Annotated in this window: 57 protein-coding genes (2 of these 57 running past the window's edge); 49 read left to right on the top strand and 8 right to left on the bottom strand. The window is 34.1% G+C overall.

Annotation, left to right across the window (positions count from 1 at the left end):
• The 11 genes from cobK to F7O84_RS05755 all read left to right on the top strand — a co-directional run.
• Positions 1-1063: the 3' portion of a precorrin-6A reductase gene (gene cobK / locus F7O84_RS05805; RefSeq protein ID WP_151142905.1), read on the top strand. The gene continues 902 nt to the left of window position 1, outside the view; the window shows 1063 of its 1965 coding nt (coding positions 903-1965); the start codon falls outside the window, past its left edge; its stop codon occupies positions 1061-1063.
• 18 nt (positions 1064-1081) lie between these two features.
• On the top strand, positions 1082-2446 hold the full coding sequence (locus F7O84_RS05800) for a cobyrinic acid a,c-diamide synthase CobB (RefSeq protein ID WP_151142903.1): 1365 nt from the start codon (positions 1082-1084) through the stop codon (positions 2444-2446).
• Positions 2447-2496: 50 nt separating this feature from the next.
• Positions 2497-3549 (top strand): nicotinate-nucleotide--dimethylbenzimidazole phosphoribosyltransferase, encoded by a 1053-nt coding sequence (gene cobT, locus F7O84_RS05795; protein WP_151142901.1) that lies wholly within the window; start codon positions 2497-2499, stop codon positions 3547-3549.
• Between the two features lie 91 nt (positions 3550-3640).
• The gene (locus F7O84_RS05790; protein ID WP_151142899.1) at positions 3641-4186 is read left to right on the top strand and encodes a bifunctional adenosylcobinamide kinase/adenosylcobinamide-phosphate guanylyltransferase; all 546 of its coding nucleotides are present in this window, start codon (positions 3641-3643) and stop codon (positions 4184-4186) included.
• On the top strand, positions 4167-4937 hold the full coding sequence (locus F7O84_RS05785) for an adenosylcobinamide-GDP ribazoletransferase (protein WP_320411217.1): 771 nt from the start codon (positions 4167-4169) through the stop codon (positions 4935-4937). Before F7O84_RS05790 ends, F7O84_RS05785 begins: the two co-directional genes overlap by 20 nt.
• Positions 4938-4953: 16 nt before the next feature.
• The gene (locus F7O84_RS05780) at positions 4954-5931 is read left to right on the top strand and encodes a bifunctional adenosylcobinamide kinase/adenosylcobinamide-phosphate guanylyltransferase (protein ID WP_151142897.1); all 978 of its coding nucleotides are present in this window, start codon (positions 4954-4956) and stop codon (positions 5929-5931) included.
• Positions 5919-6872, top strand: a complete 954-nt coding sequence (gene cbiB / locus F7O84_RS05775; protein ID WP_151142895.1) for an adenosylcobinamide-phosphate synthase CbiB — start codon at positions 5919-5921, stop codon at positions 6870-6872. Before F7O84_RS05780 ends, cbiB begins: the two co-directional genes overlap by 13 nt.
• Before the next feature lie 13 nt (positions 6873-6885).
• A complete protein-coding gene (cobD, locus tag F7O84_RS05770) occupies positions 6886-7938 on the top strand; it encodes a threonine-phosphate decarboxylase CobD (RefSeq protein ID WP_243140819.1) in 1053 nt (350 codons plus the stop codon).
• A gap of 36 nt (positions 7939-7974) precedes the next feature.
• Complete coding sequence (locus F7O84_RS05765) at positions 7975-9510, top strand: cobyric acid synthase (protein WP_151142891.1); 1536 nt, start codon at positions 7975-7977, stop codon at positions 9508-9510.
• Positions 9511-9527: 17 nt separating this feature from the next.
• The gene (locus tag F7O84_RS05760) at positions 9528-10166 is read left to right on the top strand and encodes a precorrin-8X methylmutase (protein ID WP_151142889.1); all 639 of its coding nucleotides are present in this window, start codon (positions 9528-9530) and stop codon (positions 10164-10166) included.
• A 1-nt stretch (position 10167) separates the two neighbouring features.
• Complete coding sequence (locus tag F7O84_RS05755) at positions 10168-11283, top strand: N-acetylmuramoyl-L-alanine amidase family protein (RefSeq protein ID WP_243140818.1); 1116 nt, start codon at positions 10168-10170, stop codon at positions 11281-11283.
• A gap of 58 nt (positions 11284-11341) precedes the next feature.
• On the opposite strand, the gene F7O84_RS05750 is transcribed toward F7O84_RS05755, so the two are convergent.
• From F7O84_RS05750 to F7O84_RS05735, 4 genes are all read right to left on the bottom strand, one after another.
• The gene (locus tag F7O84_RS05750) at positions 11342-12160 is read right to left on the bottom strand and encodes a sirohydrochlorin cobaltochelatase (protein WP_151142887.1); all 819 of its coding nucleotides are present in this window, start codon (positions 12158-12160) and stop codon (positions 11342-11344) included.
• A 96-nt stretch (positions 12161-12256) separates the two neighbouring features.
• The gene (locus F7O84_RS05745; protein ID WP_151142885.1) at positions 12257-13549 is read right to left on the bottom strand and encodes a LysM peptidoglycan-binding domain-containing protein; all 1293 of its coding nucleotides are present in this window, start codon (positions 13547-13549) and stop codon (positions 12257-12259) included.
• A gap of 60 nt (positions 13550-13609) precedes the next feature.
• Complete coding sequence (locus tag F7O84_RS05740; protein ID WP_151142883.1) at positions 13610-14905, bottom strand: LysM peptidoglycan-binding domain-containing protein; 1296 nt, start codon at positions 14903-14905, stop codon at positions 13610-13612.
• Positions 14906-15015: 110 nt separating this feature from the next.
• The gene (locus F7O84_RS05735) at positions 15016-15312 is read right to left on the bottom strand and encodes a PI-PLC domain-containing protein (RefSeq protein ID WP_151142881.1); all 297 of its coding nucleotides are present in this window, start codon (positions 15310-15312) and stop codon (positions 15016-15018) included.
• 280 nt (positions 15313-15592) lie between these two features.
• Here F7O84_RS05735 and F7O84_RS05730 point away from each other — a divergent pair, with 280 nt between their 5' ends.
• The 17 genes from F7O84_RS05730 to F7O84_RS05650 all read left to right on the top strand — a co-directional run bounded on the left by F7O84_RS05730 (position 15593) and on the right by F7O84_RS05650 (position 35261).
• Complete coding sequence (locus tag F7O84_RS05730) at positions 15593-16627, top strand: DUF4275 family protein (protein WP_192451669.1); 1035 nt, start codon at positions 15593-15595, stop codon at positions 16625-16627.
• 333 nt (positions 16628-16960) lie between these two features.
• The gene (locus tag F7O84_RS05725) at positions 16961-17434 is read left to right on the top strand and encodes a hypothetical protein (protein WP_151142877.1); all 474 of its coding nucleotides are present in this window, start codon (positions 16961-16963) and stop codon (positions 17432-17434) included.
• Positions 17435-17551: 117 nt separating this feature from the next.
• Positions 17552-18787 carry a glutamyl-tRNA reductase gene (hemA, locus tag F7O84_RS05720; RefSeq protein ID WP_151142875.1) on the top strand — a complete coding sequence of 412 codons (1236 nt, stop codon included), beginning with the start codon at positions 17552-17554 and terminating at the stop codon, positions 18785-18787.
• Between the two features lie 24 nt (positions 18788-18811).
• Positions 18812-19276 (top strand): precorrin-2 dehydrogenase/sirohydrochlorin ferrochelatase family protein, encoded by a 465-nt coding sequence (locus F7O84_RS05715; protein WP_151142873.1) that lies wholly within the window; start codon positions 18812-18814, stop codon positions 19274-19276.
• Positions 19276-21642 (top strand): uroporphyrinogen-III C-methyltransferase, encoded by a 2367-nt coding sequence (gene cobA, locus F7O84_RS05710; protein WP_151142871.1) that lies wholly within the window; start codon positions 19276-19278, stop codon positions 21640-21642. The genes F7O84_RS05715 and cobA overlap by 1 nt, the downstream gene beginning before the upstream one ends.
• A gap of 35 nt (positions 21643-21677) precedes the next feature.
• Positions 21678-22655 carry a porphobilinogen synthase gene (gene hemB / locus F7O84_RS05705; protein ID WP_151142869.1) on the top strand — a complete coding sequence of 326 codons (978 nt, stop codon included), beginning with the start codon at positions 21678-21680 and terminating at the stop codon, positions 22653-22655.
• Positions 22655-23932: a glutamate-1-semialdehyde 2,1-aminomutase gene (gene hemL / locus F7O84_RS05700; RefSeq protein WP_151142867.1), complete on the top strand. Its 1278-nt coding sequence runs from the start codon at positions 22655-22657 to the stop codon at positions 23930-23932. The genes hemB and hemL overlap by 1 nt, the downstream gene beginning before the upstream one ends.
• A 74-nt stretch (positions 23933-24006) precedes the next feature.
• Positions 24007-26055, top strand: a complete 2049-nt coding sequence (locus F7O84_RS05695) for a methyl-accepting chemotaxis protein (RefSeq protein WP_151142864.1) — start codon at positions 24007-24009, stop codon at positions 26053-26055.
• Positions 26056-26146: 91 nt separating this feature from the next.
• Positions 26147-26743, top strand: coding sequence for a superoxide dismutase (locus F7O84_RS05690; protein ID WP_151142861.1), 597 nt, complete (start codon positions 26147-26149; stop codon positions 26741-26743).
• A gap of 174 nt (positions 26744-26917) precedes the next feature.
• Positions 26918-27223: a hypothetical protein gene (locus F7O84_RS05685; RefSeq protein WP_151142858.1), complete on the top strand. Its 306-nt coding sequence runs from the start codon at positions 26918-26920 to the stop codon at positions 27221-27223.
• Between the two features lie 82 nt (positions 27224-27305).
• Complete coding sequence (locus tag F7O84_RS05680; protein WP_151142855.1) at positions 27306-28274, top strand: metal ABC transporter substrate-binding protein; 969 nt, start codon at positions 27306-27308, stop codon at positions 28272-28274.
• Positions 28271-28960, top strand: a complete 690-nt coding sequence (locus F7O84_RS05675; RefSeq protein ID WP_151142852.1) for a metal ABC transporter ATP-binding protein — start codon at positions 28271-28273, stop codon at positions 28958-28960. Before F7O84_RS05680 ends, F7O84_RS05675 begins: the two co-directional genes overlap by 4 nt.
• On the top strand, positions 28944-29759 hold the full coding sequence (locus F7O84_RS05670) for a metal ABC transporter permease (protein ID WP_151142850.1): 816 nt from the start codon (positions 28944-28946) through the stop codon (positions 29757-29759). The genes F7O84_RS05675 and F7O84_RS05670 overlap by 17 nt, the downstream gene beginning before the upstream one ends.
• Positions 29760-29889: 130 nt before the next feature.
• Entirely contained in the window at positions 29890-31167 is a 1278-nt protein-coding gene (locus F7O84_RS05665; protein WP_151142848.1) for an IS110 family RNA-guided transposase, read from the top strand.
• A gap of 421 nt (positions 31168-31588) precedes the next feature.
• Positions 31589-32257, top strand: a complete 669-nt coding sequence (locus F7O84_RS05660) for a TIGR03943 family putative permease subunit (RefSeq protein WP_151142845.1) — start codon at positions 31589-31591, stop codon at positions 32255-32257.
• A 121-nt stretch (positions 32258-32378) separates the two neighbouring features.
• Positions 32379-33392 carry an ArsR/SmtB family transcription factor gene (locus F7O84_RS05655; protein WP_151142843.1) on the top strand — a complete coding sequence of 338 codons (1014 nt, stop codon included), beginning with the start codon at positions 32379-32381 and terminating at the stop codon, positions 33390-33392.
• Positions 33393-33575: 183 nt separating this feature from the next.
• Positions 33576-35261, top strand: a complete 1686-nt coding sequence (locus F7O84_RS05650; protein WP_207708039.1) for an ABC transporter ATP-binding protein — start codon at positions 33576-33578, stop codon at positions 35259-35261.
• Between the two features lie 128 nt (positions 35262-35389).
• Here the strand turns inward: F7O84_RS05650 and F7O84_RS05645 are convergent, their stop codons facing one another.
• The 3 genes from F7O84_RS05645 to F7O84_RS05635 all read right to left on the bottom strand — a co-directional run bounded on the left by F7O84_RS05645 (position 35390) and on the right by F7O84_RS05635 (position 37271).
• Positions 35390-35980, bottom strand: coding sequence for an ATP-dependent Clp protease proteolytic subunit (locus F7O84_RS05645; RefSeq protein ID WP_151142840.1), 591 nt, complete (start codon positions 35978-35980; stop codon positions 35390-35392).
• Positions 35977-36390, bottom strand: a complete 414-nt coding sequence (locus F7O84_RS05640; RefSeq protein WP_243140817.1) for a helix-turn-helix domain-containing protein — start codon at positions 36388-36390, stop codon at positions 35977-35979. Before F7O84_RS05640 ends, F7O84_RS05645 begins: the two co-directional genes overlap by 4 nt.
• Positions 36391-36455: 65 nt before the next feature.
• Positions 36456-37271, bottom strand: coding sequence for a Cof-type HAD-IIB family hydrolase (locus tag F7O84_RS05635; protein ID WP_151142837.1), 816 nt, complete (start codon positions 37269-37271; stop codon positions 36456-36458).
• A 259-nt stretch (positions 37272-37530) separates the two neighbouring features.
• Between F7O84_RS05635 and F7O84_RS05630 the strand changes: the two genes are divergently transcribed.
• From F7O84_RS05630 to F7O84_RS05610, 5 genes are read left to right on the top strand one after another with little or no spacing between them, the layout of a single operon-like run.
• Entirely contained in the window at positions 37531-38232 is a 702-nt protein-coding gene (locus F7O84_RS05630; protein WP_151142834.1) for a response regulator transcription factor, read from the top strand.
• Entirely contained in the window at positions 38222-39382 is a 1161-nt protein-coding gene (locus tag F7O84_RS05625) for a sensor histidine kinase (RefSeq protein ID WP_243140816.1), read from the top strand. The genes F7O84_RS05630 and F7O84_RS05625 overlap by 11 nt, the downstream gene beginning before the upstream one ends.
• Entirely contained in the window at positions 39379-41562 is a 2184-nt protein-coding gene (locus F7O84_RS05620; RefSeq protein ID WP_151142832.1) for a hypothetical protein, read from the top strand. Before F7O84_RS05625 ends, F7O84_RS05620 begins: the two co-directional genes overlap by 4 nt.
• Entirely contained in the window at positions 41549-42478 is a 930-nt protein-coding gene (locus F7O84_RS05615; protein ID WP_151142829.1) for an ABC transporter ATP-binding protein, read from the top strand. The genes F7O84_RS05620 and F7O84_RS05615 overlap by 14 nt, the downstream gene beginning before the upstream one ends.
• Positions 42478-43383 carry an ABC transporter permease gene (locus tag F7O84_RS05610; protein WP_192451668.1) on the top strand — a complete coding sequence of 302 codons (906 nt, stop codon included), beginning with the start codon at positions 42478-42480 and terminating at the stop codon, positions 43381-43383. Before F7O84_RS05615 ends, F7O84_RS05610 begins: the two co-directional genes overlap by 1 nt.
• Here the strand turns inward: F7O84_RS05610 and F7O84_RS05605 are convergent.
• A complete protein-coding gene (locus F7O84_RS05605) occupies positions 43339-44175 on the bottom strand; it encodes a PHP domain-containing protein (RefSeq protein ID WP_151142823.1) in 837 nt (278 codons plus the stop codon). The two genes, F7O84_RS05610 and F7O84_RS05605, sit on opposite strands and share 45 nt — an antisense overlap.
• A gap of 204 nt (positions 44176-44379) precedes the next feature.
• Here F7O84_RS05605 and F7O84_RS05600 point away from each other — a divergent pair, with 204 nt between their 5' ends.
• The 16 genes from F7O84_RS05600 to F7O84_RS05530 all read left to right on the top strand — a co-directional run.
• Positions 44380-45036, top strand: coding sequence for a redox-sensing transcriptional repressor Rex (locus tag F7O84_RS05600; protein WP_151142820.1), 657 nt, complete (start codon positions 44380-44382; stop codon positions 45034-45036).
• Between the two features lie 46 nt (positions 45037-45082).
• On the top strand, positions 45083-45706 hold the full coding sequence (locus F7O84_RS05595) for a hypothetical protein (RefSeq protein WP_151142817.1): 624 nt from the start codon (positions 45083-45085) through the stop codon (positions 45704-45706).
• Positions 45703-46062 carry a holo-ACP synthase gene (gene acpS, locus F7O84_RS05590; RefSeq protein WP_151142814.1) on the top strand — a complete coding sequence of 120 codons (360 nt, stop codon included), beginning with the start codon at positions 45703-45705 and terminating at the stop codon, positions 46060-46062. The genes F7O84_RS05595 and acpS overlap by 4 nt, the downstream gene beginning before the upstream one ends.
• Before the next feature lie 14 nt (positions 46063-46076).
• Positions 46077-47546 carry an NAD(P)H-hydrate dehydratase gene (locus tag F7O84_RS05585; RefSeq protein WP_151142811.1) on the top strand — a complete coding sequence of 490 codons (1470 nt, stop codon included), beginning with the start codon at positions 46077-46079 and terminating at the stop codon, positions 47544-47546.
• Between the two features lie 83 nt (positions 47547-47629).
• Entirely contained in the window at positions 47630-48802 is a 1173-nt protein-coding gene (alr, locus tag F7O84_RS05580; protein ID WP_151142808.1) for an alanine racemase, read from the top strand.
• Positions 48803-48915: 113 nt separating this feature from the next.
• Complete coding sequence (locus F7O84_RS05575; RefSeq protein WP_151143721.1) at positions 48916-49263, top strand: type II toxin-antitoxin system PemK/MazF family toxin; 348 nt, start codon at positions 48916-48918, stop codon at positions 49261-49263.
• 412 nt (positions 49264-49675) lie between these two features.
• Positions 49676-50404 (top strand): YebC/PmpR family DNA-binding transcriptional regulator, encoded by a 729-nt coding sequence (locus F7O84_RS05570; RefSeq protein ID WP_151142805.1) that lies wholly within the window; start codon positions 49676-49678, stop codon positions 50402-50404.
• A 32-nt stretch (positions 50405-50436) separates the two neighbouring features.
• Positions 50437-51378, top strand: coding sequence for a CFI-box-CTERM domain-containing protein (locus F7O84_RS05565; protein ID WP_151142802.1), 942 nt, complete (start codon positions 50437-50439; stop codon positions 51376-51378).
• Between the two features lie 53 nt (positions 51379-51431).
• A complete protein-coding gene (locus F7O84_RS05560) occupies positions 51432-52655 on the top strand; it encodes a M16 family metallopeptidase (protein WP_151142799.1) in 1224 nt (407 codons plus the stop codon).
• 56 nt (positions 52656-52711) lie between these two features.
• Positions 52712-54061, top strand: coding sequence for an MATE family efflux transporter (locus F7O84_RS05555; RefSeq protein WP_151142798.1), 1350 nt, complete (start codon positions 52712-52714; stop codon positions 54059-54061).
• Positions 54062-54156: 95 nt separating this feature from the next.
• On the top strand, positions 54157-54969 hold the full coding sequence (locus F7O84_RS05550) for a ClpP family protease (protein ID WP_151142795.1): 813 nt from the start codon (positions 54157-54159) through the stop codon (positions 54967-54969).
• A gap of 264 nt (positions 54970-55233) precedes the next feature.
• Positions 55234-55695: an alpha/beta fold hydrolase gene (locus F7O84_RS19165; protein WP_243140815.1), complete on the top strand. Its 462-nt coding sequence runs from the start codon at positions 55234-55236 to the stop codon at positions 55693-55695.
• 6 nt (positions 55696-55701) lie between these two features.
• Positions 55702-56004: a hypothetical protein gene (locus F7O84_RS19160; RefSeq protein WP_243140814.1), complete on the top strand. Its 303-nt coding sequence runs from the start codon at positions 55702-55704 to the stop codon at positions 56002-56004.
• A 91-nt stretch (positions 56005-56095) separates the two neighbouring features.
• On the top strand, positions 56096-56803 hold the full coding sequence (locus F7O84_RS05540) for a lantibiotic protection ABC transporter ATP-binding protein (RefSeq protein ID WP_151142791.1): 708 nt from the start codon (positions 56096-56098) through the stop codon (positions 56801-56803).
• A gap of 2 nt (positions 56804-56805) precedes the next feature.
• Positions 56806-57543 (top strand): lantibiotic immunity ABC transporter MutE/EpiE family permease subunit, encoded by a 738-nt coding sequence (locus tag F7O84_RS05535; protein WP_151142788.1) that lies wholly within the window; start codon positions 56806-56808, stop codon positions 57541-57543.
• Positions 57540-57671 carry the 5' portion of a lantibiotic immunity ABC transporter MutG family permease subunit gene (locus tag F7O84_RS05530; RefSeq protein ID WP_151142785.1) on the top strand. The gene runs 621 nt beyond the window's last position, so the window shows 132 of its 753 coding nt (coding positions 1-132); the start codon lies at positions 57540-57542; its stop codon lies off the right edge, out of view. Before F7O84_RS05535 ends, F7O84_RS05530 begins: the two co-directional genes overlap by 4 nt.

The following is a 57671-nucleotide window of genomic DNA, read 5'->3' as shown; positions in this document are numbered from 1 at the left end:
ATATCACAAACCAATGATGCAGCTTTATAAAAAGAGAGATATCCATCAATTTTTAAAAGAGCATGACAAGTACCAAAATATTACTGTATTGGTTTCAGGAGATGTTGGGTTCTACAGTACAGCAAAAGAGTTTCAAGAATACTTTAAAGAAGATCAAGTTACCTATGTTGCAGGGCTATCCTCCTTGGCGTATTTTTGCGCGCGAATCGGAAAGTCATGGGAGGATGTATCTACCATTAGTAATCACGGACAAAAGGTGAATACGGTTGAGTATGTTCGTAGAAATTCAAAAGTATTTTCTTTATTAGGTGGTAAGAACAATGCTTCAACCATTTTGCATGAATTGTTGGAATGTGGGTTTCATGAACTTTCCATATGGATTGGAGAAAACTTAGGTTATGAGACAGAAAAAATTACATTTGGAAGCCCAGAACAATTATTGACAAAAGATTATGTATCCCTTTGCGTCATGTATATTGAGAATATAAACGCAAAGGAAGATAGAGATCGAATTAAGGATGAGACATTTATTCGTGGGAATGTGCCAATGACAAAAGAAGAAATTCGAACCGTATCCATTGCTAAGCTAGAATTACAAACCGATTCTATTCTTTATGATATTGGTGCAGGAACGGGTTCAGTCTCGATTCAGGCTGCAAAGAGAGCTTATAAAGGATATGTTTACGCAATTGAGAAGAACCCAGAAGGCATTTTATTGATGAAGGAGAATAAAAGAAAATTTCAAGTTTCCAATATGGAAATAGTAGAGGGAACAGCTCCTGACATACTTAATGAGTTACCAAGACCAACACATGCTTTTATCGGTGGGAGTAGTGGGGCATTAAAAGAAATTATTCAAATATTGTTAAAGAAGAATGATACAATAAAAATTGTAATCAATGCAATTACGATTGAAACCATTGCAGAAGCGATTTCTGTAATTAAGGATGTTGGAATCACAAATTATGAGATGATACAGCTACAAAGTGCGAGAGCAAAAACAGCAGGAAATTATCATATGATGTTAGGTCAAAACCCAGTAACCATTATAGTAATCGGTTAAAATAGATAGGTGAAGTGCATGAAGATAGAAAATAAATTAAACATTCCAAGAATTATGATAGCAGCAGTGTCAAGTGGCAGCGGTAAAACGTTGCTTACTTGCGGCTTACTTCGTGCATTAAAAGTAAGGGAGAAAAAGGTAACTGCCTTCAAATGCGGACCTGACTACATTGACCCAATGTTTCATAAGAAAATATTACAGATTCCTTCACGCAATCTGGATACATTTTTTACAGATCCATTGACGACCAAGTATCTATTCACCAATGCGGCTAAAGGCAGTGACATTGCTCTAATAGAAGGGGTTATGGGGTATTATGATGGAGTAGGTGGAATATCTGAGCAAGGAAGTTCTTATGAGTTAGCTAAGACATTAGATGTGCCAGTTATTCTTGTCGTAAATGCAAAGGGAATGAGCCTTTCGGTTGTTCCAGTTATCAAAGGCTTTATTGAATTTAGAAGTGGCTCAAATATCAAAGGAGTTATATTAAATCAGGTATCGGAGATGTTTTATCCAGAACTAAAAAAAGTGATTGAAAAGGAGCTTTCCATTGAGGTATTAGGATATGTGCCAAAAGTAGAAGAACTTAAACTAGAAAGCAGGCATCTTGGACTTGTTATGCCAGAGGAAGTACAAAAAATAGAAGAAAAAATGGATGCTTTAGCTAAGTTGTTTGAAAAAACGCTCGACATAGATAAAATTATAAAAATTGCACAATCAGCTAAAGATATTGACGAGACGATATATGAATACCAAACGCTTTCTTCTTCACCCTTGATTGCAGTGGCAAGAGACGAAGCTTTTTGTTTTTATTATGAAGATAATTTGGAGCTAATGGAAAAAATGGGAGCAAAACTTACGTTTTTTTCACCTCTTTATGATAAAAAGCTACCAGATAACATACAAGGATTGATTCTTTTAGGTGGTTATCCAGAGCTTTATGCAAAGAAGTTAAGTGAAAATACCTCAATGCTTAGTGAGATAAGAGATTATATAAAAGCAAACCGACCTGTATTAGCTGAGTGTGGTGGTTTTATGTATTTGCATGATACGATGGAGGATAATGCAAATGTGACCTATAATATGGTAGGAGCAATCAAAGGAAATGTTTACAAAACGAAGCGTCTTGGACGGTTTGGATATATTGAGTTAAAAACGAGTAAGCTTGATACGTTACTAGATAAGGAGGAAATAATAAAGGGACATGAGTTTCACTATTTTGACAGTGACAACTGTGGGAGTGACTTTATAGCAAAGAAGCCGTTAAGAAATACTTCATGGAGCTGCATTCACGCTACAGCAAATCAAAATATAGGCTTTCCCCACCTTTATTATTATTCCAATCAAGAATTTATCTATCGCTTTTTAAGCAGGTGCAAATAGATAAGAGAATAAATAAAGATACATGTTTACAATAGAAAGCAGAGGATACCATGACCATAGAGCAAGTAATAAATGAGATAAAACCCGCGAATCAAAAGGCAATGCAAATGTGTGAGAATCGCTTTGACAGCATTGCAAAGCCTTTAAAAAGCTTAGGCAAACTGGAATATGCGATTATTAAAATCGCAGGTATGATAGAAAAGCATGAGGTGGAGATTGATAAAAAAGCCCTTGTGATTATGTGTGCGGATAATGGGGTGGTGGAAGAAAAAATTACGCAAACAGGGCAAGAAGTGACTGCAATTGTTGCAGAAAATTTTCTTAAGAATAAAACTTCTGTTAGCATTATGGCAGGTTATACTAACACAAAGTTATTTCCGATTGATATTGGTATTGCAAAAGATACAAATTTAACGAATAAAAAAATTGCTTATGGTACCAAAAACTTTGCCAAAGAACCAGCAATGACAAAAGAAGAAGCTGCTCAGGCAATATTAACTGGCATATCAACTGTTTTTGAACTAAAGAAAAAGGGTTACCAAATCATTGCTACAGGTGAAATGGGAATTGGTAATACGACAACCAGTAGTGCCATTGCCTCTGTGTTATTAGAGAAAAGTGTTGATGAGGTGACAGGAAGAGGGGCTGGGTTATCAAACGAAGGTCTTATAAGGAAGATAAAAGTAATCAATGATGCAATCCTATTACACCAACCAAACAAAGAAGATATGATTGATATCCTTAGTAAAATTGGTGGTTTTGATATCGGAGGACTTATTGGAGTATTTCTTGGCGGAGCTAGATATCGAATACCAGTAGTGATTGATGGATTTATATCAGCCGTGGCAGCTTTGATGGCGGTAAAGATGAATCCATTGGTAAAGGATTATTTATTACCATCTCATGTTTCAAAGGAACCAGCAGCACAAATGATTCTTGATGAAATCGGCCTTAGCCCGTTTATAACTTGCGATATGTGCTTGGGTGAAGGAACAGGTGCAGTAGCACTTTTTCCTATTCTTGACATGGCGGTACGTGTGTATCAGGAAATGAGTACTTTTGAACAGATAAAAGTCGACGCATACCAGCCACTTGATGCGTGATTCCTTACTTAATAATAATGTATCATCCAAATAATCATGAAGTTACTAGAACCTCCTTAAGGGAAAAAAGAATAGTCGGATGGGAGAATCTATGATAGTATTAATAACAGGTGCAAGCGGAAGTGGAAAATCAGCATATGGAGAAGAACTTTGTCTGCGTTTATCAGGTGATGAGAAAAAGACATATCTTGCTACTATGTACCCTTATGGGGAGGAAACACTAGATAAAATAAACAGACATAAGCAAATGAGAGCTGGAAAAGGCTTTGAGACAATCGAGTGCTATTGCAATTTAAAAGAAGTTGTATCCAATGTGGGACACACCGTTTTATTGGAGTGTATGTCAAATCTTTTGGCAAACGAGTTATATATGGAGTATGGAGCCAAGGAAAAAGCATTTGAAGAAATTATGCAAGGGATTCTTCTTTTGTCTAAAGCTTGTAAAAACTTGATTATTATCTCAAATGAGGTATTTAACGATTCAATGCCTGCCGATATAGAAATGAAACAATATATACAATTACTTGGAAGATTAAACCAAGAGATTGCAAACCAAGCCGATGTGGTATGTGAAGTTGTCTATTCCATACCAGTTTTTTGGAAAGGAAGGATAGATTGTGATTTGGAATGGATGTAAGATAGCTTTTTCAATGTATTCAAAGATACCAATGCCAAAGACGCAGTGGAATGAGAAAAATATGCGCTATTCCATGTGTTTTTTTCCTGTAATTGGGCTGGTAATTGGTCTGGTTCTTTATGGGTTTTGCTATTTATCTAGCTTGTTGGAGTTAGGCGTTCTTTTTCGAATTTCTGGTATTCTTGTCATTCCAATTATAATAACAGGTGGAATCCATCTGGATGGTTTTATCGACACACAGGATGCAATTAATTCCTATCAGTCCAAAGAACGCAAATTAGAAATCTTAAAGGATTCTCACATTGGTGCATTTGCTCTTATTAGTTGTTTGGTCTATTTTATCCTTTTAATTGGAGTATGGAGCGAGTTAAACATACAAAGTGTTCTTACCTTATGTTTTGGATACATATTATCAAGGGCATTGAGCGGGTTTTCGGTTGTTTCCTTTGATTTAGCCAAGGATAGCGGCTTGGTACATGCTTTTTCTGATGCAGCACAAAAGCGTGTGGTGCGTTATTGTATGTTGTTTTTCGCTGTTATTTCAAGTGCCTTTATGATTTTTGTTGGTGGGTTTATAGGAATTAGCGTTGTATTAGGAGCAATGGTAGCACTTCATTGTTACCGTAGCACATCTTATAAGCAGTTTGGAGGAATTACTGGAGACTTGGCAGGGTGGTTTTTGCAAATTTGCGAACTTTTTATGGCAATTGGAGCACTCGTTGGACAGCTTGTTTTAACCATTCAGTACTAATTTTACGGAGGCAGATATGATATTTGTAATCGGTGGCGCATATCAGGGAAAAAAAGAATTTGTAAAAAAAGAATTTCATATAAACGAACAGGAAATCTTAGACGGCGAATACTGTAATTATGAAGAATTGCTCCAGGCAAAAGCAATTTGTGGACTCGAACGTTTGATTTATCGTAGAATGAAAGAAGAAATCGATGTTTATACTTTTATTGATACATGGCTAAAGGAAAATAAAGACCTTATTATCATCTGCAATGAGATTGGAAGTGGCCTAGTACCAGTAGATGCATTTGAACGAAAATATAGAGAGATGGTCGGTAGAATAGGCTGTCTTGTTGCAGGTTACGCAAAAGAGGTATATCGAGTACAATATGGGATTGCAACTAAGATAAAAGAAAATAAGAAAAACGATCAGGAAATAAAAGAATCTGCAATCATAAAAGTGTATTTAATAAGACATTCTATCACAAAGGGCAATCTAGAAAAACGCTTTATTGGTAGTACAGATGAGTCTTTATGTGAAGAAGGTATAGCACTGGCAAAAGAAAAGAAACTTCCTTTCGTCTGTAAAGTGTATGTAAGCCCACTAAAACGATGTCAAGAAACTGCAAATATTCTATACCCTAACCACGAAACGGCAGTGATTTCAGGATTAAGGGAGACTGATTTTGGTGATTTTGAATATAAAAATTATGAAGAATTGAAAGGAAACAAAGATTATCAAAAATGGATTGACAGTAATGCCATGAGTGGTTTTCCAAACGGTGAATCGATGGAGGATACGAATAGAAGGGTAGAGGATACTTTTTTGCATATTATAAAAGACGCAGTGAAGCATCAATATGATAGCATTGCAATTGTAACACATGGCGGAACGATTATGTCTATCATGACGTTATTTGCTAAGGAAAAAAGATCATATCATGACTGGCTTGCCAAAAACTGTGAAGGATTTTTATTAGAGATTGATGGAGGCAGTGCATGTTACCAGTAGTATTAGGGTTTATTCTTGATTTGATCATTGGAGATCCCTTTGGTTCTTTTCATCCCATATGTGCGATAGGAAATACAATTTCGTTTTTTAAGAAAAAGATTCGAGCGTTTTTTCCTTCTAATAGGGTTGGAGAGCTAATTGGTGGAATTATTTTATGTTTTATTGTAGTGTTTCTTTCTACGATTGTACCATTTCTACTTTTGTTTGTAGGTTATCGGATTCACTTTAATTTGGGGTTTGTAATTGAGACGATTTTTTGCTATCAGATTCTTGCAACGAAATCTCTTCGTACGGAAAGCATGAAGGTTTATGATGCGTTATCTGACCCTGATTTAGAAAAAGCAAGACATGCGGTATCCATGATTGTTGGAAGAGATACATCGGCTCTTAGTAAAGAAGGAATCATAAAAGCTAGCGTTGAAACAGTAGCGGAAAATACAACAGATGGAGTCATTGCACCACTTTTTTTTATGATGATTGGAGGACCTGTATTTGGTTTCTTTTATAAAGCGGTAAACACATTGGATTCCATGGTAGGTTATAAAAATGAAGAGAATTTGTATTTTGGAAGAATGAGTGCAAAGCTTGATGATGTGCTAAACTTTATACCTGCAAGAATAAGTGCTCTCCTTATGATAGCAGCCTCCTTTCTGTGTGGTTATGATGCAAAGAATGCTTGGTATATCTTTAAACGCGATCGCTTGAAGCATGCAAGTCCAAATTCTGCACAAACAGAGTCCGTTTGTGCAGGGGCATTAAACATTCAGCTAGCGGGAAACGCATATTATTTTGGTAAATTATATGAGAAAAAGACAATTGGAGATGCCAAGAAAGATTTAGAGCCTTTGGATATTAAGAGAGTAAATCGACTTATGTATGTAACGGCTTATTTAGGAGTGCTTGTGTTTTGCGTTATGATTCTTATTTTGTATATACAATAGTAAAGGAGTTATCATGATAAATGTACATGGCGGAGATATTTATAAACACAAAGATGTGATAGATTTTTCAGCTAATATAAATCCTCTTGGATTACCAAGAGGTGTAAAAATAGCTCTCATGGATAGTATTGATTTGGCGGTTCATTATCCTGATGTTCGATGTGAAGAACTTTGCAAAAGTCTTGCCAAGTATTATGGAATAAAAAAGAATTATATTCTGTGTTCGAATGGAGCAGCAGACATTATTTTTGCTATAACAGCTGCACTAAAGCCGAAAAAGGCATTGATTCTTGCACCTGGATTCGCAGAATATGAGCAAGCACTTCACGCAATTGATGCTAAGATATTTTGCTATCGATTAAAAGAAGAGCAAGGATTCATACTAAAAGAAGATTTTCTAAATGCAGTTACGAAAGAGATTGACATGGTTTTTTTATGTAATCCGAATAATCCTACTGGAGAAGTGATACCAAAAGAGTTAATGATGCGTATCATTGAAACATGTAAGAAAAATAAAACAATATTAGTGATTGATGAATGTTTTATAAGCTTTTTGGAGAATGGGGCAGAAGTTAGCGTTATAAAAGAAGTAGAACGATACGATAATCTAATTGTAATCAACGCTTTTACAAAACTGTATGCGATGCCTGGAATCCGTCTTGGATTTGCAGCAATAGGAAACATTAAAATGATTGAGTTGATAAATAAAGTAAGACAACCATGGAGTGTTTCCGTATTAGCTCAAAAGGCAGGAGTCGCAGCATTAGAGCAAAAGGAGTACGTAGCAAAAACAAAGGAACTGATAAGGGATGAGAGAAGCTATTTGATGCACGAATTATTAGAGTGTGGTTTTCAAATCTATGGTTCAAAGGCGAATTATATATTTTTTAAAGGGCAAAAGGGATTGTTTGATCTATGTATAAAGGAAGGCATTTTAATTCGAGATTGTAGTAATTATCGTGGATTAGAAGAAGGCTTTTACCGAGTTGCTATAAAAGGGCACGAAGAAAATAAAAAGTTAATTGAGGTATTAAAGCGTTGCCAGAATGGCAGAAACAAAGAGTGATAGGATAAATGAATGAGTTAATATGAGGAGATTATAATGGCAAAATCAATCATGATTCAAGGAACCATGTCAAATGCAGGAAAGAGTCTTATTGTAGCTGGGTTATGCAGAATCTTTAAACAAGATGGCTATAAAGTTGCCCCCTTTAAGTCGCAGAATATGGCATTGAACTCTTTTATCACAAAAGACGGTCTTGAGATGGGAAGAGCACAAGTAATGCAAGCACAAGCAGCTAAGATAGAGCCTAATGTATTAATGAATCCAATTCTATTAAAACCTACAAATGATCTTGGATCTCAAGTCATTGTAAATGGGGAAGTAATTGGTAATATGAAAGCGGTTGATTACTTCAAATATAAAAAGAATTTAGTTCCTGATATCATGAAGGCTTATCATACACTTTCGAAGGAATATGATATTATTGTAATTGAAGGTGCAGGAAGTCCAGCTGAAATTAATCTAAAAAGTGAAGATATTGTGAATATGGGAATGGCAAAAATGGCAAAAGCTCCTGTATTACTGGTTGGAGATATTGACAGAGGTGGCGTTTTTGCGCAACTAATTGGTACTATGGTTTTGTTAGAGGAAGAAGAACAAAGAATGGTAAAAGGAAGCATTATTAATAAGTTTCGTGGTGATAAAGAAATTCTAAAACCAGGACTTGTCATGCTAGAGGAAAAGTCAAGGATTCCTGTAGTTGGAGTGGTTCCATACATGCATGTAGATATTGAGGATGAGGACAGTCTAACGGATCGTTTTACCAAGACTAAAAAAGCATCAAGTATTGACATCGCAGTGATTAAGTTACCAAGGATTTCGAATTTTACAGACTTTAATGCACTGGAGCGAATCGAAGGAGTATCGCTTCGTTTTATAGATAAAGTACAGGATTTAAAAAGCCCTGACATGATTATTATTCCTGGAACAAAAAATACAATGGGTGATTTGTTGTGGATGCGTCAAAATGGTTTAGAAGCTGCTATATTAAAGGAAGCTGCAAAAGACACTATTATATTTGGTATTTGCGGCGGATATCAAATGCTTGGTGAAACCTTACACGATCCTTATGCAGTCGAAGCGGGCGGAGAAATGAAGGGAATGGGTTTACTTCCAATTAAGACAGTTTTTGAAGAACAGAAAACAAGAAGGCAAGTTACAGGAAGATTCGAACTGTTACAGGGAGGGCTTAATGCGTTATCTTCCGTAGCGTTAAAAGGCTATGAGCTTCATATGGGACAAAGCACTCTGTTAAGTGATGTTATAAAGCCTCTTACTAGAATAAAAGAGATAAATACTGATAAAAATGAACATTTTATAAAGGAAAAATGGGATGGTGCATATTTAGATAATGTATATGGCTCTTACATCCATGGTATCTTTGATGAAGAAGAAGTAACTAGAAAATTAATTCTATCGCTTGGCGTTAAGCTTGGATTAAAGGAAGAAGATATTAAGTCGATAGATTTTGATGAATATAAAGAAAAACAATATGATAGTTTGGCTAATTATTTAAGAGAAAGCTTGGATATGAAACAGATCTATCAGATACTAGAGGAAGGTCTTACCACTTGATAAGTAATGGAGGTAATATGAAGATTGATTTAGAAAATGTACTCCCAAGAGACATTGAAAAGAGAAGCTTTGAAATCATAACACAAGAAATGAATCCCCCGATTCCAGAGGATGATAAGGCACCGATTATAAAAAGGGTTATACATACTTCAGCAGATTTTGAGTATGCCAATACGCTGTGTTTTTCAAAAGATGTAGTAAAGAAAACGCTGGAACAGCTCAAAAATGGTGCATGTATTGTAACAGATACGCAGATGGGTAAAGCTGGAATTAATAAAAAATCGTTGGCTAAATTTGGAGGAGAAGTATACTGTTTTATGTCAGATGACGATGTTGCTCAAATAGCGAAGGAAAATGGTACGACCAGAGCAACTGCGAGCATGGATAAAGCAGCTTTACTTCAAAAGCCAATTATTTTTGCAATTGGTAATGCTCCAACAGCACTGGTTCGACTATATGAATTAATTCAAGAAGGAAAGATAAATCCAGCACTTATTATTGGTGTACCAGTTGGATTTGTTAATGTAATACAATCAAAAGAACTAATTATGAGCCTTGACATACCTTATATTGTTGCAAGAGGACGAAAAGGGGGCAGTAACGTAGCAGCGGCTATTTGCAATGCGTTATTATACATGTTGGATGAGGAGCGATAAAATGAAGAGGATAATTACAATTTTGTTCGTGTGTTGTTTGGCTATGTCCTTGATTAGTTGTACAAATAGGAAAGTAGACCTTGAGAAAGAAAATAATACAAATAACTCTACTCAAGTAGAAGAAAAAGAAGAGGTTACAAAAGATTCTTCGCTACAAGAGAATCAAGAAAAACCAAAACAGCAAGAAGAAAAGACAGAGCAAATGATTACACAAGATTTAGAAGTTGAGAATGAAGCAACTGTGCAGGATATAAATAATCAGGACTTAAATTTTACTTCGGTTGAAGAAACGGTTTATGCAGTAACAAACGTTAATGTTAGAAGCTTGCCAAGTATAGAAAGTGAAAGTCTAGGTATCTTAAGAAAAAATGCTAACCTCCAAAGAATTGGAATCGCAACGAAGTGGAGTAAAGTCATATATCAAGATGTCGAAGGATATATAGCGACCGAATATCTGACAACCGAGGAACCAAGTAGCAGTGGCGCAGGACATATCGTAGCAATTGATGCAGGACATCAGGCAAAGGGGAATAGTGAGCAAGAGCCAATAGGGCCTGGAGCTACCCAAACAAAGGCGAAAGTTGCATCTGGAACGAGTGGGGTGGTAAGCGGGTTAGCAGAATATCAGTTAACGCTGTCAGTTGCAATGAAAGTAAAGCAAGAACTCTTAGATCGTGGCTATCAAGTCGTAATGATACGAGAAACGAATGATGTAAATCTAAGTAATGCAAAGAGAGCACAAATTGCAAACGAATCTGGGGCAGAAGCATTTGTTAGGATACATGCGAATGGTTCCGAGGATAGTAATGTTCATGGACTTCTTACCATGTGTCAAACCTCAGCGAATCCTTATGTAGGCTCTTATTATGAACAAAGTAAGCGATTGTCAAAGATGGTATTAACAGAATGTATTGCAACAACGAATGCAGCTGATAAAGGAATCATAGAAACAGACAACATGAGCGGTATTAATTGGTGTAACCTTCCTGTTACTATTATCGAGATGGGATTTATGACAAATAAAGAAGAGGATGCTTTGATGGCGACAGATGAATACCAGAATAAAATATCAATTGGAATAGCCAATGGATTAGACCGATTTTTTGAAAATGAATAAGCTTATCAAAAGAGGAGGAAAGTTACGCCATACTTTCCTCCTCTTTTGATATCTAAAATTAGATAGTATCAAGTTTAAAGTCTAAAATCGTAGATTCGCCATGTATCGCTTTATTAAGATGTTCTAGATAAAGTTCTCTGATTTCTTTTATCTCACCAAGTCCTTTTACAATTGATTCTACTTCATAACCTTCTTGTAGAAATTTGGATTTCCAAGAATCTTCGTCATTACTATCCATGTCATTTAGCGCATGATCTCCAGCTACTAGCATAAAAGGTAAAAGTTTAATATGTTGTATGGATTGTTTATTTATCATATCGAAAAGGTGTTCTAACTCTGGATATCCTTCCACCGTACCAACGAATACATTGTTATACCCTTGCTGTGTAAATGTATAAGAAAGAGCTGGGTAAGAGGAATTTGCGTAATGCGAGGTTCCGTGCCCCATTAATACAAGCGCTTCTTCTTTTTTAACTGGATAATTCTTCATAAGAATATTTACTACTTTGAGATAATCCTCAGAAGTAGAAAGTAGGGGAGTGGATATTTTGATAGATGTAAAAGCATCCTTTGCTTGGTACGCATCTTTTATCATGTTATCATTTTCAATTCCATGAATGATATGAGTGGGTTGAATCATTACTTCAGTAATGCCATCAGCCTGCATTTTTTTCATTGCGCTAGAAACGGTATGGATGGAAATGTTATGAACTGATTTAAGCTTCTTTATAATCATTTGACTTGTAAAAGCTCGATATATCTTATAATCAGGATATGAGTTTTGGATATCCTGCTCAATTGCTTTAATATTTTTATCTAAGGTATCTAGATGGCTAGTACCAAAGCTTACAACTAGAATTGCTTTTTTTGTAAACATTTTTATCTCCTTGTATGAAAGTTGTTAAAAAGCCATAATTTCACATATGAGTCTAACATTGCTTTATAAGATTGTCAATGCTAGACCAGCTTGTAATCAGGAATCAAATATGTTTGGAATAAATTTATTGACATCAAACTGTGAATTAATGACTAACCATAATTGGGCAGCATAAATCATAAGATTCCAAAATCCAGCTCCTTCTAACTTATATTCTCGAATTACATCAACCAAAGCTTGAATACTTCTTGCATCTACTGTCCATACAATATGTTCTGTTGAATTATTGGTATAGTTAAAATAAGGAGATTGGGATATCTCATCAAATTGAATCGTACTTCCTTCTTCCATTGCCAATCGCAAAGAAGAATTAATACTCAATGAATTGGCATATGTCACACCTGGTACATATGGAAGAGGCCAGTCATAGCTAATAAGAGTATTTCCAACTATGATTTTATCAGCACTCATAATACTTGTGACATATTCAACAAATGTTGATAAGCACTTGAATGAATTAATTGGCAAAGGAGGACCATAGTTGGTACCCCAAATTAATGGAAGAAAGGTTATATTCGTTATTTTATCTTCAAAAACGCTGTAATCGATTCTTTCAAAGACTACCTGATCATCTACATACCTAGTATCTGGATTGATTGTCAAAAACAATAAGAAATTATTCTGTGCAAGTTTTTCATTTAATTTTACTACGACATCTAAGTACAGTTGTAAACTGCCTTGATTCATATAATTAAAGACAATATTTAAACCTAAATATCCTTTTTGCTTCATAAGTTCGATTGAATTATTAACAAAATTGTTAAAATAGGTTTCATTTAATAGAAGACTGTAGACTGCTTCTGTGTCTGGCTCTCCTTGGGCGGATAATGTAGTTGCCATGAAGAGAGGAATCGTTCCATACTCCCTTGCCAATTGCACAACCTCTGTATCATCATAATAGGATATAATACCACCTTCGCCAGTTGTTCTATAATTATAAATGGTGATGTAAGTTAGACTAGGAAGTGTTTTTTTATAAATATTTCGATCAACATAAGGATAAATATAACCATTGGTATCCATTGTTCCTGATGTATTATAGCTTATCGTTAACACATCTCCTGGCTTAATTGTGGTATTAGATAGAAAGGGATTATTTCTTAATAGCTGCATAAAAGATACGTTATTTTCTCTTGCAATACTTTCTAAAGAATCTCCTGGTTTAACAATATAAGTCTGTTTGGGATATACAATTACAATGGTTTGGCCCGTAACGAGTCTGTTTGGGTAATCAAGTTGATTATCTTGAATTAGTTTTTTGGGAGATACATTATATTTTGCTGCAATCGAATATATTGTATCATTTGGTTGTACCACATAAATTTCCATATTAGTAATACCTTTGTTTTATTTCTATATATATGAATAAATACATGAGTTTACCATTCTTTATCCGTCAAATTTATTTGGAATAAGCTTTATGATTTCAAATTGAGAATTAATGACTAACCATAGTTGGGCTGTATATACCATAAGATTCCAAAAACTTGCCCCGCAAAGATCATCACTAGTAATTAACTGCATAAGAGCTTCAATGCTTCTAGCATCCACTGCCCATACGATATGCTCTGATTTATCACCTTGAATATAATTAAAAAAAGGAGATTGGGACACTAAATCAAACTCGATGGTTGCGCCTACGTCTTGGGCCAGTCTTAAGGAGGAGTTTATACTAAGGGCATTAGCATAGGAAGTACCAGGAACATATGGTAATTGCCAATCATAACTAATTAAGGAATATCCAACAAGTAATTGCTTCGATTGAAGTGTAGTTAATGCACTTTCAACGACTGCTCTTAATTTGTAAATAGAATTAACGGGTAAGGGAGGACCATAATTGGTTCCCCAAATAAATTGAAGAAAGGTGATGCGATCCACGGATTCAGCTATATTACTATAATTGATTTCGTCAAAGACTAACTCATTGTTTATATATTTTATGATTGGATTGATAGTAATAAAGAGTAGGAACCCTTCATCAGCCAATTTTGCTCTAAATTTTAAAATCATTCTCTCGTATAAATAAAGACTATTTAAATTAATATAGTTAAAGACTATATTAATCCCCATGTAACCCTTATCTTTCATGATACGTAACGTGTTATTTACTAACGTATCTTGATATGTTTCGTTTAATAACAATCCATATGCGGTCTCGCTATCAGGATTGCCTTGTGGCGACATTGTGGTAGTCATCATGAGTGGAATGGTACCATATTCTTTTGCAATTTTAATTACCTCTGTATCATCAATATAAGTAATTATATTTCCTTCATTAACGGCTCTATAGTTATAAATCGAAACATAAGTTAAGCTTGGAAGAGTTTTTCTAAGAATTTCATTATCAATATAAGGAAAAATATAGCCTTGGGTTGTAATAGTATTTGTTGTATTATAACGTATGGTTAATGATTCACCAGGATAAAGGGGTGAATCTGCTAAGAAGGGGTTGTTTCGAAGCAATTGCATTTGAGAGATACCATGTTCTTTTGCAATACTTTCAATGGTATCCCCCTCTTTTACCAGATAGAATTCCTTCGGATAAACAATTACGATGGTCTGTCCGGGAACTAATTCATTTGGAAATTCTAATTCGTTATCTCGTATCAGTTGTGTTGCAGAAACATCAAATTTATTAGCGATTGAATAAATTGTATCATTTGGTTTTACTACATAAATTTCCATCTTATCAGTAACCTTGGTTTTATTATAGTATATGCAGATATAGAAAAATTTTATTATAAATATTTGAATGATTAGACATTTGAACTATAATTTAAAGTACCATATTTTTTCTATTGGGAGGCTGTTCGATCAATTCTGTTCGTCCAAACATATCCCTCATATTTATTGGGAATTGAAGTTAGGCTTTCTTTCGTATCAAACCCCTCTGACAATTTTGCGTTCCCCTCTACAATTACGACACGAGTATTTACTGATTCCATACGTTTTACAAATTTATACGGCCAACCCCAAAGATATTTGGCATATTTAAGTGGAATATGTAGCTCCATATTATGCATGGATTTTGGGACATATCCTGTAAAGCCAATTAGTTCATATTGTAATAGAGCCTTTTTCAACATGTCCATTGATAACAAACGCAAAGAGGAGCTTTGACTTCTTAAATAAGCAATTTCCTCGTTATCGCCATAAACAGTTAGCTCTTTTAGACGTTCTTTGGCTAGCTGAAAAGCTCAAAATAAGAAGAAATAATAATAACCCTACAAATTAAGTATAAAATATGTTACGATGTGTTTAGTATAGTAAAAAAAATTACTAAAAAATCATTTATTTTTGATTGTATCTGTGTGTTATATTCTATATAAAATATTGTATGATATGATAAATTACAGAAAATGGAGGTCTTATATGATCAAAGAATTTGGGAAAATAAAAATTGATGTTGATGTAGAAGCAACAAAGAAATATTATAGTACACTTCAAGTTTTACCAAGAGATATTGAAGCGTGGAACAATTACTGCTTATATCTGGAAAAGATGAAGCCAGAAGAAAAAAGTTTTTTTGAGGAGCTTGGCATATTACCACACAAATGTGACATTGAATCATTGGGGTATAACGCAAATAGATATTATCCAATCGTTGGAATGTATCTGATAAAAGGTAGTATGATTCAATCTGACAAAGAGGATGTTGTCAATGATAGTGATAAGAGTGCAGAAGATGCAATTACTTATTTTAATATGATTGAAGTGGGACGCTTTTCTTTTAGACCAATTCTAAAAAATGTAAGATGGAATGGAGATGTTGTTAATATAGAAGAAGGATTTGTTTGCATTGAAGTTTTTTCAGAAAGATTTCCTTGGGTACTGCCTGAAAAGCCAAATCACACAATTCCTGAGCCAGCAAATTGGTGGCATCCTGTCAAAAAGGTGAAAGAAGTGCTTCATGATAGAAAAATGAACGAAAAATGGAAGCAAGAAACATTGCAATCTGTTATTTGGGATTTAAAAGAGCAAAACATTCCTTTTCATGTTATGAAAAAAAGTCAAGTAAATGCCTTTAAAAATGCATGGATTTACACTTTTGCTCCAGAAGAAAATATAAAAAAAGCAAAAAAAGTATGTTATCCAGAAGGTTTTTATCTATGGCATATGTTTAGCTATGAGTATGCAAAATGTAAAACCCATGAAAATGCGTTAAAGGCATTTGACAAAACAACAAAAGAGGATTGCTACTTGTATTTAAGTTATTTTAATGTCGGGATTAAAATAAGAAATGCAGATCGTTTTGAATGGAAAAACAAAGATTTATATGAAGACTTTGTAATGACAGATAAAGATTTTTGTTGGACGTTTGCAAAGACACATGAAGAGGAGTGTGGTCCTTATTTCTTGAAGCTATATTCAAAGGAAGAGGATTGTAATGTTATAAAGTTTACTTAAGTGATAAATGAAACAAAGACAATCCCCATTGTAAAAAGATTGTCTTTGCTTCAAATTATTATTTAATTTATGGACTTTATTATTATTTACCACAGTATTTAGAAAGCAAGCTTAATAAGTCACTTAAGTTACATGAGCTAAAGTTGAAACACATATGCATATCCTCCTTTAATTATTTGTTTCTTAAGAACAAGTTAATTGTAACACTTTTGTAACAACTATGTAATATTTAAAGAATGGAAAAGGTTGAAATATATGGTAAATAAAAAAGTTGTTAAAAATATATAGTAAAAAATATATAAAAAAATAAAAACAAAAAAGGAGAGTATAATTATGAGCTTTAAGATTATTTCATTACCATCGTTTCAAGCAGCATCTTCAGGAGTTGATACAAATTTTGATTTTTCTTCAAATGGAATACTAGGAAAATTTGATTCTTATTTTTCTAGTATTGAACCATCAGACAGAGACAACTTTATGCCTAGGGATTTTCTTTTTTATGATAAGAGAGAAAATGGTATGGTATGGTGGTTTGCTTTAGCAGAAGGTATGGAAGATGGTGGAAATCAGGTGGTTGATTTTGAAGGGGGATTATATCTTACTTATGTCTATCAAGATGGAGATGAAGAAGAAAATAATAGATTGCATACAAAAGCGTTAGATTATATTGAACAATCTACTATCATTGAATTAGACGAAAGACACAATCATTATACAATGGGGCATATTATTACACCAAAAGAAGTAATAAAAAGACAAGGTTTTGCTCAAATGGAAACCTTTATACCGATCAAATTGATGGAATAAGTGTCGTATTAATGTCGATATATCTCTATTTATGGCATGGACAGATAGATATGAAAAGAGTATAATCTAGAAAGAATAACACATGAACCGTGGACTAAATAAAGAGGAGCAATATCAGTGAACATAAGAATGGTAGGAATTGACCATGACAAAGCGTCAGTTGAATATAGAGAACAATTTGCATTAACAAAAAGTAGCAGTGTACAAGCGATGGAAAAAATAAAAGAAATAGAAGGAATAGAAGGATGTGTTATTGTTTCCACCTGTAATCGTACAGAAATATGGGTAAGTTATCACGACAAATTATCGGTTGATTTAAAGAAATATTTCTGCGAGTTAAGAAAACTTAATTATTCGGATTATGAATCGTTTCTAACGGAAAGAGAAAGTTTAGTGGCTGTAAAGCATCTATTCAATCTTTCATGCGGAGTTAAATCAAAGGTATTTGGAGAAGATCAAATAATTACGCAGGTCAAAGATGCCTTGGCACTTGCTAGAGATAACTACTGTACGGATCATGTTCTTGAGGTTTTGTTTCGAATGGCAATTACGGCAGCAAAAAAAGTTAAAACTAACGTAAGGCTATCAAATGCAAATCATTCCGTTGTTGAAGAGGCAATTTCATATTTGCAAAGGGAAGGAATTGAATTAAAGAATAAAGTTTGTATGGTCATAGGCAATGGTGAAATGGGAAAGCTTTCTGCAACCACCTTGAAAAATAAAAATGCAGATGTAACAGTTACGGTAAGGCAGTACAAAAGTGGTGTTGTTGAAATACCAAAAGGATGTAAACGTATCAACTATGGTGAGAGAATGGATTACATAAATAACTGTGATATCGTTATCAGTGCTACAGTTAGTCCCAATTGTACTGTAAAATATGAAGAATTAAAACAAATCAAACTGGAAAAACCTTTACTTCTTTTGGATTTGGCCGTTCCAAGAGATATAGATCCTAAAGTAAAAGGCCTTCCATTTGTTACATTATACGATATCGATGATTTTAAAGTTGATATTTCGGATGAAAATATAAATGAAGATTTAAAGCGTGTAGGAGAAATCTTACATGCTCAAATTGAAGAGTTCGTAGAATGGTATGAGTGCAAGGATGTCATTCCATTGGTAAAGCAGATTGCAGACTTGGCAGCAAAAGATATTGGTAATCGAGTTTGGGGTGTCTCTAGAAAGTTAGAGATGGAAGAGGAATGTAGAGAAAGTCTGGAAAAAAATATCGCGGAGGCATCGAAAAAGGTAGTAGATAAATTAATATTTGGGTTAAGAGATAATATTAACATTGATACCTGGAGAGAATGCATTGAGGGAATGAATAAAATTTATACAAATAATGATTAAAATGTTGTTTTTGGAGTCAAATGAATGAGTGAATTGAGATTTCCTATGTTTATACCTTTGGAACATAAAAAAATAATGGTATTTGGTGCGGGCAAGGTCGCTTATCGAAGAATAAACACCTTGCTTTTATTTCATGCCAACATTACAGTCGTTTCTCCTGCTGTATGTAAAGAACTGGAGAATTTAATTAATCAGAAAAAAATATACTGGATAAAGGGCAGCTATCCTGACTGTTTAATCGAAACAGATGCCTTTTTTATTTTAGCTGCAACAAATGATGAAAAAATCAATGAAAGCATCTATAAAGAATGTAAAAAAAATAATTTACTAGTCAATAATGCAGGAAATCAGTCCCAGTGTGATTTCTTTTTTCCTGCAATTGTAGAGACAAACGATTTGATCGTTGGCATAGCAGGAAATGGTTCAAATCATAAAAAAGTAAGTGAGACAGCCACAAAAATCAGAAAAGAGTTAAGAGGTGGAGAGTAGTGCGAAAAATTAGAGTTGGAAGTCGGGAAAGTAAATTAGCAATCGTACAGACGAAGCTTATAATTGATTGTATAAAAAGACATCATCCCGAACTGGAAATTGAATTAATTACAATGAAAACAACAGGTGATAGGATACTTGATAAAACATTAGATAAAATTGGAGGCAAAGGCTTATTTGTCAAAGAATTAGACAAGGCATTGCTAAACCATGAAATAGACATTGCAGTTCATTCCTTAAAGGATATGCCAATGGAAGTAAATGAAGATCTTCCCATTCTTGCTTATTCAAAACGAGAAGATCCAAAGGATGTCTTACTATTACCAAAGGATGTAACTGTGTTAAGGAAGGAGCTTCCAATTGGTTGTTCAAGCCTTAGAAGAACTTTGCAAATGAAGGCGTTATATCCCAAAATGCAAGTTAAGCCGATACGAGGAAATGTGATTACAAGGCTAGCAAAATTGGACTCAGGTGAATTTTCTGCACTCATTTTGGCGGCTGCTGGAATAAAAAGATTAGGATTGCAAGATAGAATATCAAAAGAGTTTACCATAGAAGAAATGTTACCTGCGGCTGGTCAGGGAATCCTTGCAGTTCAAGGAAGAAAAGGAGAAGATTACTCCTTTCTTACTTGTGTAAATGACACAGAAAGTGAAGTGGCTTCTCTATGTGAACGTGCATTTATTAAGGAATTAAATGGAGGCTGTACCTCACCAGTGGCAGCTTATGCAAGGATACAAGACGAGGTAATTACGTTAGAATGCATGTATGAAGATGGAGAAAAAGCAACCTTTCAAGATAGCATTCATCATGCAAAAGAACTTGGAATATACGCTGCAAGGCAAAAAAAACATGTGAAAGGTAAGGTGTGGTTAGTTGGCGCTGGTCCAGGTGATGCACAGTTGCTTACTTTAAAGGCGAAAGAATTATTGGAGCAAGCAGATACCGTTGTATATGATCGATTAGTTGGCGATGGAGTTCTTACAATGATTCCAGCTACTTCAAAGAAGATTTATGTTGGAAAACAGGCAGGCGATCACATTGTTTCACAAAGTGAAATCAATCAAATTTTACTTAATGAAGCGATGGAAGGCAAAAAAGTAGTGCGTTTAAAGGGTGGCGATCCATTTGTATTTGGAAGAGGTGGAGAAGAACTAGAGCTTTTAGTGCAAAATAAAATCGCATTTGAAATTGTTCCAGGAATTACAAGTGCCGTTTCAGTTCCAGCATATCAGGGAATTCCAGTTACTTATCGTGATTATTGTTCTTCCCTACATATTATAACAGGACACAAGAAGAGGAACGAGGCATTGGATATTGACTTTGAGGCGTTAGTAAGAACAAAGGGTACACTTGTTTTTCTAATGAGTGTTTCTTCTTTAAAGGAGATTTGTGATGGACTTATAGCAGGTGGAATGAGTAAAGATATGCCAGCAGCCGTACTTGAAAATGGTACCAAAGCACATCAGCGTAAGGTTGTTTCAACCATAGAGAATCTATATGAAGCAGCAAAAAAAGATAAGATAATATCGCCATCTATTATTGTAGTTGGAAAGGTATGTGAGCTGTCAGATAAATTTTCCTGGTATGATAAAAACAGCTTATCTGGTTGTAAAGTGGTAGTAACAAGGCCAAAAGCATTATCTTCAAAGCTTTCGATTATGCTTAAAAACAAAGGTGCACAAGTATTAGAGCTTCCTAGTATCGTTGCCAGTAAAATAGAAAACAATGAAAGACTCTATGATTGTCTTAAACAGCTAAAACAATTTCAGTGGGTTGTATTGACAAGTCCAACAGGTGCAAAAATATTCTTTGAAGAGCTGCAAACCTTAAAAGTAGATATTCGAAAGCTAAATCATATTAAGTTTGCAGTTGTTGGAAAAGCAACCAGCCAGGTATTAGAAGAAAAAGGAATTTTTCCAGACTTAATGCCTACGCTATATTATGGAGAAGAGCTTGGTAAAGAATTAAGTAAAGTTCTTCAAAAAGAAGAGAAAGTTCTAATTGCGAGAGCGAAAGAAGGCGCAGATGAAATTCTTAGTGAACTTACAAAGTCACAAGCTGATATCTATGATGTAGCAACGTATGAGATTAATTATGAAGAGCCAATTTTTGATATCTCAAAAGAACTTGAAAAGGGAGAAATCGATTATGCAGTATTTACCAGTGCATCAACGGTAGAAGGATTTGTTAAGGCCAATCAAAACGTTGATTACACGAATTTAAGAGCCATTTGTATTGGAAATAAAACGAAAGAAGCTGCGAATCGTTATAAGATGCAAACCTATGTTTCAAAAGAAGCAACGATGGAGAGTTTAGTGGAATGTCTGGAAAAACTACATCAGAGTAGAAGAATAAATAAATAATAGAATAATGGCAATGGTTAGTTGGAGGTAGAGACGTGTTAGTTAGACCAAGAAGGACTAGAAGCAGTGAAATACTTAGAAAAATGGTGAGAGAAACAAGGATGGACAAATCCTCTTTAATGTATCCAATATTTGTGCAAGAAGGGGATAAGATTGAGGAAGAAATTGCATCTATGAAGGGGCAATATCGTTATAGTGTGGATCGACTAAAATACGAACTAGAGCGAGTTTCAAATGCAGGTGTATCAAGCGTAATGCTGTTTGGAATTCCGAAAAATAAGGATTTAGTTGGAAGTGAAGCATATGCAGAAGACGGCATTATTCAAAAGGCTCTTATGGAGGCAAAAAAAGAATTTCCAAACCTTTATTATGCAACGGATGTTTGTCTTTGTGAATACACTTCACATGGGCATTGTGGAATCTTAAAGGGTGAATATCTTGACAATGACCAGACATTAGAATTGTTAGCCAAAACAGCCCTTTCTCATGTACAGGCAGGTGCAGATATGGTTGCACCTTCTGATATGATGGATAAAAGAGTACAAAGAATTCGTGAAGAGTTAGAAAAAAACGGTTATGTTCAAACACCGATTATGAGTTATGCCGTAAAATATGCGTCGTCTTTTTATGGACCGTTTCGTGAAGCGGCAGGATCGACTCCCTCCTTTGGAGATCGAAAAAGTTATCAGATGGATTACCATAATAAAAAAGAAGCCATTAAGGAAGCTCTTTTAGATGCAAATGAAGGAGCAGATATTATAATGGTTAAGCCTGCATTATCATATTTGGACATTATTAAGGAAGTATCTGAGTCTGTTAATCTTCCAATTGCTGCCTATAGTGTAAGTGGAGAATATGCGATGGTAAAAGCCGCATCCAGCATGGGTTATATTGATGAAGCTTCAATTGTTTGTGAAATGGCAGCAAGTACGTATCGGGCGGGTACCGATATTTATATTACATATTTTGCAAAAGAATTAGCGAAATACATGGACGAAGGGAGAATTGGATAATGACCAAATCAGAGCAATTATATGAAGAGGCGCAAAAATATATTCCTGGTGGAGTAAACAGCCCAGTAAGGGCATATAAGTCTGTTGGATTAGTACCAAGATTTATCAGCAAAGCAGAGGGTGCTTATATCGTAGATGCAGATGGGAAAAAATATATCGATTACATTGGTTCATGGGGGCCTATGATACTCGGAAGTAATCAAAAACAGGTATTCGAAAATGTAGTAGCGGCCTGCCAAAACGGTCTAAGCTTTGGAGCAGCTACCGAATACGAAGTGAAAATGGCAAAATTAATCTGTGAGTTAGTACCTTCCATTGATATGATTCGTATGGTGAATTCAGGAACAGAAGCGGTAATGAGTGCAATCCGTGTCGCAAGAGGATATACAGGAAGAAATAAAATCGTAAAATTTGAAGGTTGCTATCATGGACATAGTGATGCTATGCTTGTAAAGGCAGGCTCTGGTGTTATGACAGCAGGCGTACCTGATAGTGCGGGAGTACCTGAGGGATGTGCAAAGGATACATTAACAGCCGTTTATAATGATTTTGACAGTGTGCAAACACTATTTGAAAAGTGGGGAAAAGAGATTGCTGCAATCATTATTGAACCAGTTGCCGCCAATATGGGGGTTGTATTACCAGAAGATGATTTTCTAAAGAAACTAAGACAAATCTGTGATGAAAATAAATCCTTACTTATTTTTGATGAAGTCATTACAGGGTTTCGATTGGGAATTGATGGAGCGCAAGGCTATTATGATATCAAGCCAGATTTGACCACTTTTGGTAAAATAATAGGTGGTGGAATGCCTGTTGGAGCTTATGGTGGAAGACGAGAGATTATGGAAATGGTAGCTCCTTTGGGCATGGTTTATCAAGCTGGAACCTTAAGTGGTAATCCTGTGGCAATGGCGGCTGGTTTTACACAGTTGACTTTATTAAAAGAAAACCCATCCTTTTATCAAAAGTTAAATGAAACTGCGACCATGCTTTTTGAAGGAATGAAGCAAATTATTAAAGAGAATGAAGTTGAGGCTTCGATAAACTATATAGGCTCTCTTGGATGTATGTTTTTTACCAATCAGAAGGTTAGAAATTATACAACGGCTAAAATGGCTGATACAAAAGCTTTTGGAACCTATTTTAAACATATGATAGAGAACGGAATCTACATTGCTCCTTCTCAATTTGAAGCTATGTTTGTATCAGGGGCCATGGGAGAGGGGGAAGTAAAAGAAACATTAGAGGTAATAGAACGTTTTTTTGTTCGATAAGGTTAATTCACGTAAGAATATATGAAAAATAAGAGAATAAAGGAAATAAAAAAGACTAGTCATACGATGCAAAAATGAAAGGTAAAGTAAGAATGATACAAAAGAGAAAAGACAAGACGATTATGAATAAAGTACAAAGCGGAATGCTATCGGTAATGATACCTGCGTTAATAATTATTATTATCATTCCGGTCGTATTGATATCAATTACAATTACGGGACTTGAAGATAGTGCTTTGCATGAGCAATCGATTAATGCAAGAAAGCAGGTAGACTCTTTATTTCGAAATAAAATATTTGCGGCAGAGATGTTTCAATATAACGAGGAGATATCTGATTTTGTTGAAAAAGCAACTACTTTGAATGAGGTTGAAAAAAGTAAGGATAAAGATAAAATAGTAGAAAAATTATACGCGGCCTATGAGACTGTTGCAACAGATGGTGGAGAAAATTTATGGATTTATGGAGTACAAAATCAGACTTTTCTATCGAGTGATGGTAGCGTAAAACAAACAGATATTAATTCTTTGGCTTGGTATGAAGCAGTTTCGCAAGCAAAAGATGTCATTGTAAGTGAGCCTTATAAAAATGAAGAGTTAAATAATACTAGTATTAGTATTGTAACCCCAATATTTTCAAGTAAAGATTCTTCGATTGTTGTTGGCTTTTTAGGGATTGATTTATTTGAATCAACCTTAGAAGAAAAGTTAAATGCAATTAAGATAGGCGAGAATGGTTCCATTGATTTAATTACCAATGAGTATCATATTGCTTATTCTGGTGATGAAGCAAGCAAAGGAAAAACACTGGATGAGATAAGTTCAAAACTATCTAACTCCTATGTTGACTCCGTGAAAAATCAATTTGAAGGAAATAAGAATTTTAAATATGACGGGAAAACTTATCTAGGAATATTTGACCAATGTAACACAACAGGTTGGACTATTGTTGCTTATTTGCCAAAAGCAGAAACAACATTTATTCGTAATATCATTATTATTATTTTAATGGTAGTAGCATTTGTAACTTTGGTATGCTTAGTATACTTTATAAAGAAAATTTTATATAAGGCACTTTCACCACTAGACATTCTAAAAGATAAGTTTGAGGAAGTTTCAAATGGAAACCTTGACATTAAAATAGAGATTAGTACGGGCGATGAAATAGAGGAAATCGCTAAGAGTGTTGCTACTATGATTGATATGCTTGCATCCGTAGTTAAGGATATGGATTACTTGTTAGAAGAAATGGCTGAGGGCAATTTTGATGTTTCAACAAGTTGTGAAGAAAAATATATTGGTGATTTCGAAGGATTATTACTATCCGTTCGTAATTTAAATAGAAGATTAGATGCTACCCTAAAGGATATCAACGAAGCATCCAGACAGGTTGCACTTGGTGCAAACCAAATGTCTGAAAGTGCACAATCCTTAGCAGAAGGAGCAACTGATCAGGCAGGCTCGGTTGAAGAATTACAGGCAACCATAGCTAATATAACCAGTCAGGTAGAAGCAAACGCTTTAGAGGCTTATAAATCTTATGAAAAAGCGGATGAAGTGACACAAGAAGCATCCAAAAGTAATGAAAATATGAATGAACTGACGAATGCCATGATACGAATTAGTGAGACTTCCAAAGAAATTGAACATATCATTGGCGAGATAGAAAGTATTGCTTCACAGACTAATCTATTATCATTAAATGCAGCAATTGAAGCGGCAAGAGCAGGAGAAGCTGGAAAAGGATTTGCTGTTGTTGCAGATCAAATTAGAAAACTGGCAGATGAAAGTGCTCAATCTGCAATTAACACAAGAAAGTTAATTGAAGCGTCTTTAAATGAAATTACGACTGGAAACGAAATTACGCAAAAAACTGCTCATTCAAACAAACAGGTCATAGATGGAATTAATGATATTAAAGGTAGCGTGCAAAAAGCGAGTGAACTTACCAAAAAACAAGCTGAGGCGATGGAACAGATTGAACAAGGAATCAATCAAATATCGAGTGTTGTTCAAGGAAATTCAGCAGTAGCAGAAGAAACATCTGCGACAAGTGAGGAGTTATCAGCACAAGCAGATACGTTAAGTGAGTTAGTTGGACGTTTTAATTTTAGAGGCGAATGAAATTAAATTATTCTAACATTCTGCATTTAATTATCGTATTCAAGGAAAGAACTGCGTATACTTATAATAAATAGGTATAAAGGTTTGACAGATGGAATTTAAAAAAATTGATTTTCAATTTACACCAGGAATTACAGCTGTGAACGAAGAGCAGTTTAACGTACATATGAAGCTTTATGAAGGCTACATAAATAAAATGAATGAAATTGATGCATTGCTTATGGAGGGTAGCGATTACGAGAATGCAAATGCCACCTATAGTAAATACAGGGGAATTAAACGAGGAGAAACATTTGCCTTAGATGGTGTGATTCTTCATGAACTGTATTTTCAAAATATGGGAAATGGGTATAATATGCCCAATGAAACAACAACCAACTATTTAATCCAATCGTTTGGAAGTTATGAAAGTTGGGAAAAGCATTTTGTGGCTACTGCAAGAGCAAGTCGAGGATGGGCTATACTTGCTTTTGACTGGAGATCGTATCGATTTCGAAATATTAGTCTAGATGCACATGATGTAGGTAACATTGCATTATCTACACCTGTGCTTGTACTAGACGTATATGAACATGCCTATTTTCTGCAGTATGCAAATAAAAAAGATGAGTATATCAATAATTTTATGAAAAATATTAACTGGCCTGTCGTAGATAAGAGAATTCTACGCAATGTTATGGGAGAGTAAAGGAATACATTAGGATATACGAACAGACAAAGTAGACTCATGCCGATATGGAAGTTGTAATCCAATCGGCATGGATTCTATCGAAAGCAAATTTTTAAATAAAACGTAAGTTTTAAAAAGTTAGAACCTATGCTAGAATAAGAAAAGTAAAATAGGATAAGAAAGGAAGAGAGTATGAACGTAAATAGTAGTAAAAAAAGTTTTATGGCGCTCGTTTTGTGTGCAGCTCTAATTTTAGTTTTAAGCTTTTCTTATCTTTACATATTTTCGAATAGTAACCATCACTGTTCGAAGCACGAATGTCCTGTGTGTGAGCAGATACAAATTGCAGAACATATCATTGAACAAGTAAAAAATGCAATTATTACAATTGCTGTCTTATGTATGACAGTTTTCTTTATATGTCATTTGTTGGATATGACATATGTCTTATTAGTAAAAGATTCCCTAGTGAAAAGAAAAGTAAGATTAAACAATTGATTTCTCCAAATAACTGACAGATACATCAGTAAAGTATTATAATACTTTGCTTCATTTTGTTGCAAAAAACGGAGGAATAAGAATGAAAAATAAAATAAAAGTTATCATGTTGACTGTGCTTTTAGTAACAGTCTTAGTAAGTTGTACAAAAAACTCACCTGCAAATACTACGGTAGAAGGAGAAAATGAAAAGCTAACAGTAGTAACAACTCTATTTCCATACTATGATTTTGTTAGGCAGATTGCAGGAGATAAGGTCAATAATATGATGTTACTATCTCCTGGAATGGATGCGCATTCTTTTGAACCAACACCAGCCAATATGATCGATGTGCAAAAGGCGGATGTATTTATTTATAATGGCGGTGAAATGGAGAACTGGGTAGAACAAATCCTTAAAGCCACAGAAAATAAGAATCAAGTATCATTACGCATGATGGATTATGTGAAAACAGTTGTAGAAGAGGAAAAAGAAGGAATGGAAACAGAGGAGGAAGAGGAAGAAGGGTTAGAAGAGCCAGAATATGATGAACATATATGGACATCTCCAGTAAATGCTCAAAAATTAGTAGAGACTATCTGTGAGACTCTAATGCAGGCAGATGAAAAAAATGCATCGTATTACGAAGCAAATGCAAAGAAGTATTTGGAAGAACTAAAAGAATTGGATGCTTCCTTTCAAGGTGTAGTAAATCAAGCTACCAAAAAAATCATGATAGTGGGAGATAAATTTCCTCTTCGTTATTTGGTAGATGAATATGGACTTGATTATAGAGCAGCATTTAGTGGATGCACAACACAGACAGAACCAAGTGCTGATACAATTGCATATCTAATTAATATAACAAAAGAAGAACAAGTAAATGCGGTCTTTCACATGGAGTTAAGCAATGGAAAGATTGCGGATACAATTAGTGAAGCAACAGGGGCGAAAGTACTTACCTTTCATTCGACACATAATGTGACAAAAGAAGACTTTGAAAAAGGAGTAACCTATCTTGAACTTATGAGGCAAAATGTTAAAGTGCTTCAGGAAGGATTGAATGAATGATGCTTGAGAAGAAACGAATACTTTCTTGTGAAAATTTGTGGATTGGTTATGATAACAAACCAATTGTAAAGGATTTTAATTTGGAGATATATGAGGGAGATTACATTACAGTGATTGGAGAAAATGGTGTAGGAAAAAGTACATTAATTAAGACAATATTAGGTTTACTTACACCAATATCTGGAAGAGTCATAAAGGATATGAAAGGTAAGGGAGGGATTGGTTATTTACCTCAACAAACGAGAGTACAAAGGGATTTTCCAGCTAGTGTATATGAAGTTGTTATTTCAGGTTTTTTAAATAGGGCAAACAAACGCCCCTTTTATTCTTTGGCAGAGAAAAAAGAAGCAATGAAAAATATGGATTTACTTCGTATTCTTGATTTGAAAAATAAATGTTATCGCGAGTTATCTGGAGGACAACAGCAACGAGTTCTACTGGCAAGAGCTTTGTGTGCATCTAATCATTTTCTTGTTTTAGATGAACCTGTATCAGGTCTAGATCCAGAAGCGGCTAAGGACTTGTACTCTAATTTAAAAGAGATAAATGAAAAAAGAAACATGGCAATCCTAATGATTTCACATGATATACAAAACGCTTTGGTACAGGCGGATAAAGTGTTGCATATGAAAAAAGATAGTTGGTATCTCGAACTTGGAGGTAAAAAAGATGAAACTTTTATTTGAAATGCTTTCGTACCCATTTATGCAAAGAGCTTTTGAAGTAGGAATCATGGTGTCATTGTGTTCTGCATTGCTTGGAGTAAGCCTTGTGCTAAAACGATATTCTATGATAGGGGATGGACTTTCCCATGTTTCCTATGGAGCATTATCTATTGCTTTGGCATTTGGTTTAGCACCACTGGAGGTTTCCATTCCAGTCGTTATTATTGCAGCTTTTTTCTTGCTTCGCATTACCCAGAATTCAAGAATAAGAAGTGATGCAGCGATTGCCCTTGTATCCTCAGCTTCTCTAGCCGTTGGCGTAATTGTAACTGCTTTGACAACAGGACTGAATACAGATGTGTGTGGTTATATGTTTGGAAGTATACTTGCAATGAGCCAAAAAGATGTTAAATTAAGTATCTTTTTATCAATCGTAGTCATTCTCTTATTTATTTTTTGTTATCATAAGATATTTGCAGTAACGTTTGATGAAACATTTGCAAATGCAACAGGAGTCAATGTAAATTTTTATCATTCCATGCTTGCTGTTTTAACTGCAGTTACGATTGTACTGGGAATGAGAATGATGGGTGCTATGTTAATATCGAGCTTGATTATTTTTCCAGCACTGACTTCAATGAGAGTGGTAAAGACGTTTTTTGGCGTTGTTATTTTATCGGGTATCCTTTCCGTAGTTTGTTTTGTAATCGGAATCATAGGTTCCTATCGATTTTCCACTCCAGCTGGAGCAAGTGTTGTAATAGTTAATTTGGCTGTATTTTTATTCTTTGTATTGATTGAAAAGTTGAGAAAGGCATAAAGTAAATGCTTTATAGGAGCATTCCTGTTAAGTAACAAATGACAGGTTTGCAAAAAATGAGCGTCACCCATAGAATAATGATTGTTAACTGGCAGGTTAAATAATCATCGTTCAAAGGAGACACTCACAAATGAATTGTAAACAAAATCAGAAAATCAATCAAGTAAAAGAATCAACTTTGGTAGTTGGAATTGATATCGGAAGTACAACACAATACGCCAGAGCTTTTGACTGGCGAGGCATCGAATTAGGGAAGGTCTTTAAATTTAGCAACAGCAGAGAAGGTTTTGAAAGCTTCAAGAACTGGATGAGGTGGATACAGGACAAGAATAAAAAATCAGATGTTATTGTAGGTATCGAACCAACAGGTCATTACTGGTTTGACCTTGGCGCTTATCTTGAAGATGAAAGCCTCCTCCTGGTTATGGTTAACCCTTATGCGGTAAAGCAGACCAAGGAACTGGATGACAACAGCCAAAGTAAAAACGACAACAAGGATCCCAAGGTAATAGCAAAACTCGTTATTGAGGGAAGATATTCAGCACCATATACGCCGGATGGTGTGTATGCAGATTTACGAATTATGGCATCCAATCGGAAGAGACTGATCAGGGAACTTACCCAGATCAAAAACAGATTTGCCAGATGGTTTGCCATATATTTTCCGGAATACAGTGATGTATTCGGAGACTATGAATCACAAAGCAGTATGTTACTGCTGAAAACAGTTTGTACACCGGAAGCAATCGTGGAACTCGGAGCCGAGAAAATAAATCAAATCTGGCGTGATGCAAAGCTGAGAGCTGTTGGAATGAAAAGGGCAACGACCCTGTGTGAAACAGCAAAGCGAAGCATAGGCTTAAAGAAAGGATCTTCGGCTGCTGAGTATGAAATGAAACTACTGCTTCAGGATTATGATTACAAAAAGGCACAGCTTGAATCCGTTATGGATGAAATAGAAAGCCTGTGCAAAAAGATACCCGAAAGCGAGCAGATGCTTGCCATCAAAGGTATAGGAATTATCACTGTTGCTGGATTTCTGGCTGAGGTAGGTGATGCGAGACGTTTCGAATCACCACGACAGATACAAAAGCTGGCAGGACTCTCATTAAGGGAAAATAGTTCGGGAAAGCATAAAGGACAGACGACCATAAGTAAACGAGGTCGAAGTAAGTTACGAGCTGTACTGTTCAATGCGGCAATCCCACTGATAGCTACAAATCCAGAGTTTCGTGCATTGCATGAGTATTATACAACCAGAGCGAATAATCCATTGAAAAAGAAACAATCAGTGATAGCCATCAGCTGTAAGCTGATCCGAATCTTCTATGCTATTTTGACCAAAGGAGTGTCGTATGATGCACAAAAGATGATGTCTGATATACACAGACAGTCAGTAGCAGCATAAGAAGAAACTGTAGCATTCAGGAAGACGTCCGCCGAAAGGCGCTGAAGAAAACAGCAAGAAAGATACAAATAAAACATAGAGAGCCGAAGTCAGATTTTTTTCCATCAGAGCACAGACTCAGCGTAGGAGCATCATGACGCCCCTTTATGGATAAGCAGAACGAAGGAATTCAGGACCCTGAAGTAAAGGTGATCCAGTATGACATGGGAGGTTAGGCTGCCGTAAGGACATGGGGAGATAGAAGGGCCAATCATAGCGAAATAGGACGATGTCTTATTAAGTGAACCCCAAACATCCATATATCCATGATTTAAGGCCATGGGGAATGACATAGACTAAGAAAGCTATTCTATAAAAAAATGAAAAAGTAAGAAAAAGCGAGTTAACAAGAGAAAAACTAAGATAATTATGGGAGGCAAAAATGAATTGTTATAAACAAAGTATTATCCTAATGGGTGTTATATTTTTGATAAGTGGATGTAGTGTGGCAGATACTTCAACGAATAATTCCAAAATGACACAGAATGAAACAGTAAGTTCTCAAGAAAGCAAAACGGATACTAAAAATATGGATGAGGTAACAGAGCTTGGTCAGAGCGAAGTAAGTACAAACAACGACGGAAATACCACAGACTCAAATCAGTTTGGTTTACTTGAAACCAAGAAAAAGCCTCATTCTTCTCTTAATTATAACTGTGACATTGAAAAAGACAGAGAACATTTTGATGAGTCTAATATTGATATCGTTGTTGGAGATGAATATTATTCCACACAAATTAATGATTGGTATATGAACTTTGAAGAATACGAAGGCAAGACAGTGGAGATAGAAGGATATTATATAGCCGATTATTTACCATATTTATTTGTAGGTAGATATGGTCCAACTTGCCCATATTGTCAAGGTGGCTACGTATGCTTTGAGTTTTATACCAAGGAGGACTTAACACAGTTGGTGTCTGGGCAGGATTGGATTAAAGTTAAGGGAATATTACGTCAAGATGAAGATGAAAGCGGTCAGTTTTATTATATTGAGACCATGTCAGTTGAGAAAATGGAAGAAGTAGGACTTGATACGGTCACAAATTAAGAGTGCATGGTTGTTTTTATTGAATAGAGGTTGTACTTGCCATTACAAAATCGTTAAAGTATAATAAATTAGATGGTCATCAAATAGTACGGATAGGATAGGAAAAGGTTGAGGTGTGGCAATGGAAGAAAAAGTATTTTGTGAGTTAGATCCGGTAGTTGAAACAATGGGACTTCTTTATACTAGTTACAACTTTGATAAATTAAAGGATGAAATCATAAAAGGGATTACAGATTTGGGCTTTGATGGTGAGCAGTTTTATGCCAAGAATTTAAAGATATTTGAAAAATATGTTAACTTGTTTAAAAAAAATATAGTAAACAATGAGGAAGATATTTTTTTTAACGAAACAGATTCTAATTTTTTTTTAATCTTACTATTTCTTTTGGTTGAAAATAAGGAGTGGCTGTCTAGAAAAGACTCCTTAACAGATTCTATCATAAATGAGCAAATTGTTAAGATTTCAAAATCTGGTCTAGAGGATGAATTTGTCTTAGAACCAATAGAATCCTTAGATCAAATCATTCAATTTATCGAAAAAGTTGAATTAGAAGATAATGCTAAATGGAAATTGCTTCAAATCATGCAAGAACCAAAGAAATATATAGGTAAATTAATAGATAAGGTAAATACCAACTTAGAGATATATGAATCGGTTATAAAAGATATCGACAAGCCTTTAAAAAAGTTATTGAACCAATATATGCTTTCGGTTAAAACATTTTACCCATTAAAGGACAAGCTCACGGAAGCATCCGTTATTTATCCAACACTAATATTTCCAGTCACACAAATTATTTTAGAAGATAGATGTTACTATGGATTACTTAGCGGTTTACTTATGACATACGGTAGAAATGTAAAGCATTCCAAAGAAGAACTACTTATGAAATTAAAGGCATTAAGTGATAACAGTAAATTAGAAATTATTACATCGCTTAAAACAAGCCCCAAATATAATTTGGAAATAGCACAACATTTAGGTTTAACCCCAGCTACCATGTCTCATCATATGAATGCCTTGCTTAATTGTGGTTTTGTTGATGTAGAAAAAAAAGATGGAAAAGTATATTATCATTTACAAAGGGAAAATATAAAAGAGTTTTTCAAAGAATTGGAACAAACAATGATATAAGATAAATGAAATGGCTGTTGCACTTGATAAATTTAATTATTAAGTGCGACAGCCATTTTTAGAATCATAATTAGCAACCTATTTATATTTGATATCAATCAAATATATTTGACATATATATAATTATATGATACGTTATATATCTAATATATTAGATTATAATCAAATAAAGGAGAAAACAATTTGAAACTATGTCTTAAAAAAAATATGCCATTCATTGTTCTTACCGTGTTCTTTAGTGTGATTCATTCATGGCTAGCAGTATATCTAGCGAGGATTCTTCAAAAAGTAATAGACATAGCCTTAATAGGCAATATGGCTTCTTTTCAAAAGATGCTAGTTTTATCGATTTTTTATATTGTATTGCTAAGTTTCATTAGCTTTTTGTATTCTCTATCCAGCAAGAAGCTAGTATGTCTGGTCACAAAAGGACTTCGACAAAGAACCTTTTATGGAATATTTCAAAGAAATGCAAAAGCGTTCCATGATGTAAATACTGCCGATTACTTATCGGCTACTACAAATGACATCAAACTAATAGAAGAGAATTTCTTGAATCCCTTGTTACTAGTCTTACAGTATTTGGTCATGTTTATCATGACTCTAAAACTACTTTTTGAAATTAGTCCAACAATTATGTTATGCTTAATTGGTTGCATTGTTGTAATGATTCTGGTTCCTAGTATTTTAGGCAATGCCCTACAAAGAAGGCAGGAAACTTTTTCACATCAAAATTCTTCGTTTACGCAAAAGTTAAAGGATTATTTTCTAGGGTATGAAGTGATTAAATCATATCAAATGGAAGAAAAGATAAAGAAAGAGTTTGAGCATGAAAACAAAAGATTTACAGATACTAGGTTTCATGTTGAGCAGCTATTGTCACTTAACGAAGGTGTTTCAGAGATACTTGCTTTTCTTACACAATTTTCTGGGATGTTTATAGGTGCTTATCTGATTATAAAAGGAGAAATAACAGCAGGTACCTTAGTTGCATTGATCCAGTTATCCGCAACCTTTGTATCACCTGTTATGATAATTTTACAAAATATTCCTAAAATCAGTGGAATCACTCCAGTGATAAAACGAATTGATGCATTGATAGAGTACCAAGAGGACTTATTTGGCGATAAAATTCTTTCTTCCTTTGAGGATAAGATAAATATGGAGGATGTTACTTTTTCTTATAAAGAAAATCAGCCAGTTTTAAATGGGTTGAATCTTTCTATACACAAAAATAAAAAATACGCAATTGTTGGAAAAAGTGGATGTGGAAAATCGACTCTAGTAAAACTCCTAACAGGATATTATTCAGATTATCAAGGGAAGATTTCTTATGATGATAACAATCTTATGGAGCTAAAAATACAAGAGTTAAATCGAATGATTTCGACGATACATCAAAGTGTTTACATGTTTGATGAGAGTGTAAGAGAAAATATATGTCTATATGAAACGTATACCGAAGAAGAACTAGCAGATGCTTTGGATAAAAGTGGTGTAACACAGTTTTTGGGGAGTTTAACCGATGGTATTTCAACTCTGGTTGGAGAAAATGGGAAAAATCTTTCAGGTGGACAAAAACAGCGAATTGCAGTAGCTAGAGCCTTGATTCGGAAAAAACCGATTTTGATTTTGGATGAGGGAACATCAGCGGTTGATATGCAAAATGCTTATGATATTGAGAAAAGCTTATTAGAAGTTAATGATTTAACATTGATTACAATTACCCATAATATGAATTACGATATTTTAAGTCTGTACGATGAAATACTTTACATGGAAAATGGAAAGGTAGAAGAGTATGGACAAATAGATGAGCTTCTATCTAAGAAAGAAAAATTTTATCAGTTTTATCATTTGAAAAAGTAAGAAGAAAGATAGATTCTTTTGAGATAGCGTGTCGTAGAAACTGTTGTGTAAAATGCTGATTGATTACTAAATGAAAAATCAGCATTTTACATGAAGCTTACCTAGGAACAATAGTAAAGGTTAAAAAGCTAGCGATTAGTTATAACGGAATCAATGATTCCATAAGAAAAGGCTTCCTTAGCACTCATAAAATAGTCTCTTTCTGTGTCTCTTTCAATGTCTTTTATCGTATGTCCTGTATTTTCTGCCATGATACGATTCAAACGTTCTTTACTTTTTTGCATATGATCAGACATGATTTTGATATCACTTGCCTGACCTTGAATACCATTTCCGTGAACGGCAGGTTGGTGTATCATAATTTCAGCATTTGGCAAGGCAAAGCGTTTTCCTTTTGTACCACCTGCTAATAGAAAAGCTCCAAAGCTTGCCGCCAGGCCGATGCATATAGTTGACACATCACATTTAATGTAGCGCATCGTATCATAAATTGCTAGGCCAGCCGTAACTGAGCCACCAGGGCAATTTAGATATAAGTTAATATCTTTGTTTGGGTCACTTGCTTCTAAAAAAAGTAATTGTGCAGTAATTAAGCTTGCAGAAGTATTGTTAACCTCTTCGCCTAAAAAAATAATTCGATCCGCCAGCAGTCTGGAATAAATATCATAGCTACGTTCGCCGCGGCTGGTTTGTTCAATTACATAAGGAACCGTACTCAAGCGGCCAACACCTCCCAAGCATACGAGATTTTGGATGATTGTTTAGCATGACTTTGATTAAAGGAAGGAACAGATAGAACCGTCGATGCTAATTTTCGATAGGTTTGCGGTGGATACTGATATATTTGACGAAAGGCAAGAGTGAAGGCTTGTTGTGAATGATATCCAGCCTCCAATGCAATCTGCGCAATTGGTGTAGTAGTTGTGGTAAGCTTTCTTGCTGCAAGATAAAGACGTCTTGATTGGATAAATTTGTGCATGGTATATCCAGTTACTTCTGTAAAAATTCGATTCAAATGAAATTTAGAATATCCAACATGCTTAGAAATTGTATCTAGAGTAAGCTCTTCATCCAAGTTTTCTTCCATATAGTGAATGACTTTTTCTACAATATCATAATTTTTTTTCAAATAATCGCCTCCTTTTCTCTATCATAGCAAGTGTAGCTTATGCTGTCTTAATAGAAAATGCTTTTTTATAATAAAAATTTTTCTATGATTTCCGCAATACCATGATTATTATTGTTATTTGTTGTGATATAATCACCATATTTTTTGATTTCATCTGAGGCATTCGCCATTGCAACCCCGATTCCAGCAGCTTGAAGCATTGAGATATCGTTTTCTTCATCACCAGCAGCGATTGAGTTCTCAATTGGTATGTTTAAGTAATCACATAGAAATGTAAGGGCATTGCCTTTGGTTGCTTCAAGTGGACCAAATTCAAGTAAATATGGATTAGAAAAGTGGCAATTAACTTTATTAACGCACCAAGGCTTTAGTTCCTCTTTGATTGTTTCTAAATGCTCTTTGCCAGCAAAATCGATCATAATGGTTTTTACAGGACTTTCAATTGGAGCTGTTTTAATATCTTTTATTATTTCATATGATATCTTAATATTTTCACAATAACGCTCCAGCTCTTTCGTAAGATGTTCAGATATTACACCTTCATCTGAATAGGTATGACAATGTACGCCGTGTGCTTTTGCTATGTCAAATATATGATAAACATATTCAAGAGGAATAGTTGACTTTGCAATTGCTTTTTTTGTACCGCAATCGTAAATAAGTCCGCCGTTATATGTAATAGCAAAGCACCCTTCTTTTGCTAATCCCAATTCTTCTATTAATAGAAGAGCACTTGGAAGGGGGCGGCCTGTGGTAACTACAACTTTATGATTTTGATCGAGTGCTTTTTGTATTGCTTGTTTATTTTGATAAGAAATGTTTCGTTCGTCATTGAGTAGTGTGCCGTCTAGATCAGTAAAAAGAATTTTAGTTGAACTCATAAGATACTCCTTTACGTCTTTATTTTATGATGTTAAGATTATAGCAAATACTTCAAAAAGTCAAATTTTCTTAAATATTTTGCTGATTCAAAAGAAAAGATGTAACTAGCTTAAATTTGACAAGGTTTGTTTGAATATCGTAAAGGATTTTTAATGATTTATCAACCTAATTATGATAAAATTGTAATAAGTTATGTGGTAAAAAGTGCAAATTATCTATATGGTTACGAATACACTTTGGAAAGGTAAGGTAAGATAAATGTCAAACATTAATATATTAGTTGTAGATGATGAAAAAGAAATTGCAGACTTAGTTGAAATATATTTGGTAAGTGATGGCTATAAAGTTTTTAAAGCTTACAGTGCAGAAGAGGGCTTTAAAGTACTAGAGCAAAATAAAATCGAGTTAGTTTTACTTGATATTATGATGCCAGGTATGGATGGATTAGAAATGTGTCGAAGAATCAGAGAGTACAATAACATCCCTATTATTATGTTAAGTGCGAAATCAACTGATTTGGACAAGATACTTGGTCTAAGTACAGGAGCCGATGATTATGTGGTGAAGCCTTTTAATCCGCTAGAACTAACCGCAAGAGTGAAATCCCAGTTAAGACGCTATACGCAATTAAATCCTGGTAAGCCTGTTGAAGTCATTGAAAGTGATATTCAAATACATGGACTACAAATCAACAAAGAAAATCACATGGTAACAGTATTTGGAGAAGAAGTGAAACTAACTCCAATTGAATTTGATATTCTATATCTATTGGCATCCAACCCTGGACGTGTGTTTAGTACCGATGAGATATTTGAAAGAGTATGGAATGAAAAGGTATATGAAGCGAATAATACAGTCATGGTACATATCAGAAGACTAAGAGGAAAGCTTCATGAGGATACAAGAAATAAAAAAATTATTACAACCGTTTGGGGGGTAGGTTACAAAATTGAAAAATAATTTTTTTAACACCTTTCGAAAAAAAATATTTGGATATACAATTGTAAGTTGCACCATTACATTGGCAGTAGAATTATTTTTAATCATTGATATGCATATGCTAATTGATTTTTTGAGAACGCATGGATATCGAAGCTATGCCATTGGAAGAGATGGTATTGATCCAACTATAAGATTTGTTATCTTATTAGTTTGTGGGATATTTGTTTTTTTGACTACTTTTTTTATCATGCTTAGTGATTTATTTACTTATGTTGATGAATTATCAAAGGGAATTGAGCAAATATCAGACGGTAATTTGTATATAAACCTGGAAGAAAAGGGAAATGATGAGTTTGCTAGACTTGCACAAAACATAAATAAAATGACAAAAGAAGTATTAATTATTATGGATCGAGAAAGAGAAACGGAAAGAAGTAAAAACGAGTTAATTACAAGTGTTGCTCATGACCTTAGAACTCCACTGACTTCTATTACAGGATATCTTGAACTATTAAAAATGAACAAACAATTAGAGGAACAGACGAGAGAAAAATACATTGATATTGTTTACAATAAATCCAAGCGATTGGAAAATCTAATTTATGATTTGTTTGATTTTACAAAATTAAATCATGGGAAGATAGCAATTAGACCAGGAAGCATTAATATTGTAAAATTATTAGAGCAATTGCTGGATGAGTTTTATCCAAGCTTTCAAGAGAATAATCTAGAATATGAATATGAAGCTAAGCAAAAGGACATTCTGATTGAGGCAGACGGAGAATTAATTGCTAGACTATTTGATAATTTGATAAATAATGCAATTAAATATGGAGCGGATGGAAAAATGATAAAGGTTTGCATCCGTGAAATCAAAGATATGGTGAAAGTAGATGTAATTAACTATGGTAAAGTAATTCCTAATAATGAACTAGATCATATATTTAAGAAGTTTTACCGTGTTGAACAGTCACGTTCTGAAAATACTGGAGGAACAGGGCTTGGCCTTGCAATTGCTAAAAACGTTGTGGATATGCATAATGGTACAATTGAGGTTACAAGTAGCTTAAAAGGAACTACGTTTACTGTCTGTTTGCCCTTTGATCTTAATGGAAATAAAGAAAAATTTGTAACGGAACATGATAGAAATGCGGGGAAGATAGAATGATATACTTACAACGAAAAAAGCAATGGTGTAGCAAACTTTTATACTTATTTCTTATTTGCATTTTTTTTATAATTTTTCCTCATCTAGTTGCCAAGGCTAGTGATACGAATCAATTATCCATTGAATTTACATATGGTTTTCAAGGGATTACAAAAATAGATTCATGTACACCAATTCGTATTGCAATCTATAACGAAGGAGAAGAGATAAAAGGGAAGGTTCAGGTAATACAATCATTTGTTACTCCTACCAATTCTACCATAGAGACGGTTCTATTAAATGGTTTTAAAGAAAAAAATTATATGTACGAATCAAAAGTAAATATTGCATCAAATAGTACAACGCAAGTATCTATGATTATTCCGCTTATGAGTCAGTTAAACCGCTTAAAAGTTTTAATTTATGATGAATATGATAATGTTGTCCTAACCAGTATGCAAGAAATTGAAGCTGACGATTATTACTATTATGTCTATGCAGGTATTTTATCAAATGATTTATCCGTACAAAATTATTTTGAAAATATGGCATTGTACCAATACAATGATTATACCTTTCGTGCCGTTATGCTAGAGGAAAAAGATATACCAGTTGAGAATTACGGATTAGATATTTTTAATCTATTAATAACCAATCAAGAAGAACTTGATAAGCTTTCTAAAGAGCAGAAGAATGTAATTCATAATTGGGAAAAAAATGGTGGCTATATCGTAAATCTTAGCAATCTTTCTAAACAGCCAAATGACATTTCGTGGGAAAGATTGGTACCTGAAAGCCAATTAAAAAAACTGGAGTATTCCTATCGAAGTTATGTAAATTGGTCCATTACAACTGCACTTAGTAATGTGTTCATGAATGAACTCCCAAGCTTTACGTTATTTGCCGTTGTTATAGCCATTTATATTGTTTTAGTTGGTCCTTGTCTTTATCTTATTTTAAAGAAATTAAATAAAAGAAATCTTTTCTGGGGGTGTGAAGTAGTACTCTCTATTTTGTTTGTCTTGATTGTAATCGTTTTGGGAACAAATACAAGATTAAAAGCACCATTTATAAATTATTTTAAAATAGTTACTTATAATGATGATAGCGTTGACAATAGTGTTTATTTTAATATTCGAGCACCATATAATAATGAATATAAACTATATTTAGATAAAGAGTATTCCCTAAAACCTATATATGAATATTCTTATTACAATGATCGAAGAAAGAAAGTTAAGTTAGAATCTTATAATATCGGCATTACAAAAAATGAGCAGGAAAATATCATAAATGTGAAAAATGATGTAGCCTTCACAAAAGAATATTTTTATGCTGAAAAATCAGAAAATAAATCAGGAAGTAGCTTGATACGGGTAGATATGAATCTTTTTGGCGATCAGGTAAAAGGAACGGTTACGAATCATTTAGAAGAGCCGATAGAAAATGCTGCAATTATTATCTTTAACAAGATTATTTTCTTAAGTACGATTCCAGCAGAATCTACGATTGATTTATCAAATATGAAAATATATACGTATAATCCGAAGTTTAAATATGGTCTTACGAATGAGATAGCTGGATTAAAGGTAGATAAAAACGGTTATATCAAGGAAGGATATATGACCCAAAATCAAAAAAAGACAATTTTGGATTTTTATATGGAGAATAGGTTTAATGTTTATAATGATAATGCATTTTTGATTGGATTTACGAAGGATGCAAATCAATTGGAATTGCAGTTGGATTCTTCTTATGATGCATACGGGATGACATTGATAGAGGTGCCTGTACATGCGAACTATTCAAGTGATGGTTCTCTTTATACAACCTATGTTCCGATTAAGAACGAAGAGTATAGTTCATCAGGTGATATTATGTATACAGATGAAATGATTCTAACTTATAGTTTAGGCAAAGATCTAACTGATATTAGTTTATATTTTAACGATTTAAGCTATTATGATGAGGAGTATTATAAACCTTTTTCAGGTCATATTTATTTTTATAACAGAAGCACCACCTTATATGACCCATTTGATTTATCGATAAAAAAGGTGACAGCAACGAATCTTAAGCCTTATTTAAACGAAGAGAATGAGATAGTAATTAAATATGTAGAGCAATTTGACAAAGAGGGAAAACAGGCATTGCTGCCTTCGTTATCAACCATAGGGAGGGTGAGAGATGCTGGAAATTAAAAATCTAACGAAGTCTTATGGTGATTTTAAAGCTGTGGATGACTTTACACTAAGTGTAAAAGAAGGAGATATATATGGTTTTGTTGGACCAAATGGAGCTGGTAAAACTACGATTATGAAAATTTTGTCTGGACTTTTGCCAGCAGATGCAGGAACAATAACCATTGATAATGAAAACATCTTAAAAGACATCACCAGATTAAAAAAGACAATTGGCTATATGCCCGATTTTTTTGGCGTCTATGATAATTTGACGGTGATAGAATATCTTCTTTTTTATAGTGCCGCATATGGAATATCAGATGATGTGGCTAGGGAAAGAGCCAAAGAATTGTTGGAACTGGTTGATTTGCAAGAAAAGGTAAATGAATATGTTGATAGTCTTTCAAGAGGAATGAAGCAAAGACTTTGCCTTGCTCGTACCTTAGTGCACAATCCAGATATTTTAATTTTAGATGAGCCTGCATCGGGACTAGATCCTTATACAAGACATCAATTAAAGTCGATACTTAGGCATTTGAGCGAGACAGGTAAAACCATTATAATTAGTTCTCATATTTTAACCGAATTAGCAGAGCTATGCAGTAGTATTTGTATTATTGAAAAGGGAAGAGTGATTATGAATGGTAATATTGAAGAAATCATGTTTCAAGTGGATTCTTCAAACCCACTGCTTGTACATGTTCTAGATAACGTAAATAAAGCGGTTCTTATATTGAAGAAGAATAAGTATGTAAGAACACTTTCTGTGGAAGAAAACAAGATTATGGTTACTTTCATTGGAAGAAAAGAAGACGAAGCGAATTTACTCAAAGAGTTAATTGAGAGTGGAGTATTAGTTATATCATTCAAAAGAGAGCAAAGCAACCTTGAGTCCTTGTTTTTAAAGATTATAGAAAAAGGAAGTGAATTTTAGTGAAATTAAATCCAGTTTTTGGAAAAGAACTTCGTATATTCGAAAGATCCATAAAGATATCTGTGGTCATATTTATCTATAATATAATATTAGCTCTTGTTGCTTTTGCGATTTTCTATGACATGCTTCATACGTCAAGGTTTACAGGTTCGGTTGAATATAAGAGTATCATTCAAATCTACATTATCATGGCGTATATACAATTTGGTATGTTGATTTTAATTATTCCAGGACTAACAGCGGGCGCTATTTCAGGAGAAAGAGAACGTCAAACACTTGATATTTTATTATCAACGCAATTGAAACCTTGGCAAATCATTATGGGGAAATTACAAAGTTCTCTGCTAGTTGTATTGTTATTAGCGACCACTAGCCTGCCAATCGTTTCCATTGTTTTTGTTTTTGGAGGGATTAAGATTGTTGATTTATTAATACTCATCTTATTGTTAGTGGTAGAAGCAGTATTTATAGGCACCATAGGTCTTTTCTTTTCCTCTCTTTTTAAAAAGACAACGTCTGCAACTGTTTTAACCTATACAACATTGTTATTTATTTTTGTTGGCACCTATTTGTTCGTTCAAGGAGTTTATTCGTTTGAGCAAACCAAAAATACTGCGATTGTGGATTCTGTCACTGATATAAAAGGCGCAATTTATGTATTGCTAATCAATCCAATCATAACATTTGCTGGTTTAATCAGTAAGCAGGCAGGGGGCTCAAGTGAGATTATGTCTATCTGCAATCAATTTGGAAATTATGATAATAACTTAGTTGTAAAATATTGGATCGGTATTAGTATGGTGATTCAGCTTGCACTTTCAACTGTTTTTGTTGTAATCGCACAAGCTAAAATCAATCCGTTAAGAGAGTGTAAATTGTTCAAGAAGGGAAAAAGGAATACGTAAATTACCTTTGCCGACACCAAGATCAATATCGGGCTTATTGCTACCATGAAAATCAGAACCACCCGTAATTTTTAAATTATATTTTTTTGCTAGCCCTAGCATGTTTTCCTCATCCTTTCCTTCATTTAAGGAATAAATTGCCTCGATTCCTTCTAGTCCATTATTTTTGAGAAAAATAATCAATTCCTCCAATTCTTCGTTGGAGAAGTGGTATAACAAAGGATGCGCAAGAATTGGCACACCACCCGCTTTTTTTATTATGTCGATTGCCTGTTTTGGAGTACATTTAACTTTGGGAACATAACAAGGACCACCTTTATCAATGTATTTATCAAAGGCTTCCTTCATTGAGGTGGTGTAGCCCTTATCAAGTAGGTATCTGGCAAAGTGTGCTCTCGTGATTACAGTATCGCCGAATTTTTCATGTAATTTTGAAATCGATATGTCAAATCCTTCTTTTGAAAGCAGCTCGCACATTAAAACATTTCTTTTTGATCTCAAGTTATTTAATTCATTTAGTTGATTTATTAGCCATTCACTAGTATAATCAATAAATAATCCTAAAATATGGACATCCTTGCTATGATACGTAGTAGATAACTCTACACCTGGTATGACTGTAACGAAAGTATTCTTTGAGCTTTGAATAGCAGATTCAATACCAGAGATGGTATCGTGATCTGTTAAGGCAAATGCACTTAATTTTTTTTGTAGTGCATATTCAACCAGTTGAGATGGAGCATAGGTGCCGTCAGATGCATTCGAATGGACATGAAGATCAATATATTTCATAGGTTTTAATTCCTTTCCTTGCTACTATATTTATGTCGGTCAATATCTGTAGCAAAACATAAAGATATTTGACTGTACAAATTGATTATAACACGATTGAATACAAAAAACTTTATATAAATTGTTAGAATAATAACAATAGATTGACATCTTTTTGTCATTTATATATAATTTAAGTATATGTTTTAGATAGGAGGCGAATCCGTGGAAGAAAAAGAAATTTCAAAAGCGGTCATTAAAAGATTGCCTAGGTACTATAGATATTTGGGTGAATTAATGGAAAGTGGTGTTGAAAGAATATCATCAAATGAACTAAGTTCAAAGATGAAGGTTACAGCGTCACAGATAAGACAAGATTTAAATAATTTTGGTGGCTTTGGTCAGCAAGGATATGGATATAACGTAAAGCATCTCTATACAGAAATTGGTAAGATTTTGGGACTTGATAAAAACCATAATGTCATTATTGTGGGTGCAGGTAATCTGGGACAGGCGATTGCAAATTATGGAGCTTTTGAAAAAAGAGGATTTATTATAAAAGGAATTTTTGATGTAAATCCAAGACTTCAGGGTGTTACCGTAAGAGGAATTGAGATTCGAATGATTGATGAACTCGAACAATTTATTAAAGATAATAATGTACAGATTGCAGCTTTGACTATTCCAAAAACAAAAGCAGCTGAAATGGCGGAATTATTAGTAAAGTATGGTGTAAAAGCAATTTGGAATTTTGCACATACGGATTTGAACCTTCCCGATGATATATTAATTGAAAATGTACATTTATCAGAAAGTTTAATGAGGTTATCTTATAACATAACCCGTTATGAAAAAGAACGACTTAACGAAAATGATAATTAGCAACATGGGGTATTCATAAGATAAAGATACAAGGGGTGTTTGTAGCGTGAAGGATAAGGATTTAGAAAGATTTGAAGAAGCACTGAAGGATAAAAAAATTCCACTTGTTACGTTGGATCAAAAATGGTATCTATTATTTGATAATAATTTAAGAACCTTCACATTAACAAACTTAGAAAAAAAACTTAATAAGCTTTTAAGGCGCCAAGGTCAGCTTTATAACGATTTAAAAGAAATGGAAAAGGCCAAGAAGACTTTAATGGATAAGATATTAGAAAATATGGATCCGAATGTTGAAGAACATAATGGCGAATTTAAAATCAAAAAGCTAGATGCCAGTCAAAAGTTAATTAAGGATATAAATAAGAAAATTTCAAGTGGCGAGAAGGAATTAGAAGAGCTGCCAATGGAAATTGATCGGGTAAATAAAAGACTGCTGATTGAAGGTATGAGTATTTGCTACGATGCAATGAAGGTTAATAAAAAAAATATTGAATTAATTAATACATGGATTGAAGAGGTTCGCTTAGAATTAAAGAATAACATTGTAAAAAAACAAGAAATTCAAGAAGAAACAAATCAAATATATTCCTATATGCATGATATTTTAGGATTTGAAGTTTTGGATGTATTTGATTTGTATCATGATGAGGCTCCATCAGAAGAATGATAATAGGAATAGGAACAGATTTAATTGAAATTCAACGCATAAAAAAAGCCTGTGCAAGAGAGGCTTTCTTTGTGCGTTGTTTTACAGATAAAGAAAGAGAATTAATTGGTAAGAATTATACAAAGGCTGCAGGTAATTTTGCAGTAAAAGAAGCAGTGTCAAAAGTATTTGGTACAGGAATAAGAGGTTTTGAGTTGATAGATATTGAAGTATTACGTGATGAACTTGGAAGACCATATGTAAATCTTTATCGCAATGCTCTTATAATTGCAAAGAAAAATAAAATCACCAAGCTTCATGTCAGTATATCTAATACAAAAGACTTTGCATTAGCCTATGTAGTAGGAGAATCATAACAGGAGGTTGTGAGATGGAATATATACTTACCAGTCATGAAATGAAACAACTTGATCTAATAACGATAGAGGAAATAGGAGTACCTTCTGCTGTTTTGATGGAAAAGGCAGCGTTAGGAGTGATAAAAGCGTTAAATAACTCAATACCTTCACCAGAACGCATATTGATTGTTTGTGGTACTGGTAACAATGGCGGGGACGGTATTGCAATTGGAAGAATGTTGACGTTAGAAGGAAAACAAGTTCGAATTGTCTTAATTGGAGATGAGAATCAGGCAACGGTTGAGACGAAGAGACAAATAGCAATTGCTAAAAAATATAATGTTAAAATATATAGCACCTTCGATAATTCTGAATATAATGTAATTATAGATGCTTTGTTTGGAATAGGAGTATCAAGAGAAATTGAAGGTAGCTATAAAGAGGCAATACATTATATAAATGAAGCAAAAGGGTTTAAAGTAGCAGTTGATATACCGTCTGGAATATCAGCAGATACAGGAAAAGTAATGGGAAGTGCAGTAAAGGCAGACCTTACAGTTGCCATAGCCTATAAAAAGCTAGGGCATGTATTATATCCTGGAGCTTCGTATTGTAATAAAATAATCGTATGTGACATTGGAGTATATGGAGCAGATAAAATAAATGCAATCGTATCTTATACCAAAAAAGATTTGAATCGATTACCAAAAAGGGTAGCGTATTCAAACAAGGGTACCTATGGGAAAGCACTTATCATAGCAGGAAGTGTTAATATGGCAGGGGCAGCATACCTTGCAGCATATGCAGCATATAAAACAGGTTGCGGATTGGTAAGAATTGTTACGCCACAAGAAAATCGAGAAATACTTCAATCACTTTTACCAGAAGCTATCCTTAGTACTTATCAAACACAAAACCCTGATTTAGAGATGATAGAAGATGCAATTTCTTGGGCAGATGTAATAAATATTGGACCAGGTATTGGAAAAAGTGAAACTGCAAAAAGAATATTAAAATTGGTACTGCAAAAAAGAAATTGTCCACTTGTGATAGATGCAGATGCAATCAATTTAATGGCAATGCATCAAGAACTTTGGAATGAAACTATGAAAGATGTAGTAATGACACCACATTTAAAAGAAATGTCTGGCATTTGCCAAACAAAGATAGCTAAAATAAAGGATAACTTAATTCAAACAGCAACAAAACTGGCATCCATGCATAAATTGGTATGTGTATTAAAAGATACAAGAACGATAGTTGCAGGTGATAACCAAATATATATAAATCAGAGTGGAAACAATGGAATGGCAAAAGCTGGCTCTGGTGATATCTTATCAGGTATCATAACAGGACTTTTGGCACAGCACATGGAAATATTTGAAGGTGCAGCGCTAGGTGTTTATATACACGGACTGTCTGGTGATAAGGCAGCACAAAAAATGGGTCAGTATGGTATCTTGGCAAGAGACATTGCCGATTCCATAAGTAATGTAATTTAGGATGTACTTTGCATATACGCTCGCTTATTGGCGGGGCATAGCAACACCAGAGTGTGCGTTTTAACGTACAGATGGAGGAGAAAATGAATCAATATAATAGAGTCTATGCAACAGTAAATTTAGATGCTGTTGAATTCAACATACAACAGATGAAAGCGAATATAGAAAAGGATACACAAATTATCGCAGTAATAAAGGCAGATGGTTATGGCCATGGTGCAGTACCAATTGCGCGCTTAATTGAAGCATATGAGTATATATGGGGATTCGCAGTTGCTACAGCCGAAGAGGCATTTGAACTTAGAATGAATCAAATTAAGAAGCCGATTCTGATTTTAGGTTATGTGTTTCCAGAACATTATAATAAATTAGTTGATCTTGACATTCATTTTACCGTTTTTGGACTTGAAATGGCTAGAGAACTGTCTAATATAGGAGCGAAACAAAAGAAAAGAGTGAACATACATTTAAAACTTGATACGGGTATGAACCGAATAGGTTTTCAGTGTATAGAAGAAAGTATTTCTACCATAAAAGAAATCAACCAGCTAGAAAATATTTCAATAGAAGCAGTTTTTACGCATTTTGCAAAGGCCGATGAAAAAGATAAAGAGTCTGCAAATAAGCAACTGGCTTTGTATAAAAGTTTTGTAAAAAAGATAGAAGATTCAGGTATTACGATACCATTGAAGCACTGTTCCAATAGTGCTTCAATCATTGATATAAAAGAAGCAAATATGGACGCAGTAAGAGCAGGCATTAGCATTTATGGACTCTATCCTTCAGCAGAAGTTTGTATGAATCAAGTATTGTTACAACCTGTCTTGGAATGGAAAAGTCATATTGTTCATATAAAAGAGGTGACACCAGGATCTGGTATCAGCTATGGATGGACTTGTATTACAGATAAAGTTACAAAGGTTGCAACCATACCAGTTGGGTATGCAGATGGCTATCCTAGAAGTTTGTCAAACAAAGGCTGGGTTTTAATAAGAGGTGAAAAAGCAAAAATATTAGGAAGAGTCTGTATGGATCAGTTTATGGTGGATGTTACGGATATAAAAGGGGTACAACTAAACGATGAGGTAGTTTTAATTGGTAAATCTGAAAACGAGTCAATTCTTGTAGAGGAAATGAGTGAAATATCTGGACGATTTAATTATGAATTTGTTTGTGATATTGGAAAAAGAGTTCCACGAATTTTTTTGAGAAATAATAAGGTGGTTGAAACAAAGGATTATTATTTGGAATTTTAATATTTGCAGAAAGAGTCGATAAAAAAATAGTTACATTTTGGAATACGTCTGATGAAACAGTCAATAATAAAGGTAGCGATACATAAACTACAAATCATCGGAGTGTGAAAAAAGTGATTATTAAAAGAGGCGATATATTTTATGCGGATTTAAGGCCTGTTATAGGTTCAGAGCAAGGAGGCATTAGACCTGTCTTGATTATTCAAAATGATGTAGGTAACAAACATAGCCCAACGGTTATTTGTGCAGCTATCACTTCTAAAATGAACAAAGCTAAGTTGCCTACACATGTAGAAATAGATTCAAAGAAGTATGCAATTGTAAAAGATTCTGTAATCTTATTGGAGCAGCTTCGAACAATAGATAAGAAAAGATTAAAAGATAAAGTATGTCATTTAGACAATGAAATACTTGAAAAAGTAGATAAAGCATTACTTGTTAGTCTTGAATTGAATACATAGACGGGAAAATATAATAAGAAATAACAGATAAAAGCCAAAGGACGTAAGGATAGTTTATCTAATGCTAACTATAATAATAGATTTTATAGTTTGGGTTGTGATAAAATAATGACAATACAAGAAATGTGAAGGAAGAGAAGAAATCAGAAATTCTTTTCCTATTACCTTTCTCAATCTTGAAACAAGCTATAAAAGAGCTTTGAATCCATTGTGTTATGGCAACGAAAGTTGGACAAACAGCTTAATCCAAAAAGATAACGTAAGCACATCTAACTTCATAGATTTTCCTTGAAATGATGTTAAATCAGTGTTAAAATTAGAAAGTGTGAGTTTACTCACACTTTTGTGATTCTCTAAGAGAGAGTCCATTAAGTAGATATTTAATTTACATAGAGGAAAAGGAGTTTTGTTCATGTCAGGACATTCAAAATTTGCAAATATAAAACATAAAAAAGAAAAAAATGATGCGGCAAAAGGAAAAATATTTACAATTATTGGTAGAGAAATTGCTGTTGCAGTAAAAGAAGGTGGAGCTGATCTTGCTAATAATAGTAGACTAAGGGATGTTGTTGCAAAAGCTAAGGCTAATAATATGCCAAATGATACAATTGAACGTGGAATCAAAAAAGCCGCTGGTGATGTTAATTCTGTTAATTATGAAGTAGTAACGTATGAAGGATACGGTCCAAATGGAACTGCGATTATTGTAGATGCGTTAACAGATAATAAAAATAGAACAGCAGCTAATGTTAGAAGTGCATTCACCAAAGGAAAAGGAAGTATTGGAACGCAAGGTTGTGTTTCTTTTATGTTTGATCAAAAAGGACAAATTATTATTGATAAAGAAGAATGCACCATGGACGCAGATGAACTTATGATGATAGCACTAGATGCAGGTGCAGAAGATTTTAACGAAGAAGACGATAGTTATGAAATAACCACAGTTCCAGAGGAATTTTCACAAGTAAGACAAACGCTTGAAGAAGCGGGAATTCCAATGGCAGAGGCAGAAGTAACAATGATCCCACAGACTTGGGTAGAACTAACAGATGAAACTGCGATTGCTAATCTTCAAAAGACATTAGACTTATTAGATGCAGATGATGACGTTCAAGCAGTATACCATAATTGGGCTGAATAGGTTAAAAGCTTAACCTAAATACGGAGGTAATCATGAATTTTAAAGAAGGTAAATGTCCAAAATGTCTTGGCATACTTCAAGTACCGGACAATATAGAAGAGATTATTTGTATGTATTGTGGCTCTAAGTTGCCTGCTAGTGAGGTGATTAAAGAGGAAAGTCATAGTCAAACTAAAGTAGATGAGGAACAAATCCCACTAAATTATGAAAAAAGTTTAGATGAAGCTTTCGAAAAGTTACCCAAACTTTTATTGGATTTAGAGAATCCTTTACAAGCATTTAAAAAAGATCAATATGAATCTTATTTTAGAAATTTATACGATACAAATGAGGACATGCTTCATAATGTTTGGCAGACTATTTATTATGCAGATGATAAGACTGATATAATAGGAAGGCTAGCGAAGGAATTCGTAAGCCAAGCCTCTCAAGTAGTTGACTCAATCCCTAAAAAGGGGGCGAAGGAGCAAAAACTAATGGATTTTAATTTAAGTCTAGCAGTTTACGTAGTTCCTCTTATATTAGAATATAAAAATAAAGCGATGGAAGAACTTGCAGATAAAATTCTGGAAGAATGGAAAGCTAAATTTCCTAAAACCAACGTTGGAAAATCTGATTTTGAAAATATATTCAAAGGTTTTCGTAAAAAGTTATGCTATATCACAACAGCAGTCTGCGAAACACTTGGTAAAGGTGATGATTGCTATGAATTAACCTTACTAAGACATTATAGAGATCATTTTCTTCTTAATCAACCAGATGGAGAAGAAGTGATAAGTGAATACTATAATATTGCTCCTACCATTGTAAAACGAATTAATAAACTATCAAATGCAAAAGAAGTATATCAATCGGTCTGGGATAATTATCTAAATCCTTGTGTAAAGCTCATTGAAGACAATAAAAACATGGAATGTAAAGATGTTTATTACAAAATGGTTCGAGATTTACAAAAAGAATATTGTTATGAATAAACCGCAGAGAATGTGCGCAGCACATTCTCTGTTTTTAGGAAAGGAATCACGATATGATCAAATGCTTTACATTATCCAATCAAATCAGAGTTGTTTTAGAGCCTATTTCTTATTTAAAATCGGTTTCACTTGGTATTTGGATAAAAGCCGGATCAGCCTATGAGACATTAGAATTAAATGGAATATCCCATGTAATCGAGCACATGCTCTTTAAAGGAACTAAGACAAAGAGTGCCAAAGATATTGCAGATATTACGACAAGTCTGGGGGGAAATCTAAATGCCTTTACCAGTAAGGAATACACGTCCTATTACATAAGAACATTGGATATTCATCTAGAAGCTAGTATTGATTTGCTTAGTGACATGATTATTAACTCTACAATAACAAAAGAAGATATTGAAAAAGAAAAAAGTGTTATATTAGATGAAATCGATATGTATGAGGATTCACCAGAAGATATGGTACATGAAGAGCTTCAACAATATGTTTGGAAGGATAATCCGCATGGATATATTATTTCAGGAGATAAAGAGACGGTAAAAAGTTTCACAAGAAAACAAATCGTTGATTTTAAAGATAATTATTATACTGGAGAAAATATTGTAATTTCTATCGCTGGAAGTTTTAATTTGGAAAAAGTGATAGAAAAACTGGAGGAATCGTTTGGACGGATACCTTCTAAGGGAAATACAAGTCCTTTGATAAAACCAGAATATATCCGCTGTGATTATAGAAAAAATAAGGATTTAGAGCAGGCTCATCTTAATGTTGCCTACAACGCAATCTCCTCGTTATCGGAAGAAAGGTATGCATTTTCAATTGTAAATTCTGTACTGGGAGGAAGTGTAAATTCTAGACTATTCCAACGGATTCGAGAAGAAGAGGGAATGGTATATTCCATTTATTCTTACGGAAGCTCTTATGATAAATGCGGTTTACTTCAAATTTATGCTGGTATGAATCCCTCACTTATAGAAGAGGTAATGGAAGCTATTTATCATACAATCGATGAGTTTGTAAAAGAGAAATTCACTTTGCATGAATTAAATAATGCAAGAGAAGAATTAAAAACTGAGCTTATTATAAATGCTGAAAGTACACAATGTAGAATGGAGAATAATGCTAAGGCATTGTTGCAATTTGATAGAATGGTAACCTTAGATGAAACAATAAAAGAACTTGATAAAGTTACTCTTGACGATACATCTTATATTATTGATCACTATTTAAAAGACATAAAGCCGTCAACCGCTATCATTGGAAAATTGTCATAAGCGTCTGCATATAGCAAACGCTTCTAGGTATTTGAAGGAAGTTAGGATATAAAGATATGGTTAAAAACATGAACGAAGGAAATCCAGCAAAGTTAATTTTGGCCTTTGCTGGTCCAATGATATTAGGTAATATATTTCAGCAGTTTTACAATATGGTAGATGCTATTGTAGTAGGACGATTTGTCGGTGCAAGTGCACTTGCTGCTGTTGGTTCTTCTGGATCTACAAATTTTTTATTGATTTCACTTATGATGGGATTGACAAATGGTGCGTCTATTATTATTGCGCAGTATTTTGGACATGGTGATTTAAAGACGTTAAAAAAAGCAGTTGTCGCATTGTTTTATATTATAATGTTTGTCGGCATCATAACGACACTTCTTGGAGTACTATTATCAAGAGTGATTCTGACCGCATTACATACGCCAGATGCAATTATTGGTCAGGCAGTGATTTATATGCGTATTTTTTTTGCTGGTATATTATCACTTGCAATCTATAACATGTGTTCGGCGATATTACGAAGCATCGGAGATTCTAAAACTCCATTGCTTTCACTCGTTATTTCATCCTTTATAAACGTAGTACTTGATTTGTTATTTGTAGTCGAATTCAACATGGGAGTAGCAGGAGTTGCCATTGCTACCATTATTGCACAAATTGTATCCGCTATATTTTGTATGATAATTATCGTTAAGAAGCATCCTATATTAATAATTGCAAAGGAAGATCTTATTTTAAATTGGGAGCTGATTTTAAAAATTATTAAACTTGGTGTACCGACTGCGTTGCAAAGCTCTTTGATTGCAATTGGAAATATGAGTGTACAAAGTCTGGTAAATTCCTGTGGTGAAATGACCGTTGCAGCCTATACCGCAGCAAGTAAAATTGATGGTATCGCAATACAACCAATTGTATCTCTTGGTACGGCAATGTCTATCTTTACAGGTCATAATATTGGTGCAGGAAATATTGAACGAATTAAGAAAGCAGTGAAGCAAGTCCTTGTAATCATGATAGGAGGTTGCATCGTGGTCGCAAGTTTTATCGTTTTAGTAAGAATACCATTGCTAGGTTTGTTCTTAAATAAAGCGGAAGCACTTGAAGCAGTATTGATTGGCTCGAAGTATTTACAAATTGTTTGTTTTGCCTATGTCATAGCTGGAATTATGCAGACCTTTTTAAATGTGATTCGAGGTTCAGGAGATGTCAATGCCTCTATGCTTATAGGACTGGTAGAGCTATCAGCAAGAGTTTTATTATCTTATATATTAATTCAAATTATGGGCTCCACAGGCTTGTGGGTTGCAATTCCTTTATCTTGGGGAATGGCTTGTTTTGTAACGATGCTTCGTTATCTGTCTGGAAAATGGAAATCGAAATCGGTTGTTAAAATCAATCATTAAGCCGTATAAAAATATAATAAATCCTCCATAATAGAAGATGATAGGATTACACAAGAAAATGTGTATCCTTCTAACGAAAATGGAGGATTTTTTTAATGGCAAATAATGAAAATGAAAAAGTAAAAGAAGAAGTAGAAGAGAAAAAGGATGAAAAAATAAAAGCAACTGGGCAACTAACATTAGATAAAAATAAAAACAATTGTCGCATTCATTTACTTAGTATTATTGGAGAGATTGAAGGACACGAATGCCTTCCACCCAACACCAAAACAACGAAATATGAACATGTTTTACCAACTATGGCTTCCATTGAAGATAGTACTGAGGTTGATGGAGTATTAATAATAATAAACACAGTGGGAGGAGATGTCGAAAGTGGACTTGCGATTGCAGAAATGATTGCGTCTCTTAGCAAGCCAACAGTATCTCTTGTACTTGGGGGAAGTCATTCCATCGGAGTGCCACTTGCTGTTGCAACGGATTACTCTTTCATTGTTCCAAGTGGAACGATGATTATTCATCCTGTTCGAGTAAATGGTCTGGTAATTGGAGTACCGCAAACATTTGACTACTTTAAAATAATTCAGGATAGAATTTTAAAATTTATAGCAAGCCATTGTAAGACAAATGAAAAGAGATTAGAAAATCTAATGATGGAAACGGGTATATTAACGAAGGATGTTGGTACGATATTAGTTGGAAAAGAAGCAGTTTTCGAAGGATTGATTGATGAAGTAGGAGGAATAAGAGAAGCACTGCAAAAGCTTTATCAGATGATAGACGAAAGAAAATCGAATGAGTGTAATGAAAACAAAGATTCCAAAGAACAATCGAAACAAAAAGAAACGAAGGCAAGCAAAGAAACGAATGAAAAGAATGTAAAAAACGAAAAAACAAAAAAATCCTGACATTCCTTCAACTACAAAGATATGAAATATCACTGAATATACAACACAAAAGGGTAGCCCTACAAGGGTTACCCTTTTGTGTTGTAATGAATACTTTTGCCTAAATTATTGTGTTGACAGAATATAAAATATATTGTATTATTGTATTAATAGAGTAATACAATAATACAACGGTATCTATGTTTATTTATCTAAGAGTAAGGAAAATGTCGTTATATTTGTATCATTAGATTTTAAAGTTGTAGATACATAAGGAGAAAGTACATGAAAAAACATATGAATAAAACGGGTAAGATAGTTCTTTGGATCGTAGTCATTTTAGTTGCCTTAATCATAATATCAGCAATTGTACATAACATTTTAAAACCATTTGAAAAGAATAAATATAAAATGGGGCAAACGATAGAGGTAGATGGAGGCAATATGCAAGCGTACACAACAGGAGCAGGAGAGAAAACAATTGTCTTATTAAGTGGTTTAGGAACTGCTTCTCCAATCATAGATTTTATGCCTTTGGCAGAAAGATTAGGTAAAGATTACAAAGTAGTAATACTTGAATATTTTGGATATGGTTTTAGTGACTCAACAATGAAAGAACGTTCAAATGAAAACATTGTGAAGGAAATAAGAATAGCGTTACAAGCGTTAGATGCAGCTTATCCATTACCACCTATTGACGATGGAATGAACGAATATAATTATTATTCCGAAGAACAAATGAAATGAAACAAAATGGCAACGGCTTGGAATAGCGGAAACCGTACTGTGATAAATGAGTACAATATGGGAAATGCAAATACAAAAGAACTGTATGATGTAAAATATCCAAATGATTTACCTATTTTAGCATTTTTAGCTACAGAATCTGTAAGTGATGGAGAGTGGCTGCCCCTTCATGAAGAACTAATATCAAATTCCAACATACAAATGATTGAAATTCTAGAAGGCGGACATTATTTACATTGGTCAAATGCGGATAATATCGCCAGAATGACAAAAGAATTTATTTCAAAAAACTTAAATGGTATGGATTAAAGTATCAATAAGAGAAATAAAAATTAGAATCTTTATTAAATCTTTAAAATTGTTTGCTAACATCATGTTAAAACAATGAAAGGATTTTGATATGGAGGATATAATTTTAAAAACAACAATGCTATGCAAAGAATTTAAAGGACAAAAAGCAATTCATAATGTGTCCTTATCAATTGAGAGAAATTCGGTTTATGCTTTACTAGGACCAAACGGAGCAGGAAAGTCTACCACATTAAAAATAATAACAGGGATTTTAAGACCATCATCAGGCATCGTAGAATTTGATGGACACCCTTTAACGCGAAATGATTTATTACAAATAGGCGCATTAATTGAAACGCCTCCACTTTATGAGAACTTGACTGCTTATGAAAATTTAAAGGTTAGAACGACCTTGCTTGGGCTGTCGGATAAAAGAATCAAAGAGGTTTTACAAATTGTAAATTTAACAAAGACAGGGAAAAAAAGAGCAGGTCAATTTTCTCTTGGAATGAAACAACGCCTTGGGATAGCAATTGCCCTATTAAATTCCCCCAAACTACTTATTTTGGATGAACCGACCAATGGTCTTGATCCTGTAGGAATCGAAGAGTTACGAGAATTAATTCGTTCCTTTCCACAAAAGGGCATAACGGTTATTTTATCGAGTCATATCCTATCCGAAGTTTCACAGATCGCAGATCATATTGGAATTATTGCTGGTGGAGTATTAGGATATAGTGAGAAAATAAATCCAAATGAAAACCTAGAGAAACTTTTTATGCAAGTGACTCGAGAAAATAAAAGGGAGGGGGAATAAAGATGCTTGCTATCATACGAACAGAGCATTTAAAGCTTAAACATACTTTTGGAAGAAAAATTGTGGTGCTTGCACCAATTCTTACCATGTTTTTGGCGCTTATTCTATCAGGTGGAATAGAAAAAGCATTTCCTGCAGGTGCCTATAATTGGTGGTATACCATGATGCTTCCTGGCATGTTAGGGATACTTTGTTACCTCATTATAAAGAAAGATAAGAAGACGAAATACTACAATATTTTAGTGCTTCCATTACTACCAGAAAAAAGCTGGATTGGTAAAAATATGTACTGTGCCTTGGGACTTGTAGTGGCAAATTTAATTATTTTGACAGGTACATTCATAGGAGGTATCATTCTTGGTACTACAATCACGTTTCAAGGTGGTTTATATGGAGTGCTATTACTGTGTATAACATATTTATGGGAAATTCCCCTTTTGTTGTATTTAAGTGCTAGATTTGGTATGTTTGCAAGTGTTTTTACAAGTATGGTATTGGCAATTAGTGCAACGGTAACACTAGCAGATACAAGTTTGTGGTGGGTGTATCCACCTTCAATCCCAATTCGATTGATGTGCCCAGTACTTAAGATATTGCCAAATGGACTACCAATGCCAGATGATAGCGTACTTGCTAGCTTAAGTGTTATTTTGCCAGGTGTTTTGATCTCTGTACTATTGTTTTTGGGACTTCTTTATTTGACCGCACGTTGGTTTCGAAGAATGGAGGTAAAGGGATGATCGAGTTGATTCGCTGTTTACGGTCTGACTCCATCAAAATAAAGAGATTACCAATTCGGTTGGCGCATATATTAATTCCTATTTGTCTTTCGATTTTATTTTTGATTTATTATGCTTATTCCCCTTGG

Origin of the sequence: Candidatus Galacturonatibacter soehngenii (assembly GCF_008830185.1) — a bacterium.
GTDB classification, from domain to species: domain Bacteria; phylum Bacillota; class Clostridia; order Lachnospirales; family Lachnospiraceae; genus Lachnotalea; species Lachnotalea soehngenii.
The sequence above is the reverse complement of the archived record's forward strand: the minus strand, read 5'-3'. Positions and strand labels throughout refer to the sequence as shown.

What these genes read in the sequence shown, in the direction of transcription:
- F7O84_RS05790 (WP_151142899.1), top strand. Translation starts at nt 3,641, where the DNA reads ATGATAGTATTAATAACAGGTGCAAGCGGAAGTGGAAAATCAGCATAT.
- F7O84_RS05780 (WP_151142897.1), top strand. Translation starts at nt 4,954, where the DNA reads ATGATATTTGTAATCGGTGGCGCATATCAGGGAAAAAAAGAATTTGTA.
- F7O84_RS05615 (WP_151142829.1), top strand. Translation starts at nt 41,549, where the DNA reads ATGCTGGAAATTAAAAATCTAACGAAGTCTTATGGTGATTTTAAAGCT.
- F7O84_RS05670 (WP_151142850.1), top strand. Translation starts at nt 28,944, where the DNA reads ATGAAACTTTTATTTGAAATGCTTTCGTACCCATTTATGCAAAGAGCT.
- alr (WP_151142808.1), top strand. Translation starts at nt 47,630, where the DNA reads ATGAATCAATATAATAGAGTCTATGCAACAGTAAATTTAGATGCTGTT.
- F7O84_RS05540 (WP_151142791.1), top strand. Translation starts at nt 56,096, where the DNA reads ATGGAGGATATAATTTTAAAAACAACAATGCTATGCAAAGAATTTAAA.
- cbiB (WP_151142895.1), top strand. Translation starts at nt 5,919, where the DNA reads ATGTTACCAGTAGTATTAGGGTTTATTCTTGATTTGATCATTGGAGAT.
- F7O84_RS05765 (WP_151142891.1), top strand. Translation starts at nt 7,975, where the DNA reads ATGGCAAAATCAATCATGATTCAAGGAACCATGTCAAATGCAGGAAAG.
- F7O84_RS05730 (WP_192451669.1), top strand. Translation starts at nt 15,593, where the DNA reads ATGATCAAAGAATTTGGGAAAATAAAAATTGATGTTGATGTAGAAGCA.
- F7O84_RS05535 (WP_151142788.1), top strand. Translation starts at nt 56,806, where the DNA reads ATGCTTGCTATCATACGAACAGAGCATTTAAAGCTTAAACATACTTTT.
- F7O84_RS19160 (WP_243140814.1), top strand. Translation starts at nt 55,702, where the DNA reads ATGGCAACGGCTTGGAATAGCGGAAACCGTACTGTGATAAATGAGTAC.
- F7O84_RS05685 (WP_151142858.1), top strand. Translation starts at nt 26,918, where the DNA reads ATGAACGTAAATAGTAGTAAAAAAAGTTTTATGGCGCTCGTTTTGTGT.
- F7O84_RS05725 (WP_151142877.1), top strand. Translation starts at nt 16,961, where the DNA reads ATGAGCTTTAAGATTATTTCATTACCATCGTTTCAAGCAGCATCTTCA.
- F7O84_RS05675 (WP_151142852.1), top strand. Translation starts at nt 28,271, where the DNA reads ATGATGCTTGAGAAGAAACGAATACTTTCTTGTGAAAATTTGTGGATT.
- F7O84_RS05630 (WP_151142834.1), top strand. Translation starts at nt 37,531, where the DNA reads ATGTCAAACATTAATATATTAGTTGTAGATGATGAAAAAGAAATTGCA.
- F7O84_RS05800 (WP_151142903.1), top strand. Translation starts at nt 1,082, where the DNA reads ATGAAGATAGAAAATAAATTAAACATTCCAAGAATTATGATAGCAGCA.
- hemL (WP_151142867.1), top strand. Translation starts at nt 22,655, where the DNA reads ATGACCAAATCAGAGCAATTATATGAAGAGGCGCAAAAATATATTCCT.
- F7O84_RS05745 (WP_151142885.1), bottom strand. Translation starts at nt 13,549, where the DNA reads ATGGAAATTTATGTGGTACAACCAAATGATACAATATATTCGATTGCA.
- F7O84_RS05735 (WP_151142881.1), bottom strand. Translation starts at nt 15,312, where the DNA reads ATGGACATGTTGAAAAAGGCTCTATTACAATATGAACTAATTGGCTTT.
- F7O84_RS05665 (WP_151142848.1), top strand. Translation starts at nt 29,890, where the DNA reads ATGAATTGTAAACAAAATCAGAAAATCAATCAAGTAAAAGAATCAACT.
- F7O84_RS05620 (WP_151142832.1), top strand. Translation starts at nt 39,379, where the DNA reads ATGATATACTTACAACGAAAAAAGCAATGGTGTAGCAAACTTTTATAC.
- F7O84_RS05755 (WP_243140818.1), top strand. Translation starts at nt 10,168, where the DNA reads ATGAAGAGGATAATTACAATTTTGTTCGTGTGTTGTTTGGCTATGTCC.
- F7O84_RS05555 (WP_151142798.1), top strand. Translation starts at nt 52,712, where the DNA reads ATGGTTAAAAACATGAACGAAGGAAATCCAGCAAAGTTAATTTTGGCC.
- F7O84_RS05550 (WP_151142795.1), top strand. Translation starts at nt 54,157, where the DNA reads ATGGCAAATAATGAAAATGAAAAAGTAAAAGAAGAAGTAGAAGAGAAA.
- F7O84_RS05560 (WP_151142799.1), top strand. Translation starts at nt 51,432, where the DNA reads ATGATCAAATGCTTTACATTATCCAATCAAATCAGAGTTGTTTTAGAG.
- F7O84_RS05635 (WP_151142837.1), bottom strand. Translation starts at nt 37,271, where the DNA reads ATGAGTTCAACTAAAATTCTTTTTACTGATCTAGACGGCACACTACTC.
- F7O84_RS05715 (WP_151142873.1), top strand. Translation starts at nt 18,812, where the DNA reads ATGAGTGAATTGAGATTTCCTATGTTTATACCTTTGGAACATAAAAAA.
- F7O84_RS05690 (WP_151142861.1), top strand. Translation starts at nt 26,147, where the DNA reads ATGGAATTTAAAAAAATTGATTTTCAATTTACACCAGGAATTACAGCT.
- cobT (WP_151142901.1), top strand. Translation starts at nt 2,497, where the DNA reads ATGACCATAGAGCAAGTAATAAATGAGATAAAACCCGCGAATCAAAAG.
- F7O84_RS05585 (WP_151142811.1), top strand. Translation starts at nt 46,077, where the DNA reads ATGGAATATATACTTACCAGTCATGAAATGAAACAACTTGATCTAATA.
- F7O84_RS05570 (WP_151142805.1), top strand. Translation starts at nt 49,676, where the DNA reads ATGTCAGGACATTCAAAATTTGCAAATATAAAACATAAAAAAGAAAAA.
- F7O84_RS05750 (WP_151142887.1), bottom strand. Translation starts at nt 12,160, where the DNA reads ATGTTTACAAAAAAAGCAATTCTAGTTGTAAGCTTTGGTACTAGCCAT.
- F7O84_RS05660 (WP_151142845.1), top strand. Translation starts at nt 31,589, where the DNA reads ATGAATTGTTATAAACAAAGTATTATCCTAATGGGTGTTATATTTTTG.
- F7O84_RS05565 (WP_151142802.1), top strand. Translation starts at nt 50,437, where the DNA reads ATGAATTTTAAAGAAGGTAAATGTCCAAAATGTCTTGGCATACTTCAA.
- acpS (WP_151142814.1), top strand. Translation starts at nt 45,703, where the DNA reads ATGATAATAGGAATAGGAACAGATTTAATTGAAATTCAACGCATAAAA.
- F7O84_RS05605 (WP_151142823.1), bottom strand. Translation starts at nt 44,175, where the DNA reads ATGAAATATATTGATCTTCATGTCCATTCGAATGCATCTGACGGCACC.
- F7O84_RS05655 (WP_151142843.1), top strand. Translation starts at nt 32,379, where the DNA reads ATGGAAGAAAAAGTATTTTGTGAGTTAGATCCGGTAGTTGAAACAATG.
- F7O84_RS05760 (WP_151142889.1), top strand. Translation starts at nt 9,528, where the DNA reads ATGAAGATTGATTTAGAAAATGTACTCCCAAGAGACATTGAAAAGAGA.
- F7O84_RS19165 (WP_243140815.1), top strand. Translation starts at nt 55,234, where the DNA reads ATGAAAAAACATATGAATAAAACGGGTAAGATAGTTCTTTGGATCGTA.
- cobD (WP_243140819.1), top strand. Translation starts at nt 6,886, where the DNA reads ATGATAAATGTACATGGCGGAGATATTTATAAACACAAAGATGTGATA.
- F7O84_RS05740 (WP_151142883.1), bottom strand. Translation starts at nt 14,905, where the DNA reads ATGGAAATTTATGTAGTAAAACCAAATGATACAATTTATTCAATCGCT.
- F7O84_RS05695 (WP_151142864.1), top strand. Translation starts at nt 24,007, where the DNA reads ATGAAAGGTAAAGTAAGAATGATACAAAAGAGAAAAGACAAGACGATT.
- F7O84_RS05680 (WP_151142855.1), top strand. Translation starts at nt 27,306, where the DNA reads ATGAAAAATAAAATAAAAGTTATCATGTTGACTGTGCTTTTAGTAACA.